The 56,288-nt window shown below is 73.4% G+C and carries 55 protein-coding genes and 1 pseudogene (2 of these 56 only partly in view); 20 read left to right on the top strand and 36 right to left on the bottom strand.

The features are described 5' to 3' along the window. Both GA0070618_RS12485 and GA0070618_RS12480 read left to right on the top strand, forming a co-directional pair. Positions 1 to 202, top strand: the final stretch of a protein-coding gene (locus tag GA0070618_RS12485; RefSeq protein WP_231931718.1) for a hypothetical protein. It extends 353 nt beyond the left edge of the window; 202 of the gene's 555 nt are visible here — the last part of the coding sequence; the start codon falls outside the window, past its left edge; the stop codon is at positions 200 to 202. A gap of 220 nt (positions 203 to 422) precedes the next feature. After that, positions 423 to 1,214, top strand: a complete 792-nt coding sequence (locus tag GA0070618_RS12480) for a hypothetical protein (protein ID WP_143740338.1) — start codon at positions 423 to 425, stop codon at positions 1,212 to 1,214. A gap of 119 nt (positions 1,215 to 1,333) precedes the next feature. Here GA0070618_RS12480 and GA0070618_RS12475 read toward each other — a convergent pair whose 3' ends face one another. From GA0070618_RS12475 to GA0070618_RS12455, 5 genes are all read right to left on the bottom strand, one after another. Next, a complete protein-coding gene (locus GA0070618_RS12475; RefSeq protein WP_088981791.1) occupies positions 1,334 to 1,657 on the bottom strand; it encodes a hypothetical protein in 324 nt (107 codons plus the stop codon). Between the two features lie 94 nt (positions 1,658 to 1,751). Further along, positions 1,752 to 3,038: an outer membrane protein assembly factor BamB family protein gene (locus GA0070618_RS12470; protein ID WP_088981790.1), complete on the bottom strand. Its 1,287-nt coding sequence runs from the start codon at positions 3,036 to 3,038 to the stop codon at positions 1,752 to 1,754. A gap of 169 nt (positions 3,039 to 3,207) precedes the next feature. Then, entirely contained in the window at positions 3,208 to 3,417 is a 210-nt protein-coding gene (locus GA0070618_RS12465; protein ID WP_088981789.1) for a DUF397 domain-containing protein, read from the bottom strand. Between the two features lie 254 nt (positions 3,418 to 3,671). Continuing rightward, positions 3,672 to 4,865 carry a fumarylacetoacetase gene (gene fahA, locus GA0070618_RS12460; RefSeq protein WP_088981788.1) on the bottom strand — a complete coding sequence of 398 codons (1,194 nt, stop codon included), beginning with the start codon at positions 4,863 to 4,865 and terminating at the stop codon, positions 3,672 to 3,674. Beyond that, entirely contained in the window at positions 4,862 to 5,830 is a 969-nt protein-coding gene (locus tag GA0070618_RS12455; RefSeq protein WP_088981787.1) for a hypothetical protein, read from the bottom strand. The genes fahA and GA0070618_RS12455 overlap by 4 nt, the downstream gene beginning before the upstream one ends. 94 nt (positions 5,831 to 5,924) lie before the next feature. On the opposite strand from GA0070618_RS12455, the gene GA0070618_RS12450 reads away from it, so the two are divergent. Continuing rightward, positions 5,925 to 7,091, top strand: a complete 1,167-nt coding sequence (locus GA0070618_RS12450) for a homogentisate 1,2-dioxygenase (protein WP_088981786.1) — start codon at positions 5,925 to 5,927, stop codon at positions 7,089 to 7,091. Positions 7,092 to 7,204: 113 nt separating this feature from the next. Here the strand turns inward: GA0070618_RS12450 and GA0070618_RS12445 are convergent, their stop codons facing one another. The 4 genes from GA0070618_RS12445 to GA0070618_RS12430 are packed head-to-tail and all read right to left on the bottom strand — an operon-like array spanning position 7,205 to position 10,015. Next, positions 7,205 to 8,218: a tetratricopeptide repeat protein gene (locus GA0070618_RS12445; RefSeq protein WP_088981785.1), complete on the bottom strand. Its 1,014-nt coding sequence runs from the start codon at positions 8,216 to 8,218 to the stop codon at positions 7,205 to 7,207. Beyond that, entirely contained in the window at positions 8,215 to 8,763 is a 549-nt protein-coding gene (ispF, locus tag GA0070618_RS12440; RefSeq protein WP_088981784.1) for a 2-C-methyl-D-erythritol 2,4-cyclodiphosphate synthase, read from the bottom strand. Before ispF ends, GA0070618_RS12445 begins: the two co-directional genes overlap by 4 nt. 16 nt (positions 8,764 to 8,779) lie before the next feature. After that, positions 8,780 to 9,475, bottom strand: coding sequence for a 2-C-methyl-D-erythritol 4-phosphate cytidylyltransferase (gene ispD / locus GA0070618_RS12435; protein ID WP_088981783.1), 696 nt, complete (start codon positions 9,473 to 9,475; stop codon positions 8,780 to 8,782). A 54-nt stretch (positions 9,476 to 9,529) separates the two neighbouring features. Continuing rightward, complete coding sequence (locus tag GA0070618_RS12430; protein WP_007073334.1) at positions 9,530 to 10,015, bottom strand: CarD family transcriptional regulator; 486 nt, start codon at positions 10,013 to 10,015, stop codon at positions 9,530 to 9,532. A gap of 354 nt (positions 10,016 to 10,369) precedes the next feature. Here GA0070618_RS12430 and GA0070618_RS12425 point away from each other — a divergent pair, with 354 nt between their 5' ends. Further along, positions 10,370 to 11,077: a hypothetical protein gene (locus GA0070618_RS12425; RefSeq protein WP_088981782.1), complete on the top strand. Its 708-nt coding sequence runs from the start codon at positions 10,370 to 10,372 to the stop codon at positions 11,075 to 11,077. Between the two features lie 9 nt (positions 11,078 to 11,086). Here GA0070618_RS12425 and GA0070618_RS12420 read toward each other — a convergent pair whose 3' ends face one another. From GA0070618_RS12420 to GA0070618_RS12410, 3 genes are all read right to left on the bottom strand, one after another. Further along, a complete protein-coding gene (locus GA0070618_RS12420; protein ID WP_088981781.1) occupies positions 11,087 to 11,749 on the bottom strand; it encodes a hypothetical protein in 663 nt (220 codons plus the stop codon). Positions 11,750 to 11,813: 64 nt separating this feature from the next. After that, positions 11,814 to 12,863 carry a type III polyketide synthase gene (locus tag GA0070618_RS12415; protein WP_088981780.1) on the bottom strand — a complete coding sequence of 350 codons (1,050 nt, stop codon included), beginning with the start codon at positions 12,861 to 12,863 and terminating at the stop codon, positions 11,814 to 11,816. Between the two features lie 109 nt (positions 12,864 to 12,972). After that, complete coding sequence (locus GA0070618_RS12410; protein WP_088981779.1) at positions 12,973 to 13,743, bottom strand: class I SAM-dependent methyltransferase; 771 nt, start codon at positions 13,741 to 13,743, stop codon at positions 12,973 to 12,975. Between GA0070618_RS12410 and GA0070618_RS12405 the strand changes: the two genes are divergently transcribed. The 4 genes from GA0070618_RS12405 (at position 13,742) to disA (ending at position 18,411) form a co-directional block, all read left to right on the top strand. Further along, positions 13,742 to 14,629 carry a UbiA family prenyltransferase gene (locus tag GA0070618_RS12405; protein WP_231931717.1) on the top strand — a complete coding sequence of 296 codons (888 nt, stop codon included), beginning with the start codon at positions 13,742 to 13,744 and terminating at the stop codon, positions 14,627 to 14,629. The genes GA0070618_RS12410 and GA0070618_RS12405 overlap by 2 nt on opposite strands. Before the next feature lie 173 nt (positions 14,630 to 14,802). Further along, the gene (locus GA0070618_RS12400; protein WP_088981777.1) at positions 14,803 to 15,561 is read left to right on the top strand and encodes a hypothetical protein; all 759 of its coding nucleotides are present in this window, start codon (positions 14,803 to 14,805) and stop codon (positions 15,559 to 15,561) included. 89 nt (positions 15,562 to 15,650) lie between these two features. Continuing rightward, positions 15,651 to 17,102, top strand: a complete 1,452-nt coding sequence (gene radA / locus GA0070618_RS12395) for a DNA repair protein RadA (RefSeq protein ID WP_088981776.1) — start codon at positions 15,651 to 15,653, stop codon at positions 17,100 to 17,102. A gap of 118 nt (positions 17,103 to 17,220) precedes the next feature. Beyond that, complete coding sequence (gene disA, locus GA0070618_RS12390; protein WP_088981775.1) at positions 17,221 to 18,411, top strand: DNA integrity scanning diadenylate cyclase DisA; 1,191 nt, start codon at positions 17,221 to 17,223, stop codon at positions 18,409 to 18,411. Between the two features lie 170 nt (positions 18,412 to 18,581). Here the strand turns inward: disA and GA0070618_RS12385 are convergent, their stop codons facing one another. From GA0070618_RS12385 to GA0070618_RS12375, 3 genes are all read right to left on the bottom strand, one after another. After that, the gene (locus tag GA0070618_RS12385; protein ID WP_088981774.1) at positions 18,582 to 19,325 is read right to left on the bottom strand and encodes a hypothetical protein; all 744 of its coding nucleotides are present in this window, start codon (positions 19,323 to 19,325) and stop codon (positions 18,582 to 18,584) included. An 89-nt stretch (positions 19,326 to 19,414) separates the two neighbouring features. Continuing rightward, positions 19,415 to 19,975, bottom strand: coding sequence for a peptide deformylase (locus tag GA0070618_RS12380; RefSeq protein ID WP_088981773.1), 561 nt, complete (start codon positions 19,973 to 19,975; stop codon positions 19,415 to 19,417). Next, the gene (locus tag GA0070618_RS12375; protein ID WP_088981772.1) at positions 19,972 to 20,484 is read right to left on the bottom strand and encodes a glycine cleavage system transcriptional repressor; all 513 of its coding nucleotides are present in this window, start codon (positions 20,482 to 20,484) and stop codon (positions 19,972 to 19,974) included. The genes GA0070618_RS12380 and GA0070618_RS12375 overlap by 4 nt, the downstream gene beginning before the upstream one ends. A 97-nt stretch (positions 20,485 to 20,581) precedes the next feature. Between GA0070618_RS12375 and GA0070618_RS12370 the strand changes: the two genes are divergently transcribed. Continuing rightward, a complete protein-coding gene (locus GA0070618_RS12370; protein WP_088981771.1) occupies positions 20,582 to 21,490 on the top strand; it encodes an HhH-GPD family protein in 909 nt (302 codons plus the stop codon). Between the two features lie 192 nt (positions 21,491 to 21,682). Here GA0070618_RS12370 and GA0070618_RS12365 read toward each other — a convergent pair whose 3' ends face one another. From GA0070618_RS12365 to lysS, 3 genes are all read right to left on the bottom strand, one after another. Beyond that, positions 21,683 to 24,220 carry an ATP-dependent Clp protease ATP-binding subunit gene (locus tag GA0070618_RS12365; protein ID WP_088981770.1) on the bottom strand — a complete coding sequence of 846 codons (2,538 nt, stop codon included), beginning with the start codon at positions 24,218 to 24,220 and terminating at the stop codon, positions 21,683 to 21,685. Positions 24,221 to 24,743: 523 nt separating this feature from the next. Then, positions 24,744 to 25,094: a histone-like nucleoid-structuring protein Lsr2 gene (locus GA0070618_RS12360; protein WP_088981769.1), complete on the bottom strand. Its 351-nt coding sequence runs from the start codon at positions 25,092 to 25,094 to the stop codon at positions 24,744 to 24,746. A gap of 103 nt (positions 25,095 to 25,197) precedes the next feature. Next, a complete protein-coding gene (lysS, locus tag GA0070618_RS12355; protein ID WP_088981768.1) occupies positions 25,198 to 26,706 on the bottom strand; it encodes a lysine--tRNA ligase in 1,509 nt (502 codons plus the stop codon). Positions 26,707 to 26,797: 91 nt separating this feature from the next. On the opposite strand from lysS, the gene GA0070618_RS12350 reads away from it, so the two are divergent. Beyond that, a complete protein-coding gene (locus GA0070618_RS12350) occupies positions 26,798 to 27,538 on the top strand; it encodes a class I SAM-dependent methyltransferase (RefSeq protein ID WP_088981767.1) in 741 nt (246 codons plus the stop codon). Between the two features lie 62 nt (positions 27,539 to 27,600). On the opposite strand, the gene GA0070618_RS12345 is transcribed toward GA0070618_RS12350, so the two are convergent. The 7 genes from GA0070618_RS12345 to GA0070618_RS12315 form a co-directional block, all read right to left on the bottom strand. Next, on the bottom strand, positions 27,601 to 28,359 hold the full coding sequence (locus tag GA0070618_RS12345) for a type III pantothenate kinase (protein ID WP_088981766.1): 759 nt from the start codon (positions 28,357 to 28,359) through the stop codon (positions 27,601 to 27,603). 9 nt (positions 28,360 to 28,368) lie between these two features. Next, positions 28,369 to 29,286 carry a carboxylating nicotinate-nucleotide diphosphorylase gene (gene nadC, locus GA0070618_RS12340; RefSeq protein ID WP_088981765.1) on the bottom strand — a complete coding sequence of 306 codons (918 nt, stop codon included), beginning with the start codon at positions 29,284 to 29,286 and terminating at the stop codon, positions 28,369 to 28,371. 130 nt (positions 29,287 to 29,416) lie between these two features. Continuing rightward, entirely contained in the window at positions 29,417 to 31,111 is a 1,695-nt protein-coding gene (locus tag GA0070618_RS12335; protein WP_088981764.1) for an L-aspartate oxidase, read from the bottom strand. Between the two features lie 101 nt (positions 31,112 to 31,212). Then, positions 31,213 to 32,106 (bottom strand): septum formation family protein, encoded by an 894-nt coding sequence (locus tag GA0070618_RS12330; RefSeq protein WP_088981763.1) that lies wholly within the window; start codon positions 32,104 to 32,106, stop codon positions 31,213 to 31,215. Between the two features lie 147 nt (positions 32,107 to 32,253). Further along, on the bottom strand, positions 32,254 to 32,679 hold the full coding sequence (gene panD / locus GA0070618_RS12325) for an aspartate 1-decarboxylase (RefSeq protein WP_088981762.1): 426 nt from the start codon (positions 32,677 to 32,679) through the stop codon (positions 32,254 to 32,256). Positions 32,680 to 32,738: 59 nt separating this feature from the next. After that, positions 32,739 to 33,581 (bottom strand): pantoate--beta-alanine ligase, encoded by an 843-nt coding sequence (gene panC / locus GA0070618_RS12320; protein WP_088981761.1) that lies wholly within the window; start codon positions 33,579 to 33,581, stop codon positions 32,739 to 32,741. Next, on the bottom strand, positions 33,578 to 34,540 hold the full coding sequence (locus GA0070618_RS12315) for a Rossmann-like and DUF2520 domain-containing protein (RefSeq protein ID WP_088981760.1): 963 nt from the start codon (positions 34,538 to 34,540) through the stop codon (positions 33,578 to 33,580). Before GA0070618_RS12315 ends, panC begins: the two co-directional genes overlap by 4 nt. 222 nt (positions 34,541 to 34,762) lie before the next feature. On the opposite strand from GA0070618_RS12315, the gene GA0070618_RS12310 reads away from it, so the two are divergent. Both GA0070618_RS12310 and GA0070618_RS12305 read left to right on the top strand, forming a co-directional pair. After that, positions 34,763 to 35,851 carry an SAM-dependent methyltransferase gene (locus GA0070618_RS12310; RefSeq protein WP_088981759.1) on the top strand — a complete coding sequence of 363 codons (1,089 nt, stop codon included), beginning with the start codon at positions 34,763 to 34,765 and terminating at the stop codon, positions 35,849 to 35,851. 25 nt (positions 35,852 to 35,876) lie between these two features. Further along, a complete protein-coding gene (locus GA0070618_RS12305; RefSeq protein WP_088981758.1) occupies positions 35,877 to 37,031 on the top strand; it encodes an NADH-quinone oxidoreductase subunit D in 1,155 nt (384 codons plus the stop codon). Positions 37,032 to 37,119: 88 nt separating this feature from the next. On the opposite strand, the gene GA0070618_RS12300 is transcribed toward GA0070618_RS12305, so the two are convergent. The 4 genes from GA0070618_RS12300 to GA0070618_RS12285 form a co-directional block, all read right to left on the bottom strand. Continuing rightward, positions 37,120 to 39,129, bottom strand: coding sequence for a hypothetical protein (locus GA0070618_RS12300; RefSeq protein WP_088981757.1), 2,010 nt, complete (start codon positions 39,127 to 39,129; stop codon positions 37,120 to 37,122). Positions 39,130 to 39,243: 114 nt separating this feature from the next. Next, positions 39,244 to 40,251, bottom strand: a complete 1,008-nt coding sequence (locus GA0070618_RS12295) for a glycine betaine ABC transporter substrate-binding protein (protein ID WP_414467579.1) — start codon at positions 40,249 to 40,251, stop codon at positions 39,244 to 39,246. A gap of 301 nt (positions 40,252 to 40,552) precedes the next feature. Next, positions 40,553 to 41,275: an ABC transporter permease gene (locus GA0070618_RS12290; protein WP_088981756.1), complete on the bottom strand. Its 723-nt coding sequence runs from the start codon at positions 41,273 to 41,275 to the stop codon at positions 40,553 to 40,555. Then, entirely contained in the window at positions 41,275 to 41,958 is a 684-nt protein-coding gene (locus GA0070618_RS12285; RefSeq protein ID WP_088981755.1) for an ABC transporter permease, read from the bottom strand. Before GA0070618_RS12285 ends, GA0070618_RS12290 begins: the two co-directional genes overlap by 1 nt. Positions 41,959 to 41,960: 2 nt before the next feature. On the opposite strand from GA0070618_RS12285, the gene GA0070618_RS12280 reads away from it, so the two are divergent. After that, positions 41,961 to 42,980, top strand: coding sequence for an ABC transporter ATP-binding protein (locus GA0070618_RS12280; RefSeq protein ID WP_088981754.1), 1,020 nt, complete (start codon positions 41,961 to 41,963; stop codon positions 42,978 to 42,980). 58 nt (positions 42,981 to 43,038) lie between these two features. Here GA0070618_RS12280 and GA0070618_RS12275 read toward each other — a convergent pair whose 3' ends face one another. From GA0070618_RS12275 to folP, 7 genes are all read right to left on the bottom strand, one after another. Further along, positions 43,039 to 43,539: a hypothetical protein gene (locus GA0070618_RS12275; RefSeq protein WP_088981753.1), complete on the bottom strand. Its 501-nt coding sequence runs from the start codon at positions 43,537 to 43,539 to the stop codon at positions 43,039 to 43,041. 70 nt (positions 43,540 to 43,609) lie between these two features. Beyond that, entirely contained in the window at positions 43,610 to 43,915 is a 306-nt protein-coding gene (locus GA0070618_RS12270) for a hypothetical protein (RefSeq protein ID WP_088981752.1), read from the bottom strand. A 46-nt stretch (positions 43,916 to 43,961) separates the two neighbouring features. Next, a complete protein-coding gene (locus GA0070618_RS12265) occupies positions 43,962 to 45,185 on the bottom strand; it encodes an ABC transporter permease (RefSeq protein WP_088981751.1) in 1,224 nt (407 codons plus the stop codon). A gap of 130 nt (positions 45,186 to 45,315) precedes the next feature. Next, on the bottom strand, positions 45,316 to 45,849 hold the full coding sequence (locus tag GA0070618_RS12260; RefSeq protein ID WP_088981750.1) for a DUF3180 domain-containing protein: 534 nt from the start codon (positions 45,847 to 45,849) through the stop codon (positions 45,316 to 45,318). A gap of 19 nt (positions 45,850 to 45,868) precedes the next feature. Then, positions 45,869 to 46,396: a 2-amino-4-hydroxy-6-hydroxymethyldihydropteridine diphosphokinase gene (gene folK, locus GA0070618_RS12255; RefSeq protein ID WP_088981749.1), complete on the bottom strand. Its 528-nt coding sequence runs from the start codon at positions 46,394 to 46,396 to the stop codon at positions 45,869 to 45,871. Beyond that, positions 46,393 to 46,758 (bottom strand): dihydroneopterin aldolase, encoded by a 366-nt coding sequence (gene folB / locus GA0070618_RS12250; protein ID WP_088981748.1) that lies wholly within the window; start codon positions 46,756 to 46,758, stop codon positions 46,393 to 46,395. The genes folK and folB overlap by 4 nt, the downstream gene beginning before the upstream one ends. Beyond that, positions 46,755 to 47,657, bottom strand: a complete 903-nt coding sequence (gene folP / locus GA0070618_RS12245; protein ID WP_088981747.1) for a dihydropteroate synthase — start codon at positions 47,655 to 47,657, stop codon at positions 46,755 to 46,757. The genes folB and folP overlap by 4 nt, the downstream gene beginning before the upstream one ends. 350 nt (positions 47,658 to 48,007) lie before the next feature. Here folP and GA0070618_RS12240 point away from each other — a divergent pair, with 350 nt between their 5' ends. The 7 genes and pseudogenes from GA0070618_RS12240 to GA0070618_RS12210 all read left to right on the top strand — a co-directional run. After that, a complete protein-coding gene (locus tag GA0070618_RS12240; protein WP_088981746.1) occupies positions 48,008 to 48,322 on the top strand; it encodes a hypothetical protein in 315 nt (104 codons plus the stop codon). Between the two features lie 13 nt (positions 48,323 to 48,335). Further along, positions 48,336 to 48,697: pseudogene (locus GA0070618_RS12235) on the top strand (hypothetical protein). 49 nt (positions 48,698 to 48,746) lie between these two features. Next, the gene (locus tag GA0070618_RS12230; protein ID WP_088981745.1) at positions 48,747 to 52,094 is read left to right on the top strand and encodes an ATP-binding protein; all 3,348 of its coding nucleotides are present in this window, start codon (positions 48,747 to 48,749) and stop codon (positions 52,092 to 52,094) included. Positions 52,095 to 52,098: 4 nt separating this feature from the next. Next, complete coding sequence (locus GA0070618_RS12225; protein WP_088985478.1) at positions 52,099 to 54,066, top strand: hypothetical protein; 1,968 nt, start codon at positions 52,099 to 52,101, stop codon at positions 54,064 to 54,066. Between the two features lie 4 nt (positions 54,067 to 54,070). Continuing rightward, positions 54,071 to 54,619: a hypothetical protein gene (locus tag GA0070618_RS12220; RefSeq protein ID WP_088981744.1), complete on the top strand. Its 549-nt coding sequence runs from the start codon at positions 54,071 to 54,073 to the stop codon at positions 54,617 to 54,619. Next, entirely contained in the window at positions 54,616 to 55,788 is a 1,173-nt protein-coding gene (locus GA0070618_RS12215) for a M23 family metallopeptidase (protein ID WP_088981743.1), read from the top strand. Before GA0070618_RS12220 ends, GA0070618_RS12215 begins: the two co-directional genes overlap by 4 nt. A 13-nt stretch (positions 55,789 to 55,801) precedes the next feature. After that, a protein-coding gene (locus GA0070618_RS12210) for a hypothetical protein (protein WP_088981742.1) crosses the window boundary here: on the top strand, positions 55,802 to 56,288 show its 5' portion. The gene runs 113 nt beyond the window's last position; only the first 487 of its 600 coding nucleotides appear in the window; its start codon is at positions 55,802 to 55,804; its stop codon lies off the right edge, out of view.

The following is a 56,288-nucleotide window of genomic DNA, read 5'->3' as shown; positions in this document are numbered from 1 at the left end:
CGGAACCGGCACGTTCACCCCCGGCCAGGCGACCGCGGGCGACGCCGAACCGCTGTCGAGCGTCACCCCGGTCGTCGCGTTCACCCACACCGGAGGCACCGGCGGCAACACCGCCACCTGGAACCCCACCCTGATCGTCAACGTGCCGCTGGACAGCGTCGCGGGGGTCTACACCGGGACGGTGACGCATTCGGTGGCGTAGCCGCCGGGGCCGGTCGGCCGCTGCGGCCACGCTGGCACTGCTCTGTCTCGCCGGCCCGGGTCTGTCGACCCGGGCCGGCGCGGCCGAGCCGGACCCGGACGAGGGCAGCATCGGCATCCGGTTGCTGGAGGCCCCCACCAATCGCCGCGACGACCCTCGGGCACGGCGCTACATTGTCGACCACCTGCCGCCGGGCGAGACGATCACACGGCAGCTCCTGGTGACCAATCGCACCGAGGAGCGGCGACGGATCGACGTCTACCCGGCTGCGGCGACCCTCGAGGAGAACAAGTTCACCTTCGGCGAGGGACGCGCCGCCAACGAACTCACCTCCTGGATCAGTCTGGACCGCACCACGGTCGAGCTGGGTCCACAGGCGGAAACCCGGGTCCGGGCGACCATCCGGGTGCCCCCCGCCGCCTCGGCCGGCGAACGGTACGGGGTGATCTGGGCGTCCACCACCTCCCTGCCCCGGCCGGGGGGCCAGGTCACCCAGACCCACCGGGTCGGTGTCCGGATGTACCTCGACATCGGCCCCGGCGGCGAGCCGCCCTCCGACTTCACCATCGGTGACCTGATCCCGGCCCGGAGCCCGCAGGGCGAACCCTCGGTCGCCATCGGGGTCACGAACACCGGCGGCCGGGCCCTCGATCTGACCGGAAAGGTGGCCCTCACCGAGGGACCCGCCGGAACCCGGGCTGGCCCCTTCGACGTGGTGCAGGGCACGACCCTGGCACCGGGGCAGTCGGGGCAGGTCACCGCCCGTTTCCCGGCGGAACTGTCGAACGGGCCGTGGACGCTCCAGGTCGACCTGGAGAGTGGCCGGGTGAAGAAGACCGCCACCGGGCGGATCGAATTTCCCGACCCCGGCGAGACCGGGAAACCGGGGACGTTCCTCTCCCAGCTGGTCACCTGGTGGAACGTGGCGATAGCGGCAGCGGGAGTGCTGGTCGTCGCCGGTCTGACGACGCTGGCCCGGCGGTACCGCCGGCGGATCCTGGTCGGACGCTGAGTCCAATCGCCAGGCGGGGGGCCGGCCGGAGGCGGCTCCCGGCGACCGACCACCGGTCAGGGCCGGACGTGGCACCGACCACTTGTCAGGCCGGACGTGGCTCACCGCGATCAACCCGGTCAGGCCGGACGTCGGCGGCGAGCCGCCCACCAACCGACCACCAGCAGGGCAAGTCCGAGCGTCACCAGAGCGACCCACCGGCTCAGGCCGAATCCGGTCACCGGCAGCGCGCCACCGGGCTGGGTGGGCGCGGGCTGGGTCGGTGCCACCGTGGGTTGGGCCGGCACCACCTCGAAGGTGACCCCGGTCCCCGCCGACGGCTCGGCCCGTACGGCCGACACGACGGACGCCCGGACTGCCGCGTCGGCCGGAGCGGGCAGCAGCAGTGCCGCCGCGACGACGAGCACACCACCCGCCGGCCAGCTGGTTCCCGCGCCGACCATTCCCGGGCCCCCTTCTCCACGCCGATGAACTAGAAAACTACCCTTTCCGGGCAGATCGCGACGCGGCTTCGGGTCCTGGCACCCCGTAGGGATGTCAGATCGCGGCAAGCACCACCGGCTCGGCCATCGCGTAGTACCGCTGGTCGTCCCCGGACGCGTCGACCGGGGTACGCAGACGCTCCAGCCCGACGTACCCGCCGGCCGCGTAGCCCAGCCCCGGCGTCCAGCCCGTCCCGTCACGACCGACCGTGAACCGGAAGCGGGACCGCTCGACGCCGTCGGCCGGGTCGAGGGTGACCAGTTCCTTCTCCCCGGTCAGCAGGTGCACGCGGCCCGGCTGCGCGGCGACCACCGTGGTTCCCGGGCCGAGGTCGACCCGACGCCACAGCTCGTCGCCGGTGAGCGCCGAGCGGGCCACCACCATCCCGTCGACCACCGAGACACCGACCTCCCCGACGAGCACCGTGCCGGCGCGGTCGAGGCCCAGGGCGGCCACGGGCGACCTGCCGTCGACCAGCCAGCCCCGGCCACCGTCCTCGCCGGCCGCGCCCCCGCCGCCCGGGTCGGCGCTCCCGGTCTCGGTGATGTGCAGACCGCCGCAGTTCGAACGGGCGGTGGTGCATCCGGTCGGGGTGACGATCACCTCCGCGCCCGCCCCCGGCGGGCTCCAGCGTTCGACCACCGCGCCGCTGGTGGCAGCGCGGAACTCGACGACCGGGCTGCCCGCGCACCGGTCCAGCGTGGCGAGGAGACCCGCGACGGTGGTCCCGACATCGGTACGGCAACCAGGGTCGACGTCGGCCCGCCAGAGCTGCCGACCGGTGGTCAGGTCGGTTCCCTGCAACTGCCGGTCGCCGACGACGACCACCACCGTCCCGCCCGGACCGGTGGCGGTGTGCAGGCCGGACGGCTGCCAGACGGTTCCCGCGCCGGTACGCCGCCCCGTGTAGCCCTCCTGCGGGGCGGGGGCGTCCGCCTGCCAGGCGACCCGGCCGGTGTCGGCGTCGAGGGCCACCAGCCGCCCGTCCGACCAACGGCTCACCACCGTCGTCCCGGCGGCCACCACCCCGTTGAGCTGGGCCGGCCACCGCCGGTACGACCAGTACGGGGTGTTCCGTTGGCGGTCGTCGACCGGCTCGTCGGCCCAGACCTGCCGGGTCGTCGCGTACACCCGCAGCCGACCGTCGACGATCAGCGGGGCGGTGGAGAAGCGCCCGACCGGACCGACCTCCGGCTCGACCGCCGACGGCCGTTCCCCACGGGCCACGGTGACGACCTCGGCCGGGGCGAGCACCCGGTACACGGTGGCGGCGGCCAGCCCGGCGACGAGCAGCGCCGCGACCGCGACGACGATCCGCCGCCGGCCCTTCGGGATCCCCATGACCCACCTCCGCCCGGCACCCTACCCAGCGAAGGAGCCCCGCACCGGCGCAGGTGGCGCCCGAGCGGCCCGACACCCCGGCATCCGACCCGATGGTCGGCGGTCGGAGGTTCACGTTCCGCCCGGCAGTGGGCGACGCCGAACCTCTCGACCGCCGGATCCACCGGGCTCAGGGCCGCAGTTCTCCCCTACGCAGCCCGGCGACGAACGCCGACCACCCCGGCGGGCTGACCGCGAGCGTGGGACCGGTCAGGTCCTTGGAGTCACGCACGCCGACCACGCCGAGGGTGGCGACCACGTTGTCCGCCACCTCCACGCAGAGCCCCTGGTCGTTGGAGCGGCTGCTCTTGCGCCAGACGGCGCCGACGAGATCGTTCATCTCGCTTACCTCCCTGTCCGGTGGGACGTCCCACGACTGCCGCCGCCCTGGCGGGCGGCGGGATCCGGGACGATCAACGGAGGAGGCGAAGACACCGGTCGGACCCCTTGTGCGACCGGGGGACGGTCGACCTGCGGCGACGGACCGGACCGGTGGACCGTCCACCGGGCCCCGCCCGGCGGTCGCTCGGCGGGATCCTGTCGACGGTCGTTCGGCCGAACCGCCGGCGGTCAGGTGGCCGGATCCGTCGGCGGTCAGGTGGCGGGGAGGATGGTGCCGGTCACCTCGCCGAGTGCGATGACGGTGCCGTCCGGGCCGGGCGCGGTGGCCGTCACGGTGACCGTGTCCCCGTCCTCCAGGAAGGTGCGGGTCCCGTCGCCGACCCGGACCGGCTCGCTGCCACCCCAGGTCAGCTCCAGGAACGAGCCGGCCTGGCCACGCTCGGGGCCGGACACGGTACCCGAGGCGTACAGGTCGCCGGTCCGCAGCGACGCGCCGTTGACGGTCAGGTGGGCGAGCTGCTGGGCCGGGGTCCAGTACATACCGGCGAAGGGTGGCTCGCTGACCCGCTCGCCGTTCCACTCCACGGTCAGCCGCAGGTCCAGTCCCCGGTGCGGGACGTCCCGCAGGTAGTCGAGCACGGTCGGGTCCTGTTCCGGGGCCGGCACGAAGGCGTCGGCGAGCGCGTCCAACGGGGTGACCCAGGCCGAGATCGAGGTGGCGAAGGACTTGCCGAGGAACGGGCCGAGGGGCTGGTACTCCCACGCCTGGATGTCCCGCGCCGACCAGTCGTTGACCAGCACCACGCCGAAGACGTGGTCGGTGAGGTCGTCGGCGGAGACCCGGTGGCCCAACGGCGAACCGACGCCCACCACGAAGCCGACCTCGGCCTCGATGTCGAGGCGCACGGAGGGGCCGAAGACCGGACCGTCGGCGGCGCGCTGCCCGCACGGGCGGACCACCGGCGTGCCGGAGACCACCACCGTGCCGGCCCGGCCGTGGTACCCGACCGGCAGGTGCTTCCAGTTCGGCAGCAGCGGCGGCTGGCCGGGGCGGAAGATCTGCCCGACGTTCGACGCGTGGTGCTCCGACGAGTAGAAGTCGACGTAGTCGGCGACCTCGAACGGCAGGGCCATCTCCACCTCGGCGAGCGGCACCAGCAGCGGCTCCACCGCCGGCCGGTGCTGCGGGTCGGTGAGCAGCTCGACCAGACGCTGCCGGACGGCCGTCCACTGCGGACGCCCGAGCGCCATGAAGTCGTTCAGCGTGGGCCGACCGAACGCCCCGGCGGCCAGCACCAGCCCGGCCTCCTCCGCGCCGGTCAGGTCGAGCACGAGATCCGCGACGCGTACGCCGATCCGGGGTTCCCGCCCGCCGTGCCGGAACACTCCGTACGGCAGGTTCGTCACGCCGTACGGCGACCCCGCGGCACCCGTCACCCAGCTCATCGAGTCCAGCCTCCGTCCACCAGCCCCAGCCGGATCAGGTCGGTCAGGGGTTCCTGCACGCTGCACGAGCCGAAGCCCACCCAGAGGGGGCGCGCCTCGTCGCGTCCGGGCTCCACCTGCTGGAGCAGCGGACGCGGATCGGTCCTGGTCAGCACCTCGGTGACCTCCTTCACCCCGGCGCCCTCGGCCGCCACGCCCACGGCGGCCAGCACGTTGACGAAGCCGTGGTGGGTGAACCCGGTCTCCGGGTCGAGGTGGCGGGTCGCGTGGTGCAGCCCGGCCGTGAGCTTGAAGGGCAGCTTCCGGTCGCGACAGGCGCAGACCACCGTGGCCAGTTCGCCGGGAGTGGGGAAGAGTTCGGCGGCCAGTCCGCCGGTGCGGAACTTGGCCGCGATCCGGAGGCCGGCGGACCGCTGCTCGGCGAGTTGGTCGAGGGCGTTCATCAGGCCCCAGGCCAGCGGGATCTCGGCGTACACGTCGAGGTCGGGGTGGCCGGCGGCGAGGGCGGCCAGTTCGGCGAGTCCGGGCAGCGGGTCCTCGCCGCGTCGGGCGACCGCCGCCTCCACCTGACGTACGCGCAGCCGGGGGTCGGCCGCCGCGCAGGCCGTCCCGAGTCGGTCGAGCGGGACGTCCCCGATCACACCGACGTCGAGCCGCCCGGTGGTCGCCCGCCGGGAGCCGTTCCCGTCGACGCCCGCCGACCGGGACTCGTTCCCGTCGACGCCCGCCGACCGGGACTCGTGGTCGCCTCCGCCGGTGTCCGTCTGCTCCGACGCGTCGAGGAGCCGGGCCAGGTCGGGCAGGGCCGAGGCCGGCGCGAGCAGCGGGCCGACCAGGTCGGCGTACCAGGAGGCGCGGTGCCGGCGGTGGGCGGCGAGGGCGTCGGGCAGGGACGCGCTGCCGGGCGGGAAGACCGCAGCGTCGTCGACGAGTCCGGCGAGGAACCGGGGCACCTGCGTTGACACGAGACAAGAATCTACGGGACGCTACGAGTAGCGGACAACAGCGTCCGACTATCGGACACACTCGGCCGGTGCCTGGGACTGATCAGGAGGCGAGATGCCGTACTACCGCAGCGTCGGAGAGGTGCCGCGCAAGCGCCACACCCAGTTCCGCCAGCCCGACGGCAGCCTGTACGCCGAGGAACTGATGGGTCAGGAAGGCTTCTCCTCCGACTCGTCCCTGCTCTACCACCGGTACGCCCCTACCGCGATCGTCGCCGCCGAGGAGTTCACCCCACCGGCGGTGACCCGGGTGCCGAACCTGCCGCTGAAGCCCCGCCACCTGCGCACCCACAAGCTCGACGGCGGCCCCGCCGACCCGGTGCTGGGCCGGCGGTACCTGCTCGCCAACGACGACGTACGGATCGCGTACGTGCTCGCCGACCGGCCGTCGCCGCTGTTCCGGGACGCCACCGGCGACCACTGCCTCTACGTCGAGTCCGGCTCGCTCCAGGTGGAGTCGACGTTCGGCGTGCTCGACGCGGTCGCCGGCGACTACGTCGTCATCCCCACCTCGACGATCCACCGCCTGGTGCCCACCGGCGACGAGCCGGCCCGACTGCTGGCGATCGAGGCGGCCGGGCACGTCGGCCCGCCCAAGCGCTACCTCTCGGTCCGGGGGCAGTTCCTGGAGCACTCCCCGTACTGCGAACGCGACGTCCGGGGGCCGGACGCGCCGCTGCTGGTCGACGGCGAGGAGGTGGAGGTCCTGGTCCGGCACCGGCGCGGCTGGACGCGGTACGTCTACGCCCACCACCCGTTCGACGTGGTCGGCTGGGACGGGCACCTCTACCCCTGGGCGTTCTCCATCCACGACTTCGAGCCGATCACCGGTCGGATCCACCAGCCCCCGCCGGTGCACCAGACCTTCCAGGGGCCGAACTTCGTGATCTGCTCGTTCGTGCCGCGCAAGGTCGACTACCACCCGGACGCGATCCCGGTGCCGTACAACCACCACAACGTCGACTCCGACGAGATGCTCTTCTACACCGGCGGCAACTATGAGGCCCGGCGCGGCTCCGGCATCGAGCAGGGGTCGATCTCGCTGCACCCGTCCGGCTTCACGCACGGTCCCCAGCCGGGCGCGGCGGAACGCTCGATCGGCGCCGACTACTTCGACGAACTCGCCGTCATGGTCGACACCTTCCGCCCGCTGGACCTCTGCGACGCGGCGGCCGAGTGCGAGGACCCGGGCTACGCCTGGACCTGGGCCCGCCGTCCCTGACCCGGCACCGCCGCTCCGGCACCGCCCCTCGTCGCTCCGGCTGAGGTGGTAGCAGGGGACCCCTGCACGTCAAAAAGCGGTAACAGGGGTCCCCTGCTACCACCCGGGCGGGCTCAGCGCACCGGGCGGGAGAACACGGCGAGTTCGGCGACCGCCGTCGCCGCGATCGCCAGCACCAACGGCCAGGGGGTGCCGACCAGGGCGTAGAGCAGGATCAGGGCGGGCGCGGCGGCCACCGCGTACACGGCCAGGGCCAGCGTCCGGTCGGTGCGCAGCAGGCCGGGAAGGATCGCGCTGGTCAGGTTGGGCACCTTCGCGGCGTACCGCCACACCACCAGCGCCCCGCCGAGCGCGGCGACCGCCGCGAAGCCCCGGGACAGCCCGCCGCTCCCGGCGGCCAGGCAGGCCACCAGGACGGTGGCCACCAGGGACCAGCCGGCGCCGTAGAGCACCAGCCGGCGTAACCCGTCGGAGATGGTCCGCCCCGAGTCGACCCGGCCGGGGCTGATCGACGCAGCGGCGGCCAGGTGCTCCAGCGCTTCGGCGTAGCGCCGCTGCTCCAGCCGGATGACGCCGATGTCGTGCTGCGCCTCGCCCAGTTCCGGGTCGAGGCGCAACGCCTCGGAGTACGCCCGCTCGGCCAGGTCGAACAGTTCCAGCCGGGCGGCGACCAGGCCGAGCACCAGGTGCGCCTGCGGCTCCTCGGGGGCCAGTTCCACCCCGCGCCACGCCGCGTTGAGCGCCGGCTGTCCGTTGCGCGCGCCGGCCAGGATCGCCGCCGCGCTGCGCTGGGCGTACGCGTCGTCCGGCCCGAGCGCCAGGATCTCGTCAGCGGTACGGGCGGCCTCGGCGTACCGCTCCAGGTCGGACAGGGCCAGTCCCCGCGCGACCAGGGGTTCGACCACGCCGGGCGCGGCTGCCGCGGCCGACTCGGCGGCGGTGAGCGACTCGGCGGCGCGGCCGGCCGCCAGGTGCACCCGGGCCAGCATGGTCAACGCCGGGGCGTGGGTCGGGTCCCGGGCGAGCAGGTGGGCGAGTTCGCCGGCCGCCTCGTCGTAGCGGCCCAACTCGGCGAGGAGTTGGGCGCGTTGGAGGTAACTCTCCGCGGACTCGGTCTCCTCGGTCATGCCGGGTCGTCCTCGCCGCCGTGCTCGTGTGCGGCGCCGGAGGCGTTCGCCTGACCGGCCGGGGCGGGCGGGTCCAGCGGGTACACCAGGGCCACCGCGACGCCGGCCAGCCCCTCTCCCCGGCCGGTGAAGCCGAGTCCGTCGGTGGTCGCGGCGGCCAGCGACACTGGTGCGCCGACCGCCTCGGTGAGCACCCGCTGCGCCTCGTCCCGGCGGGGGCCGATCTTCGGACGGTTGCCGACCACCTGCACCGAGACGTTGCCGATCTCGAAGCCGGCAGCGCGCACCCGGCGGGCGCTCTCGGTGAGCAGGGCGATACCGGAGGCTCCCGCCCACTCCGGTTCGGCGACGCCGTAGTTGGCGCCCAGGTCGCCGAGGCCGGCGGCGGAGAGGAGCGCGTTGCAGGCCGCGTGGGCGACCACGTCGGCGTCGGAGTGGCCGGCCAGCCCGACCTCGCCGGGCCAGTGCAGCCCGGCCAGCCAGCAGGGGCGACCGGGCGCGAAGGCGTGGATGTCGGTGCCGACGGCCACCCGGGGAACGATCATGGAGCCAGGGTACGCGTCAGACGCGTACGGTCAGCAGGTGCTCGGCCAGCGCCAGGTCGAACGGCCGGGTGATCTTCATGGCGTACTCGGAACCGGGCACGCAAACCACCGGGACGCCCTGCTTCTCGACCAGTCCAGCGTCGTCGGTCAGCGGGTCGACGGCGGCGGCGTGCGCGGCGGCCAGCACCGCCCGGCGGAAGCCCTGTGGCGTCTGCACGGCCCGCAGGACGGACCGGTCGACCGTGCCCCGCACCACCTCGTCGGCGGAGACCTCCTTGACGGTGTCCACCACCGGCAGGACGGGGATGACCGCGTCGTGCCCGGAGCGGACCGCCGCGGCGACCGACTCGACGAGTTCGGCGGGGACGAGAGCACGGGCCGCGTCGTGCACGAGGACGATCCCGGGACCGGCCGGCACAGCGGCCAGCGCGGCGGCGACCGAGTCCTGCCGCTGCGCCCCGCCGGGAACGACGGTGACCGGGGCGACCGGGGCGAGCAGGTCCCGGACGGCGGGGACGTCGGCGACCGGCGCGGCGACCACGATCGTGTGCACCGACGGCGCGGCGGCGATCCGGCGTACCGCGTGCACGAGCAGAGGTTCACCGGCCAGCGGCCGGAGCGCCTTGGGAGCGCCGGGGCCGAGCCGGATCCCGGCACCGGCCGCAGGCACGAGGACCGCGACGTCACCGCACGGATTGAGCTGCGCGGTCACGTCGCGGTCCTCGTTTTTCTTTGCTACGGGGTGGGTACGACGATGCTGTGGGAACTAGGCCTCGGTCAGAACCTTGTCGAGCAGCGTCTCCGCCTCGTCCTTGGTGCTCTTCTCGGCCAGCGCGACCTCGCCGACGAGAATGTCCCGGGCCTTGGCCAGCATCCGCTTCTCGCCAGCGGAGAGGCCCCGCTCGCGCTCCCGCCGCCACAGGTCGCGGACGACCTCGGCCACCTTCAGCGGGTTACCGGAGGCCAGCTTCTCCAGATTCGCCTTGTAACGCCGCGACCAGTTGGTCGGCTCCTCGGTGTGCGGAGCGCGGAGGACGTCGAAGACCTTGCCCAGGCCCTCTTCGCCGACCACCTCGCGCACGCCCACGATCTCGGCGTTCTCAGCGGGCACCCGGACCGTGAGGTCACCCTGCGCAACCCTCAGGACGAGGTACTGCTTAGGCTCACCCTTGATGACCCGAGTCTCGATTGCCTCGATGAGTGCGGCCCCGTGGTGGGGGTAAACAACGGTCTCGCCGACACTGAAAACCATAGGTTCGAAACCCCTTTCGCTGTGTCTAGGGTAACACGCTCAGGCACCGATGTCTCACCGCAGTCCTGACCGTAAGCGCAGCTCAGGGGCCATGTGAGAGGCATTTCTTCGGCTTGACATGCAGTCAAACCAATGATTTGAACACGCTCCGTAACAGTCGGAACACGTCCCGGTGCGGGTGTCCAGGCCATCCGCCACGGGGTTGTCCCGCAAGGCGCGGGGTCCAGGGGATGCACTCGTTCAATGGTACCGGCCGGTACAAGGACGCGCCCGGGTGTAGCGCCGGGCAGCCCGGTTGGAGGACATTGGAGGCACCCCTCCTTCCCCACCACCACCATGGCTCCCGGAGGTCTCATGGGCATGCCCGAACCCAACGGCCACTGGTCCACCGACGGCCTGCCCGACCTGCCGCCCGAATGGGGACGGGTGGTCGTTCCGGACGACGCCTCCGCGCTGGCCCAGGAGGCCGCCCAGATCCGTCGTGAGCTACGCGAGGCCCGCCGGGACACGCGACGGCGCTCGCTCCGGGCCACCCTGACCCTGCCGGTGCTGATCCTGGTCGTGGCGGTGCTCGCCACCCTGGCCGGGCTGGTCACGGTCACCTGGTCCCGGGCCGAGCCCTCCACGGCCCGGTCCGCCCCGGCCCCGGCGCGGGACCCGCTGCCCGACCCGGTCGGCCGTCCGCTGCCGGCCCTGGACCTGGTCGACGGCGCCCAGGCTCCGGTGCCGCTGCGCAGCCTCCTACCGGCGGTGATCCTGCTGGTCGACGCCTGCCCGTGCCCAGAACGGGTGGCCGAGGCGGCCGCTGCCGCCCCGCCAGGGGTACGGGTGGTCACCGTGGTCGGCGGACGCACCGTGCCCACCGTCGGGGCGGGCCCCACGACCGGCGTCCGGCGTCTCGCCGACCCGGCCGACGGGCTGCGCGCCCTGACGCACGCCGACCCGGTCCCCGGCGCGGTCGACGTGATCCTGGTGGACCGCGCCGGCACCGTCGTCCGGGTCGTCCCGGCGGTCGACTCGGTCGAGGACTACCGGGCGGACCTGACCCGACTGGCCGGCTGAGCCGCGGGGTCAGTCCAGGGCGACCAGCATGGCGGTGAGCTCCACCGCGCCGACCTGCGGATGCGCGATCCGGACGGAGAGCGTGCCACCGGCCGCGACGACGCCCATCGAGTACAGCGACCCGTCGCACCCGGCGGACCGCTGGCCGTCCCAGCGTCGGCCGATGCCCATCCGCACCTGGAGGTCGCCGGCATCGCCCCCGTCACAGATCACCAGCAGCTGGTACCGGACCCCCGGCTCGGTGGCGGACTGCCGGCGCACCTCGCGGACGTTGTCGGTCAGCAGCCGGTGTTCCCGCCACACCACCGTGCCGAGCCGGGACGAGCTGTCCTCGGAGTCGCCGGGTCGGAAGCCGACAACCCGTCCCGAGGAGGGGTCGATCGTCACCCGGCTCCCCGACGGGTAACGCTCCGGCAGGTAGAGGACCGCACCGGTCGCGGGGTCGACCACCGCCCGGGCGCCCTCGCCGGTCCGGGGTGGCTCGGCGCGGACCGAAGCGGCACCGGAGGCGGCGCCGGCACGCAGCACGAGGTCGGCCCGGGGCGCCATCGCGGCACCCGGCGTGGCCCCGGGGTCGGCGGAGGTCCACCAGCCCGCGCTGGCGAGCATCGCGACCACGGTCAGCCCGGCCAGCCACCCGGTCCGGGACCGGCCTTCGGCGTGGGAGTCCATCAATCGAGCCTAACCGTCGGCGGGACCGCGCACCCCGTCCGGCGGGTCCAGAACGGTCGATGTTTCAGTCCTGGCGTTCGAGCAGGGCGGCGTAGAGGGTCAGGCCGGGGCCGAAGGCGAGCATGACGACCCGCTGCGGCGGCACGGGCTGCCGGAGCAGCCGGTCGAGAATCAGCAGCACCGTCGGCGAGGAGCAGTTGCCGTGCCCGGCCAGGGTCTCCCGGGAGGCGGCCAGGGCCCGCTCCGGCAGCGCCAGTTCCCGCTCCACCACGTCGAGGATGCGTGGCCCGCCGGGGTGCACCGCCCAACCGTCCACCCCGGACCGGTCGGCGCCGTGCCGGGCGATCAGGCCGTCGGCCAGGCCCCGGACGTGCTTCGAGAGCACCTGCGGGACCTTCGGGGAGAGTCCCATCCGGAAGCCGGTGTCGGTGACCTCCCAGGTCATGTGGTCGGCGGTGGAGGTGTCGGTCAGGGCGGTCACCTCACGCAGCGCGTACCCCCGGCCGTCGGGCACGAGCACGGCGGCGACCGCGGCGTCCGAGAAGAGCGCGTGGGAGACGATCTGCTGGGTGTCCACCCGGGCCGCGACGGGCTGGATGTGCAGGCTGGTCAGCTCGGCGCAGAGCAGCAGCGCCGGCCGGCCCCGGGCGGCGACGAAGTCACCCGCCGCGCCGAGGCCGGGAAGCGCCGCGTAGCAGCCCATGTGCCCGACGAACATGCGTTGGGTGTCCGGCGCCATCCCCAGGTCGCGGGCGAGCATGATGTCCAGCCCCGGGGTGGCGTACCCGGTGCAGGAACAGACCACGAAGAGCCCGACGTCACCGGCGGCGAGCCCGGCTGCGGCGAGCGCCCGGCCGGCCGCCTCCCGACCGAGCGGCAGCGCCTCGACCTGGTAGCGGCGCATCCGTCGCTCCGTCGGCCACTCCGAGACGTCCTCCAGCAACGGGCTGACCGCCGCCTGCCGACGACTCACCCCCGAGTTGGCGAAGATCCGCCGGGCCAACGCCCGGGTGGCACCGGAGTAGTGACCGGCGAAGAAGCCCGTCCACAGTTCGTCCTGATCGGCCGACGACGGCTGCGCCGTACCGAGACCCGCGATCACCGGGACGGCCATGTCCCCACCTCTCGTCGCCCACCACCTGTTGAGGACCAACGAGGAACCGGGTCGTCCGGTCCGTCCCCGCCGGTCCCCGGCGTCCCCTTCTACCCCCGCCCGGCGTCGGCTACCCCCGCCGGACGCCCCTGCCCTGGTAGAGCACGGCGGTGGAGCGGGTGGGCACCATCCGGGGCCGCCGGCCCACCCGGGACGTGATCGGGGCCAGCGCCGGCACGGACCGCCGGAGCAGCCAGGCCGCCACCCCGGCGACCTGCGGACGGATGCCGCGTACCCGCAGCGCCACGTCGTGCCGCGCGCACTCGCGCACCAGTTCGCGGTCGTCGACGAAGAGGCGGGGGTCGTGGATGCCGCGCGGCACCGCCGGGAGTCGCTCACCGATCCGGACCGCGACCAGGCGACTCAGGACGGTGGCGTTGAGCGTGTCCAGCACGAGCAGCCCGCCGGGACGCAGCAGGCGGCACGCCTCGGCCACCGCCCGCCGCCATTCGGGCACGTGCTCCAGCACCTCACCGGCGGCCACCACGTCCGCGCAGCCGTCCGCCAACGGGACCGCCGTGACGTCGGCGTTGACCGCCGTGACGCCGTGCGTGGCGGCCTGTTCCAGGGCGGAACGGGTCAGGTCCACCCCCACGTGCCGGTAGCCCTTGCCGGCCAGGTGCGGCGCGAGCAGTCCGGCCCCGCAGCCCAGGTCGACCAGGAGCGCGCCGGGCCGACGGGCGGGCGGCACCAGCGCGGCACGGGCCTCGGCGAGCCAGTGCAGCATCGCGAACGCCCCGTCCGGCCGCCACCACTCGCCGGCCAGGTCGTCGTACTGCCGAGGGTCGTTCGGCGGCAGCACGGGCGGACGGTGGGACGGCGGCGCCAGACGGTCTCGCATGGAACGAGCGTGGCACGACCGGCCGGTAACGGCCAGACTTCCCTTTATGTGGCGAACGGTGTTAGGGCTGGTCAGAGCGTGTCATCCGGAACCGGCCGCCGCAGTGACCGTGGTGGCCGGCCTGCTCGCCTGGGGTGTCGGGCACACCGGCGCCGGCATCGCCTCGGTGGTGGCCACCGTGTTCGCCAGCCAACTCGCGGTCGGCTGGTCCAACGACCGGCTCGACGCCGACCGGGACGAGCTGGTCGGCCGGGCCGACAAGCCCGTGGTCGCCGGCACGGTCAGCCGCCGGACGCTGGGCACGGGCGCGGTGCTGGCCGCGCTGGCGGCCCCACTGGTGGCGCTGACCACCAACCCGGTGGCGGCGCTGTGCGCGACGGTCGGTCTGGTCTCCGCCCTGCTCTACAACTGGCCGTTGAAGTCCACCCCGGTCTCGGTGGTGCCGTACGCGGTCTCCTTCGGATCGTTGCCGGCGTTCGTGGTGCTGGCCCTGCCGGGCGCGCCGGCCCCGCCGGTCTGGCAGGTGGCGGCCGGGGCACTGCTCGGCGCGGGCGCGCACTTCGCCAACGTCCTGCCCGACCTGGCCGACGACGCCCGCACCGGGGTGCACGGACTGCCGCACCGGCTCGGCGCCACCGGAAGCGGGATGGCCGCCGCCGGGTTTCTGCTCGTCGCCACCGTCGCCCTGGCGCTGGGGCCGGCCGGGCCGCCGTCCTGGGCGGGCCTGTCGGCGGTCGCCGCCGCCGCCGTGGTCCCGCCGCTGAGCTGGTACGGCGGTCGCCGCGCGGTGCGCGCCGGAGCCCGGCCGGTCGGCGCGTTCCGGGGCGTGATCCTGGTCGCCCTGATCGACGTGGCGCTGCTGGTGGCGAGCGGCCGCGTGCTCTGAACGTGACCCGCCGGCCGGCGGACCGGGTGCTCCGGAGGTGCCCGCCGGCCCGCATTGCCGGGTCGCCGTGCACGGCTCGATCAGGTCCAACTACGCTGGAGCGCGGTCTGCGCGGGTATGGCCAGCGCACCGGGCGTACGTCCCGGTGGGGATCGCAACGAGGAGGACGCGACGTGACGCGCTCGATCAGGGGCTCCCGACGGGCGGCCGTGCTGCTGGCCGGTGCGGCGGCGGCGACGGGCCTGCTGGTGTCCGGCTGTGGTACCGGACAGATCGCGGAGACCGCGGTCAAGGCGCCGTCGGTCCAGGGCGTCAACACCGGCACCCCGGACGGCACCTACCTCGTCCGCGGCCTGGTGGTCGACTTCCCCGGCGGCGAGGGTTACCCGGCCGGTGGCGACGCGCCGCTGAGCGTGGTGCTCTACAACGACACGCCGGATCCGGTCACGGTCACGGTCAGCACCGACAGCGCGCGGGAGGTCGTGCTGGCCGGAGCCGGCGCGTCCCCGTCCGCGAGCCCGAGCGAGCCGACCCCGGCCAGCCCGTCCGCCCCGGCCAGCCCCTCGGTCCCGGCCAGCCCGTCGGCGTCCGGCTCGGCGAGCCCGTCGGCACCCGGTTTGACGAGCCCGTCGCCGACCGACCAGGTCAGCCCGTCGCCGACCGAGACGACCCCGGCCGGCGCGGCGCCCACCGTCGAGATCCCGCCGTTCGGCTACGCCCAGCTCAACCAGCAGGGTGGCCGGTACCTCCAGCTCGTCGGCCTGAACGAGGCGCTGCGCGCCGGTCAGCAGGTCAACCTGGTCTTCGACTTCGGCAACGGCAAGCGGGTCAGCACCCCGGCCCCGGTCGGCGTGCCGCTGTCGCCGCAGGCTCCGCCGTCGCCGATCATCGAGCGGCACGGCGGCGGGGGCGAGGAAGAGGGCGGCCACTGAGCCCCGCACCCGAACACCGACGACACCGTCGGCGTGGCGCAGGCCACGCCGGCGGTGTTCTCGTCGTACGGGTTGGTTAACGTCCTGGTGTGACGACCTCCCGAGCGACCCCGCGCGGCGCGAGCGGTTCCGCCCGCACCCGGGCGGCCCGTGAGCCCCGCCCGGCGTACGAGTGCGACGCCTGCGGCCACCAACCGCCGAAATGGGTCGGGCGCTGCCCGGAGTGCGGCGAGTGGGGCTCGGTGGTCGAGTGCACGCTCACCGGGCCGACGGTCTCCGGCCGGGTGGTCAGCTCCCGGATGCCGGCCGAGCCCGCCCGACCGATCGCCACCATCAGCGCCGCCCCCGCCAAGGCCCGCCCGACCGGGGTGGCCGAGCTGGACCGGGTCCTCGGCGGCGGCCTGGTGCCCGGTGCGGTGGTGCTGCTCGCCGGCGAGCCCGGGGTCGGCAAGTCCACCCTGCTGCTCGACGTGGCCCAGCAGTGGGCCGCCGGGGCGGGCAGCCCGTCGCTCGTCGTCAGCGGCGAGGAGTCGGTCAGCCAGGTCCGGCTGCGGGCCGAGCGGATGGACGCCCTGCACGACCAGCTCTACCTCGCCGCCGAGAGCGACCTCGGCGCGGTGCTGGGGCACCTCGACGCGGTCAAGCCCGGCCTGCTGGTGCTCGACTCGGTGCAGACCATCTCCACCCCCGGCACCGACGGCGTGCCCGGCGGCGTGACCCAGGTGCGGGCGGTCACCGCCGCGCTGGTCTCGGTGGCCAAGGAGCGGGGCATCGCGACCGTCCTGGTCGGTCACGTCACCAAGGACGGCCAGGTCGCCGGCCCCCGGGTGCTGGAGCACCTCGTCGACGTGGTGCTCCACTTCGAGGGCGACAAGCACTCCTCGCTGCGGCTGGTCCGGGGCGTGAAGAACCGGTTCGGCGCGGCCGACGAGGTCGGCTGCTTCGAGATGCACGAGCGGGGCATCAGCAGCCTCGCCGACCCGTCCGGGCTCTTCCTGACCCGCTACGCCGAACCCGTGCCCGGCACCTGCGTGACGGTGGCGATGGAGGGGCGGCGGGCACTGGTCACCGAGGTCCAGGCACTGATCGGGGCCACGGTGGCCGGCTCGCCGAGGCGTACGGTCTCCGGGTTGGACGGTGCCCGGCTGGCGATGGTGCTCGCCGTGCTCCAGCGCCGCACCGAACGGCTGACCCTGCACGACCGGGAGGTCTTCGCGGCGACCGTCGGCGGCATCCGGGTGGTCGAGCCCGCCGCCGACCTGGCGGTGGCGCTCGCGGTCGCCTCCGGCGGGCTCAACCTGGCCATCGCCCCGCACCTGGTGGCGATCGGCGAGGTCGGGCTGACCGGTGAGGTACGCCGGGTCGGCGCGGTCCCGCGCCGGCTGGCCGAGGCGGCCCGGCTCGGGTTCCGGCTGGCCCTGGTGCCCACCGGCTGCGGACCGGGGGCCTCAGGGGTCGGCGCACCGGAGAACATGCAGGTGATCGAGGTCGCCGACGTCCGGGCGGCGTTGCAGTGCGCGGCCCGGGCCTCGGCCGAGTGACCACCGCCCCGACCGGTGGTCCGACCGTCTTCCGCAGGTGGGGAGGGGAAACGGACACTGTGACACATCACAGTAACCACGGCAGCACCCAACGCATGCCAGTCCGTAGACTGTCCGCGTGCCGATCGACCGCGATGCCAGCAAGCCAGCCGGCGCGACGCCCCACGCCCGTAGCAGCCCCCTGGGCTCGCCGGCACGACCGATCAGCGTCAGCGTGACCGGCGTCGCGAGCACCATCGGCGCCGGGGGTGACCCGCTCCGGGCGAACCTCGCCCTCATGGCGCCCGGCACCGCGCTCCGCGACGGCCTGGAGCGCATCCTGCGGGGCCGGACGGGCGCGTTGATCGTCCTGGGGTACGACAAGACCGTCGAGACGCTCTGCACCGGCGGTTTCCCGCTGGACGTGGAGTTCTCCGCCACCCGCATCCGGGAACTCTGCAAGATGGACGGCGCGGTGGTGCTCTCCAGCGACGGCACCCGCATCGTCCGGGCCGCCGTGCACCTGATGCCCGACCCGTCCATCCCGACCGAGGAGTCGGGCACCCGGCACCGCACCGCCGAGCGGGTGGCCCGACAGACCGGCTACCCGGTCATCTCGGTCAGCCAGTCGATGCGGATCATCAGCCTCTACGTCAACGGCCAGCGGCACGTGCTGGACGACTCGGCGGCCATCCTCTCCCGGGCCAACCAGGCGCTGGCCACCCTGGAGCGCTACAAGCTGCGGCTGGACGAGGTCTCCGGCACGCTCTCCGCGCTGGAGATCGAGGACCTGGTCACCGTCCGGGACGCGGTGGCCGTGGTGCAGCGCCTGGAGATGGTCCGCCGGATCGCCGACGAGATCGCCGGCTACGTGGTCGAGCTGGGCACCGACGGCCGGCTGCTCGCCCTGCAACTCGACGAGCTGATGGCCGGGGTGGACGCCGACCGCACCCTGGTCATCCGGGACTACCTCCCCAGCGGACGCAAGTCCCGCACGCTGGACGAGGCCCTGGTCGAGCTGGACCTGCTCGGGGCGACCGAGCTGATCGACCTGGTCGCGGTGGCCAAGGCCATCGGCTACCCGGGCGCGTCCGACGCGCTGGAGGCGGCGGTCAGCCCACGCGGCTTCCGACTGCTGGCCAAGGTGCCCCGCCTGCCGGTGGCCATCGTCGACCGGCTGGTGCTGCACTTCGGCAGCCTCCAGCGCCTGCTCGGGGCGACTGTGGAGGACCTCCAGGCGGTCGAGGGGGTCGGTGACGCCCGAGCCCGCGGCGTCCGGGAGGGCCTGTCCCGGCTGGCCGAGGCGTCGATCCTGGAACGCTACGTCTGAGTTCTCGCTCCACCCCGTCAGGTGGTAGCAGGGGACCCCTGTTACTCGTTTCTGGCGTGCAGGGGTCCCCTGCTACCACCTCAGGGGCATGTTCCTCCGCCCCGGCGCCCGGCTGCGGACCTTCGCCGGCCCTGCCGTCCTGCTCGCGCAACAGCAGGGCTGCCCCGGGGTCAGTTGGTGATGGTGAGCTTCACCGGGGCGCTGAGCTTGGTGTCGAGCCGACCGAAGACCTGGTACGTCCCGGCGGGCGCCGGGTTCCCGTCAGCCAGGCCGTTCGCGCACCGCGTGGTGTCCTGCCCGTTCCAGGTGACCTGGTACGACCGCTCGAAGCCGGGGGTGAAGGACTGCACGTCCGAGCCCTTGGCGGTGCCGCAGGTGTCCGAGGACCACACCTTCTCCGCGCCGGACTTGACGAAGAGCTCCTGGAGGTCGGCCCCGACGTCCCGGGTGCACGTCCGGTCCGACGTGTTCCTGATCTTGAGTTGCAGGTCGACCGGCCGGCCGGAACGGACCGAAGTGGGCGCTGCCACCGGGGTCACCGAGATCTCGGCGTCGGTGCACGCGCCGGCACCACCGGCCGGCACGACCGGCCCCCCGGGCTCCGGCGGCGCGCCGCTGGTCGTCGCCGGACCGCCGCCGCCCGGACCGCCACCGGCCGGGCCACCACCGTCCGGCGCGTCGGGTCCGGCGGACGCCGGCGGCTCGCCTGACTGAGGCGTCAGCACCGAACCGCTCGGAGCCGGGTCACCCGCCGACGGTGTCGGGGTGGGCGACCGCTCCGGGCCCGCGGTGTTGTCACTCGACCCGCTGCACGAGTAGAGCACGACGATGAGGAAGAGGATCCCAGCTCCGAGTACGACGGCACGACGCCGCCAGTACACGGCGGGCGACAGGGGGCCAACCGTCAGACGCATGATGCCCCCACGGTAACGGCGCGACGGTCACCGACCGGGCACGACGCGCCGGGGCGAGAACGGCTCACCGTACCAACTCCCTCAAATGGTCAGAGATAGACCTTGCGTTGGTAGATCGCGTGCGCGCCGGCCACCCGGTCGAGGAAGAGCAGACCGGCACAGTGGTCGATCTCGTGTTGCAGGGCGCGGGCCTCGAAGCCGTCGGTGGCGATCCGCACCGGACGGCCGGTGCCGGGCAGTACGCCCTCCACCACCAGTCGGCTGGCCCGCTTGACGTCACCGGTGAGGTCGGGCACCGACATGCACCCCTCCCGCCCGGCCTTCCACCGGCTCGCCTCCACCACCCGGGCGTTGCAGAGCACGAACGTGCCGTGCACGGTCACCGACTTCGGGTGGCCGGTCACGTCGACCGCGAAGACCTGGGCACCGACCCCGACCTGCGGGGCGGCCAGCCCGACGCAGCCCGGGGAGACCCGCATCGTCGCGACCAGGTCGGCGGCGAGGCGTACCACCTCGTCGGAGGTGGCGTCGACCTCACCACCCGTCCGGCTGAGCACCGCGTGCGGCGCGGACACCACCGGCCGCACCTCGCCCGGCACACCGAGCGCCTCCGGTGTCCAGCCGTCCAGGCCGGTGATCTGCGCGGTCACAGCAGGTCCGAATCGGCCGGCCGGAGTGTCACCTCGACACCCAGGTCGGCAGCCGTACGAGAAAGCGTCTCCCGCAGCCGGTCGGCCGCCCCGACCGGCAGGTCGACCTCGGCGACCACCACGTAGAGCGCCCCGGTCAACCGGGTGGTCAGGTCCGTGACGTTGCCGCCGACGTCGGCCACCGCGCGTGTCGTCGCCGCGACGATGCCGAGCCGGTCCGCGCCGTGCACCGCCATCACGTACGGCTCCCCGGGGGGCGCCGTGGCACCGTCCGGGGTGACCGTCCGTACGCTCGCCAGCAGTTGGCCGTCGGCGGCGAGCGGGGCGAGCGCGGCCTCGACCTCGGCGGCGGCCGGGCCGACGCAGACCAGGGTCATCGCGAAGTGACCGCGTAGCCGGGTCATCGTCGAGTCGGTGAGGTTCGCGCCGAGCCCGGAGAGCACCTCCGCGACGTCGGCCACGATGCCCGGCCGGTCCCGACCGATGACGGTGATCGCGAGCTCGTTCATGCCGGCATTCTCCCGGACCAGCGGAAACCGCCGGACGGCAACCGCCCCGACCGCCCACGCTGCGGGACATGCCGGACATGGCATCATCGGCGGCGCGATGACAGAACAGAGTTTCGCCGACCGGGTCAGCCGGTGGTACGAGCAGAACGCCCGCGACCTGCCGTGGCGTGACCCCGACGTGAGCCCCTGGGCGATCCTGGTCAGCGAGGTCATGTTGCAGCAGACCCCGGTGGTACGGGTGCTGCCGGCCTGGGAGGCGTGGCTGGCCCGGTGGCCGGTGCCGGCCGCCCTGGCCGCCGAGAGTCCCGCGGACGCCATCCGGATGTGGGGACGCCTCGGCTACCCCCGCCGGGCGGTACGCCTGCACGAGTGCGCGGTGGCCCTGGTCGAACGGCACGGCGGCCAGGTGCCGGACCGGCTCGACCAGTTGCTCGCCCTGCCCGGCGTCGGGACGTACACCGCGCGGGCGGTGGCGGCCTTCGCGTTCGGGCAGCGGCACCCGGTGGTGGACACCAACGTCCGCCGGGTGGTGGCGCGCGCGGTGGCCGGGGAGCCGGACGCCGGCCCGACCACCCGTCCGTCCGACCTGGTGGCGACGGAGGAACTGCTGCCGGTGGAGCCGGCCGCCGCCGCGTTGGCGAGCGCGGCCTTCATGGAACTGGGGGCGGTGGTCTGCACCGCCCGGTCGCCGCGCTGCGCCATCTGCCCGGTGGAGTCGGTCTGCGCCTGGCGGGCCTCCGGGCAGGAGGCGCCGACCGGGCCGACCCGCCGGCCGCAGCGGTACGCCGGCACCGACCGGCAGGTACGCGGGCTGCTGCTCGCGGTGTTGCGGGAGGCGACCGGCCCGGTGCCCCGGCCCCGGCTGGACCAGGTCTGGGCCGACGACGTGCAGCGGTCCCGGGCGCTGGCCGGACTGGTCACCGACGGGCTGGTGGAGCCGGCCGGCGAGGCCACCTACCGACTCGTCGGCGACGCCCCCGCGCCGGCCGGCCAGAACCTCACCTGAGCCCGTTGCCGGGGGCGTAACCGTTACCCAGCGCGGTTGCTGCCGGCCAGGTGGTTGCAGGGGACCCCTGCAACCACCTGGCGCGGCCTTCGGCAGATGCGAAAGGGCGAGGGCCCGACGGCTTTCGCCGCCGGGCCCTCGCTCCGGTTGTTCGCCGGTTCCGCAGGTGGTGAGACCTGTCGGGTCCGACCGTTACGCCGCCTCGTCCGCGCCCGTGGCGGCAGTGCCGCCGAGGTCCGCCGGGACGGCGTCCGGCACGTCGACCGGCCGGTCCGCGCCCCGGAAGACGAGCTTGGACTTGTCGATGTTCTCCGGGTCGCCCTCGCAGTCCACCACCACGATCTGACCGGGGGTCAGCTCGTTGAACAGGATCCGCTCGGAGAGGTTGTCCTCGATGTCGCGCTGGATCGTGCGACGCAGCGGACGGGCACCCAGCACCGGGTCGAAGCCCTTGACGGCCAGGTACTTCTTGGCGCTGTCGGTCAGCTCCAGGCCCATGTCCTTGTTGCGCAGCTGGGTCTCGATCCGGGCGATCATGATGTCCACGATCGAGAGGATCTCCTGCTGGCGCAGCTGGTGGAAGACGATGGTGTCGTCGATCCGGTTGAGGAACTCGGGCCGGAAGTGCTGCTTCAGCTCGTCGTTGACCTTCTGCTTCATCCGGTCGTAGTTGGACTCGGAGTCCTCCGACGCCTGGAAGCCCAGCGACACCGCCTTGGCCACGTCCCGGGTACCGAGGTTGGTGGTCAGGATGATGACCGTGTTCTTGAAGTCCACGATCCGGCCCTGACCGTCGGTGAGCCGACCGTCCTCCAGGATCTGGAGCAGCGTGTTGAACACGTCCGGGTGGGCCTTCTCGATCTCGTCGAAGAGGACCACCGAGAACGGCCGACGCCGCACCTTCTCGGTCAGCTGCCCGCCCTCGTCGTAGCCGACGTAGCCGGGAGGCGCACCGACCAGCCGGGAGACGGTGTACCGGTCGTGGAACTCGGACATGTCGAGCTGGATCAGCGCGTCCTCGCTGCCGAAGAGGAACTCGGCGAGCGCCTTGGAGAGCTCGGTCTTACCCACACCGGACGGGCCGGCGAAGATGAACGAGCCGGACGGGCGCTTCGGGTCCTTCAGGCCAGCCCGGGTACGCCGGATCGCCTTCGAGACCGCCTTGACCGCGTCCTCCTGGCCGATGACGCGCTTGTGCAGCTCGTCCTCCATGCGCAGCAGGCGGGAGGTCTCCTCCTCGGTCAGCTTGTAGACCGGGATGCCGGTCCAGTTGCCGAGGACCTCGGCGATCTGCTCGTCGTCGACCTCGCTGACGACGTCCAGGTCGCCCGCCTTCCACTCCTTCTCCCGCTGGGCCTTCTGGCCGAGGAGCTGCTTCTCCTTGTCGCGGAGCTGGGCGGCGCGCTCGAAGTCCTGCGCGTCGATCGCGGACTCCTTGTCCCGGCGGACCTGGGCGATCCGCTCGTCGAAGTCGCGCAGGTCCGGCGGCGCGGTCATCCGGCGGATCCGCATCCGGGCGCCGGCCTCGTCGATCAGGTCGATCGCCTTGTCCGGCAGGAAGCGGTCGGAGATGTAGCGGTCGGCCAGGGTCGCGGCGGCCACCAGGGCGGCGTCGGTGATGCTCACCCGGTGGTGCGCCTCGTACCGGTCGCGCAGGCCCTTGAGGATCTCGATGGTGTGGGCCAGCGAGGGCTCACCCACCTGGATCGGCTGGAACCGCCGCTCCAGGGCGGCGTCCTTCTCCAGGTGCTTGCGGTACTCGTCGAGGGTGGTGGCACCGATGGTCTGGAGCTCACCCCGGGCCAGCATCGGCTTGAGGATGCTGGCGGCGTCGATCGCCCCCTCGGCGGCACCCGCACCCACCAGGGTGTGGATCTCGTCGATGAAGAGGATGATGTCGCCGCGCGTGCGGATCTCCTTGAGCACCTTCTTGAGGCGCTCCTCGAAGTCACCGCGGTAGCGGGAACCGGCGACCAGGGCACCGAGGTCGAGGGTGTAGAGCTGCTTGTCCTTCAGCGTCTCGGGCACCTCGCCCTTGATGATCTTCTGGGACAGCCCCTCCACCACGGCGGTCTTGCCGACGCCGGGCTCACCGATCAGGACCGGGTTGTTCTTGGTGCGGCGGGACAGCACCTGCATGACCCGCTCGATCTCCTTCTCGCGCCCGATCACCGGGTCGAGCTTGCCCTCGCGGGCGGCCTGGGTCAGGTTGCGGCCGAACTGGTCCAGCACGAGGCTGGTCGACGGCGCGGCCTCGCCGGTGGCGGTGCCTGCGGCGGCGGGCTCCTTGCCCTGGTAACCGGAGAGGAGCTGGATCACCTGCTGGCGGACCCGGTTGAGGTCGGCGCCGAGCTTGACCAGCACCTGGGCGGCGACGCCCTCGCCCTCACGGATCAGGCCGAGCAGGATGTGCTCGGTGCCGATGTAGTTGTGGCCGAGCTGGAGCGCTTCGCGCAGCGACAGCTCCAGCACCTTCTTGGCCCGGGGCGTGAACGGGATGTGCCCGCTCGGCGCCTGCTGGCCCTGGCCGATGATCTCCTCGACCTGCTGGCGGACGCCCTCCAGGGAGATGCCGAGGCTCTCCAGGGCCTTGGCCGCGACGCCCTCACCCTCGTGGATCAGGCCCAGCAGGATGTGCTCCGTACCGATGTAGTTGTGGTTGAGCATCCGGGCCTCTTCTTGGGCCAGGACGACAACCCGTCGCGCTCGGTCGGTGAACCGCTCGAACATGCCCTCGTGCTCCTCACGTGCCGTGCGCACTCGATCTTGGTGGTCAAGATTCTTGGCGGGGCCGGTGCGCGGACGACCGGGGTGGGCGTCCGTGCCTCATTACTCTATCGCCGCGAGCCGACTCCGCTGAGGTCGTGTGTCCCCGCTGGGTGCCGGGTTCGCGTCGTTTTACCCAACCGTCCGCGCTCAGGAGGTGTTCCGGGCACCTGTCCTGTACGCGCAGAGCGAAATTCGATGGGTCGGTGGACGGGGCTGGACGGGCCTCCGGGGCTCCGGACGGCTCTCCACAGGCTGTGGACAACTCTTCCACCGGTTGTGGACAACGTCCGTTCCGCCGGATTCCTTCCCGCCGGCGCGAGCCGCCGCCCGGTGGCCTGACGAGCCACCGTCCCGGGGCACGGCCGTGCTCCGGCGGGCCCGCGAGCCGCCACCCGCCCGCCCCCTGGACCCGGTGGGGAAACCGACGCCGGCCCGGAGCGGATGCTCCGGGCCGGCGTCGGTTTTACTCGGTCGAGGGTCGGCGTCAGTGGCCGGCCTTCGCGTGGAACTCGTCGACGATCTCCTGGGGGATGCGGCCCCGGTCGGAGATCTCCCGTCCTTCCCGCTTCGCCCAGTCCCGGATCGCCTTGTTCTGCGCCCGGTCCGCGGTGGCGCCACCCCGGCCGCGTGCGGCCCGACCACCGACCACCACGCCCCCTCGACCGACCTTCGAGCCGGCCGCGACGTAGGGGGCGAATAGCTCCCGCAATTTGTCGGCGTTCTTGTTGGAGAGGTCGATCTCGTACTGAACGCCGTCGAGCGCGAACTTGACGGTCTCGTCGGCGTCTCCGCCGTCCAGGTCATCGACCAGCTTGTGAATGATCTGCTTGGCCACGTGCCATTCCTTTCGAGCAGGTTCTCCTGCTAACAAGAGCACAATAGCGGGCACGATGCTGACCCCGTCAATAGGACGGCCGATTCACCCACGGGTAGCCTCGCTACTCTGGGCGCACCAAGGGGAAGAGGATGGTTTCCCGAATTCCCAGGCCGGTCAGGGCCATCAAGAGCCGGTCGATTCCCATTCCCATACCCCCGGCGGGCGGCATTCCGTACTCCATCGCCCGCAGGAAGTCCTCGTCGAGCCGCATGGCCTCGTCGTCGCCACGGGCCGCCAGCGCCGCCTGGGCGACCAGCCGCTCGCGCTGGACCACCGGGTCGACCAGCTCGGAGTACGCGGTGGCCAGCTCGAAGCCGAGCACGTAGAGGTCCCACTTCTCGGCCAGGCCGGGCTCGTGCCGGTGCCCCCGGGTCAGCGGGCTGGTCTCCTCCGGGTAGTCCCGCACGAAGGTGGGTTCCTGGAGGCCCGGCACCACCAGTTCCTCGAAGAGTTCCTCGGCGAGCTTGCCCGGCCCCCACTTCGGGTCGACGGAAAGACCGACCTTCTCCGCGTACTGCACCAGGCGGGCGTGCTCAGTGCGGACGGTGACCTCCTCACCGAGCGCTTCGGAAAGAACACCGAAGAGCGTCACCGAGCGCCACTCGCCGCCGAGGTCGAACTCCCGGCCGTCGGCGTGGGTCACCGTGGTCGACCCGGACACCGCGATCGCGGCCTGCTGCACCAGATTCCGGGTGAGCGCGGCCATCGTGTCGTAGTCGCCGTACGCCTCGTACGTCTCGAGCATCGCGAACTCGGGCGAGTGCGAGGAGTCGATGCCCTCATTACGGAAGTTACGGTTGATCTCGAAGACCCGGTCGACGCCGCCGACCACCGCCCGCTTGAGAAACAGTTCCGGGGCGATTCGCAGATAGAGATCCGTACCCAACGCATTGCTGTGCGTCACGAATGGGCGTGCGGCGGCCCCACCGTGCAGGAGCTGGAGCATCGGGGTCTCGACCTCGATGAATCCCTTGCCGTGCAACGAGTCGCGCAGGCTGCGCACCGTCGCCGCCCGCGTCCGCACCATCTGGCGGGCCTGCGGACGGACGATCAGGTCGACGTAACGCTGCCGGACGCGGGCCTCCTCGCTGAGCGGCTTGTGCGCCACCGGCAGCGGGCGCAGCGCCTTGGCGGTCACCGCCCACTGCTCGACCAGAACGGACAGCTCACCCCGCCGGCTGGTGATCACCTCGCCGGTGACCCCGACGAGGTCACCCAGGTCGACCTGGCGCTTCCAGTCCTCCAGCCGCTCGGGGCCGACCCGGTCCAGGGAGAACATCGCCTGCAACTCGGTGCCGTCGCCGTCCCGCAGGGTGGCGAAGCAGAGCTTGCCGGTGTTCCGTACGAAGATCACCCGGCCGGTGACCGCGACCCGGTCGCCGGTGGCGGTGTCGGTCGGCAGGTCGGCGTACTTCTCGCGGACCACGGCCAGCGTGCTGGTCCGGGGGTAGCCGATCGGGTAGGGCTCGACGCCGTCGGCGAGCATCCGGTCACGCTTCTCCCGGCGGACCTTCATCTGCTCGGGAAGGTCGTCGGCGGGATCGATCGGCACGGGGTTCTGCTCGGTCACGGCATGCGTCCTCAGCGGGAGAAATCGGGTGGGTCCAAGGGACGAGCCTACTCAAGCCCCTCCGGGGGCCGGCACTCGATAACCTGCCGGCATGGTCGATCCCACCCACGCCCTGTCGTTCGGTACGGCCGCCGCCGAGTACGACCGGTTTCGACCCGGCTATCCGGAGGCGGCCCTGCGCTGGGCACTCGACGGGCTCGTCCCGTCCGCCCGGATCGTCGACCTGGGCGCGGGCACCGGCATCCTGACCCGGGGCCTGCTCGCGCTCGGGCACCCGGTGACCGCCGTCGAACCCGACCCCGGGATGCGGACCCGGTTCGCGGACGCCACGGCCGGCGTCACCGCGCTGGCCGGCACCGCCGAATCGGTGCCACTGCCCGACGGGTACGCCGACGCGGTGCTGGCCGGCCAGGCGTACCACTGGTTCGACCGCGAGCGCGCGCACCCGGAGATCGCCCGGGTGCTGCGGCCCGGCGGCGTCCTCGCCCCGGTCTGGAACCTGCGTGACGACCGGACGCCCTGGGTGACCGAGCTGAACCGGATCGCCGAGATCGGCGACACCGTCGACCACCTGCTCGCGAGCGTCACCGACTTCGGCCCCGAGTTCACCGCCCCGGAGTGGGCCGAGTTCCCGCACACCACCGTGCTCACCCCGGACGAGTTGCTCGGCATGGTCCGCACCCGCTCGCACTACCTGACCGCCGCGCCGGAGCACCGGCGACGGGTCGACCGGGAACTGCGCGAACTGCTCCGCTCACATCCCGACCTGTCCGGTCGGGAGACCCTCGCCCTGCCGTACCGGACGCTGGCGCTCCGCGTCCACCGGCACTGACCCGACCGGCGGCCACCCGTCGGGCGACCTCTCCACCCCCGCCGGGCGGCCGTCCGACGGTCTCAGACGTTGCGTTCGTAGACCATGCGGAGCCCGATGAGGGTGATCATCGGTTCGTGGTGGGTGATGGTCCGGCACTCGTTGATCACCAGCGAGGCCAGGCCACCGGTGGCGATCACCGCCTTGACCTCGCCCAGCTCCTCGGTCATCCGCTCGACGATCCGGTCCACCTGGCCGGCGAAGCCGAAGTAGAGGCCGGACTGGAGGCACTCCACGGTGTTCTTGCCGATCACCGACCGGGGCTTCGTCGCCTCGACCTTGCGCAGCTGGGCCGCCCGGGCGGCGAGCGCGTCGAAGGAGATCTCGATGCCCGGCGCGAACGCGCCACCCAGGAACTCGCCCCGACCGCTGATCACGTCGAAGTTGGTGGTGGTGCCGAAGTCCACCACGATCGACGGCCCGCCGTAGAGGGTGTACGCGGCGAGCGTGTTCACCACCCGGTCCGACCCGACCTCCTTCGGGTTGTCGATGGCGAGCTGCACCCCGGTGCGTACCCCCGGTTCGACGACGACACTGGGCAGGTTGTCGTAGTAGCGCGCCAGCATGGTCCGGAGCGAGCGGAGCGCGGCCGGCACGGTGGAGCAGGCGGCGATACCGGTGATCTCCACCGCGTCCCCGGCGAGCAGGCCACGGAACATCAGACCCAGCTCGTCCGCGGTCGAACGGGCGTCGGTCTTGATCCGCCAGGAGTGCACCAGCCGGTCGCCGTCGAAGGTCGCCAGCACGGTGTTGGTGTTTCCGATGTCGATGCAGAGCAGCACGCACGCAGCCTAGACAACGTCGCCGGCGGTCACCGGGGCGCGCAGGTCCAACGCGATGTCCAGGATCGGCGAGGAGTGGGTCAACGCGCCCACCGAGAGATAGTCGACGCCGGTGGCGGCGTACTCGGCGGCGACGTCCAGCGTCAGCCTGCCGGTCGCCTCCAGCTCGGCCCGGTCCCCCACTGCGGCCACCACCTCGGTGAGCGTCGCCGGGGACATGTTGTCCAGCAGCAGGAAGTCCGCGCCCGCCTCGACCGCCTCCACCGCCTCGGCCAGCGTGTCCACCTCCACCTGCACCGCCACCCCGGGGAACGCCTCCCGCACCCGCCGGTAGGCGGCGGCGATCCCGCCGGCCGCGAACTTGTGGTTGTCCTTGATCATGGCGACGTCGTGCAGGCCCATCCGCTTGTTGGTGCCGCCGCCGGCCCGCACCGCGTACTTCTCCAGGGACCGCAGCCCCGGGGTGGTCTTCCGGGTGTCCAGCACCATCGCCTTCGTGCCGGCCAGCACGTCCGCCCAGGCCCGGGTGTGGGTGGCCACCCCGGACATCCGGCAGAGCAGGTTGAGCGCGGTCCGCTCGGCGGTGAGCAGCGACCGGGTCGGACCGGTGACCGTGGCCAGCACGTCACCGCGCGCCACCCGCGCGCCGTCGGCGGCCACCAGGGACACCTCGACCGTACGAGGGTCGCCGGTCACCGGGCCGACCAGCTCGAACACGGCCGCCGCTACGGCCAGCCCGGCGACCACCCCATCCGCGCGCGCCACCAGGTCGGCCGTGTCGGTCTGCCCGGCCGGGATGGTGGCGAGACTGGTGACGTCCCGGAACTCCGGACCGAGGTCCTCACGCAGGGCGGTCTCGACGATCCGCCGTACCTCCGCCGGGTCCAGCCCGGCCTCCCGCAGCGCCTGCTCCGTCCACTCCCTCACCGGGCCTCCTCGATTCGCGACTGCCGGGCTCGCCGGACCGGCGCACTCCGCCCGCGGACACCTCCGTACTCGCCCGCGGGCCACATGCTCACGCGGACGCCTCCGCTCACGACCGCAGCCCACCCGGCGCTCACGCAGACGCCTCCCACCGGTGGGTCAGGCGGCCGTCCGTCCCGATCGCCCCGACCAGGTGGCCGCGCCACGTCTCGTCGGCCGTCGGGAAGTCCTCCCGCCAGTGGCAACCCCGGGTCTCCCGACGGGCGTACGCGGCGGCGACCAGCGTCGACGCCACCGTGATCAGGTTCGTCGCCTCCCAGCTCGCCGTACGGGGTGCGCCCCGACCCGCGCCCAGCTCGGTCAGCGTTCCCGCCGTCGCGGCCAGGGTCTCCGCCGAGCGGAGCACGCCGGCCCCCCGGGTCATCGCCCGTTGCAGCACCGGAGTCACCTCCGCCGGCACCACCCAACCGCCCCCGCCCCGCCACGCGCCGGTCGGCGCGGGCTGCGCCTGCTCGGGCAGCCCCCGGGCGATGTCCTCGGCGATCCGCCGGGAGAAGACCAGCCCCTCCAGCAGCGAGTTGCTGGCCAACCGGTTCGCCCCGTGCACACCGGTGCAGGCCACCTCGCCGCAGGCGTACAGGCCGGGAATGGAGGTCTGGCCGCGCAGGTCCGTGCGGACGCCGCCGGACGCGTAGTGGGCGGCCGGAGCGACCGGGATCAGGTCGGTCGCCGGGTCCACCCCGATGGCCAGGCAGGACGCCACGATGGTCGGGAAGCGGCGGGCCAGGTGCGCGCCGCCCAGGTGCCGGGCGTCGAGGTAGACGTGGTCCGCGCCGGTGGCCAGCAGCACCCGGTGGATGCCCTTGGCGACCACGTCGCGGGGAGCCAGCTCGGCCAGCTCGTGCTGCCCCACCATGAACCGCTTGCCGTCCGCGTCGACCAGGTGCGCGCCCTCGCCGCGCAGCGCCTCGGAGACCAGCGGCTGCTGGGCGTGCCCGGCCCCGGACACCCGGGCCTGCTCGGGGACGATCAGCGCGGTCGGGTGGAACTGCACGAACTCCACGTCGGTGACGGCCGCCCCGGCCCGCAGGGCCAGCGCGACACCGTCCCCGGTCGACACGGCCGGGTTGGTGGTCGCCGCGAAGATCTGGCCCATCCCACCGGTGGCCAGGACGACCGCGCGGGCCAGGATGGCGCCGACGCCGTCCTCGCTCCCCTCGCCGAGCACGTGCAGGGTGATCCCGCAGGCCCGGCCGAGCCCGCCGGGGCCGTCCCCGGGGGCCCGGAGCAGATCCAGCACCAGCGCGTGCTCGACCAGGCGGATCCACGGGTCGCGGCGGACCGCCGCGTGCAGCGCCCGCTGCACCTCCGCGCCGGTGGCGTCCCCTCCGGCGTGCACGATCCGGTCCGCCCGGTGCCCACCCTCCCGGGTCAGCATCAGCGACCCGTCCGGGTGCCGGTCGAACTCGGCCCCGATCCGCATCAGCTCCCGCAGTCGGGTCGGCCCCTCCTCCACCAGCACCCGCACCGCCGCCGGGTCGCAGAGCCCCACCCCGGCGACCTCGGTGTCGTACGCGTGCGCGTCCGGCGTGTCCGCCGGGTCGAGCACCGCGGCGATTCCTCCCTGCGCCCAGCGGGTCGAGCCCTCGTCGATGTTCACCTTGGTGACCACGGTGACGTGCAGCCCCGCCTCCCGCAGGTGCAGCGCGGCGGTCAGGCCGGCGACCCCGGACCCGACCACGATCACGTCGGTGGTCTCCACCCAGCCGGGCGCGGGCGCGGCCAGCAGGTCGGGAACGCCGGGCAGCGCGACGGTCGACAGCTCCATGAGCACAGTCAACCGCGTCGGCGGCGGCGGTGCACTGGCGGGGCCGCACCGAGTGGCGCGGCCGACGCCGCAGCCACCCCGACTGCCCGGCGAGGGGGCGATCAGCGGATGGGCAGGACGGTCGGGCCGGCTCCCTTGAGCGAGCGGGTCACCGTACGGTCGCTGAGCCACAGGTAGCAGCGGACGCCCCGGTCGCCGGCCTTCCAGCGGGCCGCGCCGGGTGGGCGCACCACCAGGTCGGTGCGGAACTTCAGGTAGTCGTCGACCGGCAGGCCGGCGTAGCGGGCCAGGACCGACCGGCAGCCGGCGTAGAGCGGGGCCCAGTCGCCGGGCTTCACCGGGTACGGGGTATCCGGTGCCTTCCACACCCCGACGAACTCCGCGTTGTGCGCCTTGGCACAGTCGGCCGGGGTGACCGCCTGCACGCCCAGTTCCGGGCCGGTACGCGCGTTCTGGCAGCCCAGCCGGAGCGGGGCGGTGGCAGCCTTCAGGGCGTCGCGCAGGCTGCCGGTGCGCAGGACCGTCCGGGCGGCCCGTTCGACGGTGTCGACCTCGGTCAGGTCGCACCGGTACCAGCGGGCACCGGCCGCCCAGCCGACCTTCGACGGCAGGGCCACGCCGAGCCGCAGCCGACCGGCCCGCCACTCGTCACCCACGTACGCGGAGGTGCGGGTGTCACAGTCGGCGAAGGCGGCCCGCATCGACGGCGAGTCGACGGCCGGCGGGGCGGTGACCGCAGCGGGGAAGGTGCCCACGTGCGTGGTCTCGACCCGGTGCGGGACGCCGCAGTCCACCGGCTCGAAGGTGGCGAGCGGGACCACGTCGGCGAAGTCGGCCACCTGGCAGACCCCGGCCGGCGGCACGAACGGCCCGGGGGCGGCCAGGGCGGCCCAGTCGTCGACCAGGTCGCCGTCGAGCCCACCGGCGTCGGCGCAGCCGGCCAGCAGGGCGGCCGTCAGCAACGCGGCGGCCAGGCTCCTCCTCGCACGGCGCATCGCGGCCTCCCCCAGCCAGCGGCCGTCGCCCGACGGCGCGCGGTAAGGGTAACCAGAAATGACCCTCCGGTAACAGACCGGATTGGTGGGCCGGAACCGGACACCCCGACCCGGTGCCGCCCCGGCCGACCGGTGACGGCCGGGTGGTCAGCGGGCGGCCAGCAGGTCACCGCGGACCGGGTCGCCGACCATGCCGGGGGCCACCCCGGCCGGGTCGGCACCCAGCTCGATGACGCGGTTGTCGGCGTCGACGTGCACCACCCGGGGCTGGTACGTCCGCGCCTCGGCGTCGTCCATCTGCCCGTACGAGATGAGGATGACCAGGTCACCGGGGTGCACCAGGTGCGCTGCGGCCCCGTTGATGCCGATCACGCCGCTGCCCCGCGCACCGGGGATGACGTAGGTCTCCAGTCGCGCGCCGTTGGTGATGTCCACGATCGCCACCTGCTCGCCGGGGAGCAGGTCGGCGGCGTCGAGGAGATCCTGGTCCACCGTCACCGAGCCGACGTAGTGCAGGTCGGCCTGGGTCACCGTGGCCCGGTGGATCTTCGACTTCAGCATCGTGCGGTACATCGGGGTCGCCTTTCGCGCATCGGGTGCCGGGCCGGGCCGGTCAGGCCCGGTCGGGAGGGTCATCGGGGGTCGAGCCGGATCGCCATGTTGTCGATGAGCCGCGTCGTGCCGACCCGGGCCGCGACCAGCAGCCGGGCCGGGCCGGTGACCGGGCCGGGTTCGAGGTCCGGGTCGGTGAGGACCAGGTAGTCCAGTTCCACGTCCGACCGGTCGCCGAAGACGGCGTTGGCGGCGACCAGCACGTCGGCGGCGGACGCGCCGTCGGAGGCGGCGAGCGAGCCCGCGTGCAGCGCCGCCGACAGGCTCCGCGCGGTGACCCGCTCGGCCGGGGACAGGTAGCGGTTGCGACTGGACAGGGCCAGCCCGTCCGGCTCGCGGACCGTCGGCACGCCGACCACCCGGACCGGCACGTCGAGGTCGCGGACCATCCGCCGGACCAGGGTGAGCTGCTGGTAGTCCTTCTCGCCGAAGAACGCGAGGTCGGCCCGAGTGAGCTGGAGCAGCTTCAGGACCACGGTGAGCACCCCGTGGAAGAAACCGGGACGGCTCTCCCCCTCCAGCTCGCCGCCGAGCCGGCCCGGGTCGAGACGCACCCCCGGTGCGCCGTCCGGGTACATGTCCGCCACCGAGGGAGCGAAGACGAGGTCCGCGCCGGCCCGCCGGCACACCTCCAGATCCTCGTCGAGGGTGCGTGGGTACCGGTCGAAGTCCTCGTTCGGGCCGAACTGCAACGGGTTGACGAAGACCGTCACCAGCACGTGGTCGGCCTGTTCCCGGGCCGCCCGCAGCAGCGACTCGTGCCCGCTGTGCAGGGCACCCATGGTCATCACCACGCCGACCGTGCCGGTCAGGGCGGCCCGCGCCGTCGCCAGTTCCGCGCGGGTGTGCACCACCGCGGTCACGCCACCGCCTCCCTACGTGCGCCAGCCAGCACTCCGAGCAGCGGCTCCGCGTCGACCGGACGGAGCCGTCCGGCGGCGATCGCCCGGTCGGCGGTACGCCGGGCCAGGGCCAGGTACGCCCCGACCGAGTCCGGCGCCGTCGCCACCAACCGGTCGAGATGCCGCGCGACGGTGCCCGCGTCGCCACGCGACACCGGGCCGGTCAACGCGTCGTCCCCGAGTCGCAGGGCGTTCTCCAGGGCTGCCCGCAGCAGCGGGGCCAGCACCCGTGCGGGCTCGTCCACCCCGGCGTCGCGCAACCGGTCGGCCGCCTCGTTGACCAGGGTGACCAGATGGTTCGCGCCGTGCGCCAGGGCCGCGTGGTAGAGCGGCCGGTCGGGCTCGGCGATCCACTCGGGCACGCCGCCGAGGTCGGCCACCAGCCGGGCGGCCAGCGCCCGCAGCTCCGGCGGGGCGGTCACGCCGTACGAGACACCGGGCAGGCGGTCGAGGTCGTCGGGCGTACCGGTGAAGGTCATCGCGGGGTGCAGCGCCAGCGGCCGGGCTCCCACCTCGGCCGCCGCGGCGAGCACGCCCAGCCCGTGCGCGCCGGAGGTGTGCGCGACCACCTGACCGGGGCGGAGGACGCCGCTCTCGGCGAGCCCGGTCACCACGGCGGCGAGCGCGTCGTCCGGGACCGCGACCAGCAGCAGGTCGGTGGCGGCCCGGGCGACCGCCAGCACCGGGCGGCGCGGGACGTCGGGCAGCAGCCGGGCGATCCGGGCGGTGGACGCGCTGGAGACACCGGCGGCGGCGACCACCCGGTGGCCGGCGGCGGTGAGCGCCGCGCCCAGCACGGCACCGACCCGACCGGCGCCGATCACGCCGACGGTGAGATGACGGGGGAAAGAGACGGTGCCCGGCGGTACGGCGGCGGCGCCGGTGGGCGCGCCGGGGCGCGGGCGCAGGGATGCGCTCATGGCGGTGATCCAGTCCTCGAAGGTGGGGTACCGGTCAGCGCAAGTATGCGCCGTGGTGATCGGACCGCACAGACAGGTGTGAAAACGTTCACCGGTGTGGGTCGGGCGGAATGTTCACCGACGCGGGTCGGGCGGAACGGACGGCCCGCGGACCGTAGGGTCGGCACGGTGACCCCACCTGAACCCGGCACGGAACCGACGGGCACCGGTTGGCGGACGGCGATGACCACGGCGCTCTACGGTCCCGGCGGTTTCTTCGTGGCCGGCACCGGCCCGGCGGCACACTTCCGGACCAGCGTGCACGCGTCCCCGGTGTTCGGCGCGGCGCTGCTGCGGCTGGTCGAGGGAGTCGACGCGGCGCTCGGCCGTCCCGACCGGCTGGACGTGGTCGACGTCGGCGCGGGCCGGGGTGAGCTGCTCACCACCCTCGCCCGGCTCGCCGCCGCCCGACCGGCGGACGGAACCGACGCCCACCCGTACGCGATCGACCGCCACCCGGACCAGGCCGGTGGGGCACGACCGGCGGACGCCGCCGGGCCGCCGCCGCTGGTCGACCGGCTCCGGCTCACCGCGGTCGAGGTGGCCCCCCGGCCCGCCGGGCTGTCGCCCGCCGTCCACTGGCGGGACCGGCTGCCGGAGGGGATCACCGGGCTGCTGCTGGCCACCGAATGGCTGGACAACGTGCCGCTGGACGTCGCGGTGGCCACCGACGACGGCTGGCGCACCGTGCTGGTCGACCCGACAGGCGGCGAGTCGGTCGGCGGGCCGGTCGACGCCGTCGACGCCGAGTGGCTGGCGACCTGGTGGCCGGCGGTGGTCCCCGGTGGGCGGGCCGAGATCGGGCGGCCCCGCGACGCGGCCTGGGCGGCGGCCGTACGCGCCGTCGACCGGGGACTCGCCCTGGCCGTCGACTACGGTCACCTGCGCTCCGGTCGTCCGCTCGACGGGACGCTCACCGGGTACCGGGCCGGGCGGCAGGTGCCACCGGTGCCGGACGGTTCCTGCGACCTCACCGCGCACGTCGCCGTGGACGCGGTCGGCGTCGCCGGCTCGGCGGTGGCCGGTACGCCGTACACGCTGCGGGGGCAGCGGGAGGCGCTGCGGGCGCTCGGGGCCGACGGCGGGCGACCGCCCCTGGCCCTGGCCGCCTCCGACCCGGCCGGATACGTGCGCGCGCTGGCCACGGCGTCGGCGGTCGCCGAACTGACCGACCCGGCCGGCCTCGGCGGGCACTGGTGGCTGCTGCAACCGGTGGGCATCCCCGCGCCGCCGCTGCCGGCGTCCGGGGCCGCCCCGCCGGCGGCCCGCTGACCGGCGTCCGTGGCACGATGTCGGCATGACCACCGACGCCGGGAGCCTGCGTGAATTGACCGTCGGCACCGGGACCGGTCTGGACACCGCCGACATGGTGCTCAACATCGGCCCGCAGCACCCTTCCACCCACGGGGTGCTCCGGCTCAAGCTGGTGCTCGACGGCGAGCGGGTCGTCGCCTGCGAGCCGGTCGTCGGGTACATGCACCGGGGGGCCGAGAAGCTCTTCGAGGTCCGCGACTACCGACAGATCATCGTGCTGGCCAACCGGCACGACTGGCTGTCGGCCTTCGCCAACGAGCTGGGCGTGGTGCTGGCCGTCGAACGGCTGATGGGGCTGGAGGTCCCGGAGCGGGCGGTCTGGCTGCGCACCGCGCTCGCCGAGCTGAACCGAGTGCTCAACCACCTGATGTTCCTCGGGTCGTACCCGCTGGAGATCGGCGCGATCACCCCGATGTTCTACGCCTTCCGGGAACGGGAGACCCTCCAGACGGTGCTGGAGGAGGTCTCCGGCGGCCGGATCCACTACATGTTCAACCGGGTCGGCGGGCTCAAGGAGGAGGTGCCGGCCGGCTGGACCGGCCGCGCCCGGGCCGCCATCGACGAGGTGCGCCGCCGGCTGCCGGACCTGGACCACCTGATCCGGCGCAACGAGATCTTCCTGGCCCGGACGGTCGGGGTCGGGGTGCTCTCCGCCGCCGACGCCGCCGCGTTCGGCGCGTCCGGCCCGGTCGCCCGCGCCTCCGGGCTCGACCTCGACCTGCGCCGGGACGAGCCGTACCTCGCCTACGGCGAGCTGGACGTGCCGGTGGTCACCCGCACCGCCGGGGACTGCCACGCCCGCTTCGAGGTGCTGCTCGACCAGGTGTACGTCTCACTCGACCTCGCCGAGCAGTGCCTGGACCGGGTGGACCGGCTCACCGGGCCGATCAACACCCGGCTGCCAAAGGTGGTCAAGGCCCCCGAGGGGCACACCTACGCCTGGACCGAGAACCCGCTCGGGATCAACGGCTACTACCTGGTCTCCCGGGGCGAGAAGACGCCGTGGCGGCTGAAGCTGCGCACCGCGTCGTACGCCAACGTCCAGGCGCTGGCCACCCTGATCCCCGGCTGCCTGGTGCCCGACCTCGTGGCGATCCTCGGCTCGATGTTCTTCGTCGTCGGCGACATCGACAAGTAGCGGTCGGGGCGGCGGTTACGGCGGGGCGCCAGGCCAGCGCCAGCGTCCCGGGCGTCTGGTCAGCGCCAGCGTCCCGAGAAAAGCCCGGTCAGCGCCAGCGTTCCGGGGAGTCGTCGGCGCGCCCACCGCGCTCCCGGGAGGAGCGGCCGTACCGGTCCGGGTCGGGCTCCGACCGGCGGCCCCGGGACGACGGCTCCGGCCAGTCGCCGGCCTGCCGCCGGTCACGCGGCGGCGACCACTCCGGCTCGGCGGGCGGCGTCGACCAGCCGGGTGCCGGCTCGGAGCCGCGCGGCGTCGACCGTCCCTCCGCTCCACGGCCGCCCGGGGCGGGTCGCCACTGCTCCGGCACCGGCACCCCGCCCGGCGGCAGGGCCCGGTCCGGCTCGGGCCGGTGGCGGTCCCGCCGGGGGTACTCCGGGCCGGCTCCACGGCCCTCGTCCCGGTCGTACCCGTCGTCGGGATGCCCGCGCCGGGGTCGCCGGACGGCGGCCCAGTGGTCCTCCACCCGCATCTCGGTGCCGTCGCCGTCGGCGTGCACCGCCGCCCGCCGTTCGCCCATCCGCAGTTCCCGGCCGTGCTCGTCGTCGCGGACGGTCGCCCACCGGCCGCCGGCGGAGACCTCGGACCAGTCGTCGGCACCGGCGTCCGCCGGCGGATACGCCCGCCCGGAGACCCGCTCCGCCGCGCCCCGGCGGGACCGGCTGTCGCCACCGGTCGGCCCGGTCCGCTCACCGCCCGGCGCGTACCGCTCGTCGGTACCGGGGGCGTACCGGCCACCGGCCGGGGTTCGCCAGTCCGGGTCCGGGCCACCGCCGTGACCGGGCCAGTCGCGGGTGCCGTCCGGCCCCGGCCGGTCGTCCGGACCGGACCAGGACCGCGCGCCACCGGGACCCGGCCCGGTTGGCGGGGTGTCCCAGGAGCGGTCGTGGTGTCCGGGCCGCGCCGACCCGCGCGGACGGCCCGGCCGGGCGTGGTCCTCCCGTGGCGGGTAGCCGTCCCACCGGTCCCGCTCCGGGCCGCCGTGTCCCGTCCAGGGCTGCTCCTCCGGTGGCGTCCACCGGCCGTAGCCGTCGCCCGGCCCCGGGTCCGGGGCGGTGCCGTCGACGATGGTGTGCCGGGTGGTCACGTGGACGGTCTCGGTGTGCCGCACCACGCCGACCGGGCGGGGCGGCACCTCCGGACCGGGCGCGGCCCCGGGGCGGACGTCGTGTCCGTCGGAACGTGGCGGACCTCCGTACACTCCGCCGGCCGCGCGCTCGGCGGCGTACCCGGGAGTGGTGTGGGGCCGGGTGGTCGACTCCCGGTCCGCGTACCAGTCCTCGGCCGTCCGGTGGTCGCGGTACGGCTCCCCGTCCGGCTCGGGGGCCCGTCGGCGCCCGGTGGCGGGCTCCGCCGACCGGCGTCGCCCGTCCTCCGGGTCGTCCGCGCGACGGCGGCCGCCCGGCGGCTCGCCGACCCGGCGGCGGTCGTCCTCCGTCGGCTCCGCCGACCGGCGGTCCTCCTCCGGGTCCCCGGCCCGACGGCGGTCGTCCTCCGACTTCCCAGCCCAGCGGCGGTCGTCCTCCGGATCCCCGGCCCGACGCCGGCCCGGCGCGGCCCCGGCCGACCGGTGGTCGGTCGCGGCGGCCCGCCGGGGGTCGTGGTCCCGCCCCGCGTCCTCCGGTTCCGGCTCGTCGGCCGGTCGGATCGGGTCCGCCCCGGCCACCGTCACCCGCGCGCGCCCGGCCCGGGGTTCGACGACCGGCACGGGTGGCGCCGCGTCGATCCGGCCCCGGGGCGCCGCCGGTTCGGCGGGCCACCGGGCCGGGTCGGCGTTCGGCGGGGCGGAGTGGGCGACGGCGGCGAGTTCGGCCCGCAACTCGTCGATCTCGTCGGCGAGCTGCCGCACCTCGGCGGTGGCATCCGGGCGGAGGCTGATCGACAGGCCGATCATGGCCACCGCCGCGATCGCCAGCACGGCGGCGACGCGCAGCAGGCCGTTGCCGTTGGCGACCAGCAGCAGCAACGCCGCGAGCGCGGCGACCGCCAGACCGGCCCGGAACAGGAGGGTCAGCCGCGACGGGCCGCGTTTGTCGTCCATGGAGACCGGAACGGGCATGGGTGTGCAGCCTACCGAGCGTTCCTGGGACGAAAAAGCCGACGGCGCCCGAAACCGGGCACCGTCGGCACAACGGTACGGGCCCGTGCGCCCAGGACGGGCGCGCAGGCGGACTCAGCTCGCCGCGAGCGCCCCGTCCGAGGAGAGGACCAGGCCGACACTGGCGGCCCCGGTCTTCAGGGCGTTCTTGGTCTGCGGGCCGGCGGCGTCCAGGGAGCTGAACGAGCCGGCCTTGAAGTTGTAGACCTCGACCAGGCCGGCCTGGCACTTCGGCCGCTGCGGGCACTCCGGCGGGCCGGCGAGGACGGTGTCCGCACCCGAGCACTTCTCGGCGAGCTGGGTGAGGGTGGTCACACCGTACTTGTCGGCGAAGGCCTTGGTGACCGCGAAGGCGTTCTGGTCCTGGGCGGCCGAGGGCGTGCCGAAGGTCAGGCCGGCCTTCTCCCCGGCGGCCTTGAGCGCGGCCACGGTCTTCTCCAGATCGGGCGAGGAGACCGGCTGGGCGTCCTTGCCGTTGGCCTTGGTGTTGAGGAACTCGGCCAGGGTCGCCGCGTACTCCGGGACCACCTGGATCTCGCCCTTCTCCAGGGCCGGCTCGTACAGCTCCCGGCTGCCGATCTGCTGCACGTTCACCTGGTATCCGGCGGCGGTGAGCACGATCCGGTACAGCTCGCCGAGGGTCTGGCTCTCGCTGAAGTTGGCCGCGCCGACCACGATCGAGCCACCGGGCCCCTTGGCGATGCCGTCGGTCAGGTTGTTCGCCGTGGCGAACTCCTCGGCGGCTGCCTTGGGGGTCTTGCGGTCCACGTCGACGGCCTTGTTCAGCGCGATCAGCTTCGGGGTGTCCAGCGCCGCCGAGACCTTGTCGAGTGCCGCGACGAGCTGCGGGTTCGCCACCTTGGCGTTGATCGCCGGGATGACGTTGTCGGTGTTCTGGAGCTTCTTGTCGTCGTCGAGGACGACCAGCTGGTCGCCGGCGACCGGGGCGCAGCCCGCGCCGGAGGCCCCGGCCTGCGGAGCCTCGGTGCCGGAGGAGCCAGCGTCACCGCATCCGGTGAGGATTCCGGCCGCGGCGAGCGCGCCCACCGCGCCGATCGCCAGTCGAGTACGTGCGCGCAGCATCAGCCCGCCTCCTGTGTCCCGGCGCGACCCGTCCGGGCCGGCCGCGTGTCCGACGGGCGATCGTCGTGCCGCCCGTGTGTCCGTTCCCCGAGTCGGTCTCTCACGGGAACCCACGAGACATCCTCGCCGATTCACGCGAGGCCCACTCGCAGAAGTTCCACGAAACACTTTCGGCGGCGGAGGAACAACCCGGGTGACGGGTTTTGTCGCCGGATCGTCACCGGTCGGTCGGGCCCACGTCGTTCAGGGGCGGCCGGGACCGGGCGGGGAGCGGCCGGGACGGGTCAGCCCCCGGGACGGGTCAGCCGCCGGCCACGGCGCTCGCCGCGCGGCGGCCGGCCCCGCGCCGGGCGCGGCGCAACGGACGGGGGGTGACCAGCCGTTCGACCAGGGCCAGCAGCAGCTCGACCAGGATCGCCAGCCCGGCCACCAGCATCCCGCCGGCGAGGATCTGCCCGCCCCCGGCCGCGATGTCCAGGCCGAACCCGGCCCGGATGATCTGGCCCAGCCCGCCGCCGTTGACGAAGGAGGCCAACGCGGCGGTGGCGACCACCTGGACGGCGGCGGTCCGGAACCCGGCCGCGAGGTACGGCACCGCCAGCGGCAGCTCCACCCGGCGCAGCACCTGCCACCCGGAGAAGCCCATGCCCCGGGCCGCGTCCCGGGCCTCCGGATCCGCCTGCCGGATCCCGGTGTACGCGTTCGCCAGCAGCGGCGGCACGGCGAAGACGGCCAACGCGACCACCACGGCCGGCTGGCCGAAGCCGAGGAAGGTCAACGGCAGGATGGTCAGCAGGGCGAGCGTCGGCACGGCGAGCGTCAGGTTGGAGACGAGCACCACCAGGCCGCCGCCCCGTCCGGTGTGCCCGAGCCAGAAACCGACCGGCCAGGCCACCAGGCAGCCGAGGACGACGGCCGCCGCCGACATGGTCAGGTGCTCACCGAGCCGGTCCAGCACACCCCCGGGGTTGGTCCAGTTCAGCGGGTCGTTCAGCCAGAGCACCGCCTGCTCGATCGCGCTCATCAGGTGGTCCTCCGCAGCCAGGGGGTGAGCAGCCGGCCGATCCCGGCCAGCACCAGGTCGAGCACGAGCGCCAGCAGCACACAGAGCAGGGTGCCGGTCATGATCTGCGCCTTGTAGAAGTTGTTCTGGAAACCGGCGAAGATCAGCTGGCCCAGCCCACCGCGACCGACCACCACGCCCACCGTGACCAGCGCGACCGTGGAGACGGTGGCGAGTCGCAGTCCGGTGAGGATGCCGGGCAGCGCGAGCGGCAGTTCCACCCGGAACAGTCGTCCCCAGCGGCCGTACCCCATGCCCTGGGCGGCCTCCCGGACCTCCGGCGGCACCTGGTTGAGGCCGGCCACCGCGTTGCGCACGATGACCAGCAGCGCGTACAACACCACCACGCTGAGTACGGTGACCGCCCCGATGCCCAGGTACGGCGCGAGGAAGGCGAACAGCGCCAGGGACGGGATCGTGTAGAGCACACCGGTGAGTGCGAGAATCGGGCCGGTGAGCGGCCGGAACCAGTACGCCGCCACCGCCAGTGGCAGGGCCACCAGCGCGGCGATCACCACCGCGCGGGCGGTCAGCGAGGCGTGCTCCCCCAGCGCGGCGGCAATGGTGTCGGAGTTGTCCCGCACGTACTGCCAGGAGAACCACGGGTTACCCGGATCGGCCCGGTAGCTCAGGCGGAAGGACATGCGTGGACGTTACCCCGGACCCCGAGCCCGTCGCCGACCGCGCGACCGACCCGGACGGCGGTGCCGCGTCGATCACCCTGGACGGGATCGGCAAGCGCTACCCGGACGGCACCGAGGCGGTACGTGACCTGAGCCTGGAGGTGAAGGCCGGCGAACTCGTCGTGCTGATCGGCCCCTCCGGCTGCGGAAAGTCGACCGTGCTCCGGATGATCAACCGCCTGGTCGAGCCGACCTCCGGCCGGGTCCTCCTCGGCGGCGACGACGTCACCCGGGTCGACCCGGTGACGCTGCGCCGCCGGATCGGCTACGTCATCCAGAACGTCGGCCTCTTCCCGCACCAGACCGTACGCGCCAACGTCGGCACCGTGCCCCGGCTGCTCGGCTGGTCGAAGGAGCGCAGCCGCCGCCGGGTCGACGAGCTGCTGGACCTGGTCGGGCTCGACCCGGCACAGTTCGGCCGCCGCTACCCGCACGAGCTCTCCGGTGGGCAGCGGCAGCGGGTCGGGGTGGCCCGGGCCCTCGCCGCCGACCCGGTGGTGCTGCTGATGGACGAACCGTTCTCCGCCGTGGACCCGATCGTGCGGACCCGGTTGCAGGAGGAGTTCCTCCGGTTGCAGGCCGAGGTGCGCAAGACCATCGTGCTGGTCACCCACGACCTGGACGAGGCGGTCCGGCTCGGCGACCGGATCGCGGTGCTCTCCGAGGGCGGCCGGCTGGAGCAGTACGACACCCCGGCCGCGGTGCTGGGCGCGCCCGCGTCGGACTTCGTCCGTGACTTCGTCGGCGCCGACCGGGGCATCCGCCGGCTGGCGGTCACCCCGGTCACCCGGGACACGCTGCGCCCACTGGCCGACGCGGAGGCAGCCGACCTGCCCCGGATCCGGTTGGGTGGCTCGGCGTACGACGCGCTGGCCGTCCTGCTGATCTCGCACGCGGACCGGGCGGTCGTGGTCGACGACGACGGGCCGGTCGGCGTGCTGAGCCGGCAGCACCTGCTGGACCTGGGCCGGCCGGAGCGCTGACCGGCCACCCGTCGGGCGGGCCTCGTCGGTTCCGGGGCGCTGCCGCGCGTCGTCCCGGTCAGGCCCGTCCGCCGAGGCTGGCAACGCCGACGATCCAGCCGGCGAAGAAACCGTACGCGGCCCCGGTGCCGGCGGCCTGCACCGCCACAAACAGCGACGAGTCCGCCCCGAACAGCGAACTGAGCAGTGCGGCGAAACCGGCCGCGAAGACGTAAGCGCCCCAGCCGGAGAAAAGTTGACTGAACAGTCCCGCCGCCGGGGCGGTCTGGGGTCCGGGCAGGAGGTAGAGCAGGGTCGCGGCCAGTACGACCACCAGCAGGGCCCGCAGCCCGTCGGTGAAGAGCGTCTCGACCGGACGGTCCGAGTCGAACCGCCAGCTCGGCCAGGCGAGCAGGCGCAGGAACCAGCCGGCGGCCGAGTTCGGGTCCGTGCTGTCCCCGGCCCACCGGACGTAGCTGGGACTCCCGCAGACAGCGACGAGGACGAGCGCGGCGAGGGTGCCGGTGCCCGTCGCGGTGCTCCGGCGACGGTCGACCCCGGCCCGGCTGGTCAACGGCATGCCACGATCAGTTCCCGGCCAGCCGGGACGGGCAAACCTGAAGGCCGGTCGTTTCACCGTGCGGATCGGTTCAGTGCTTCATCAGGTAGTCGATGAAGGCGGCCCGCAGCAGCGGCGCGGACTCCTCGTAACCGTGGCCGGTCAGCTCCCGCCACAGCGCCGCCGCCTCGTCGATCGTCGGCCCGACCGAGTTGGGCGCGCCGTCGAGCACCGCCGCCTCGTCGGCGTTGGGCAGGTGCCGCAGGACGGACCAGAAGAAGGCGACGTCCCGGCGCTCCCGGGCCAGGGCGAACGCCTGCTCGCGAAGCTCCTCCGTGGAGAGCGCGTCCAGCTCGGCGAAGGAACGGCCCGGAGCCGGCGACGATGATTCGGTCATGCGGCGAGCCTAACCGGCGAGATCAGCATCAGCGCGTCGAGTCGGGTCACCCACGGTCACCGTGCCACCGGTCCCGCTCGCCGTCCCAACGCGCCCAGGGGTCGGCCGGGTCCTCGGTGGAGCGGTCCGGCAGTGCCGGGGGCCAGGGGCCGACGTACGTCCCCGTGCCCGCGCCCGTGCCCGGGAGGGCCCAGCCCGAACTGGTTGAGGGGTCCCCGCCCGGCCCGGGATCGGGCGGCTCCCCGGACGCCGGCCGTGGTCGGCCGTACGTCTCGACCATCCGGGTGACGACCAGGCCGACGGCGAGCGCCGCCCCGGCCACCGCCCAGCGGCTGATCTCGTGGCCGGCCGCGTCGACGTACGCGAAGAAGAGACCGGCCAGGACCACCACCAGCATCGTTCCGCTCACCCCGCCGCGCCGGCCGAAGGCACTCGTCCCGCCGAGCAGGGCCATGCCGACGCCGAGCGCCGTCCAGTCCAGACCGGGGTCGGGTACGACCCGGTCCGCGCCGTTCGCGACGAGCAGCACACCGGCCAGCATCGCCAGCACCGTGGAGCCGACCACGGCACCGCCGGTGACCAGCGCGGCCACCGCCCCCCGCCGGCGGGCCGGATCCTCGACCGACCGGAACCGGCCCACCAGTCCACGCACCGGTCGGATCGCGCCGAACAGGCCACCGAGGACGGCGACCGCCAGGAGACCGGCGAAGAGCTGGTAGGCGTTGTGGCGGGGGTCGTAGTGGGCCTGGACCAGCACCGGCACCGACCGGCGCTCGATGTACGTCACCACCCCGGCCGCGGCGGCCAGGCTGGCCGCCCAGGCGGGCACGTGCAGCAGCACCACGAACATCGCCATGACCAGCCCGCCGAGGACGGCCACCACCAGGGCCGGCACCATCGCCTCGGTCGTCCCCCGGTCGCCCTGCTCGGCGAAGTGCAGGGCGGCGGCCACCGCGACCGGACCGATCGCCAGGTTCGGGGCGGCGGTCCGCAGGCTCAGCCCGGCCGCGAGCGCGAGCAGGCCGAGCCCGACCACGCCGACGAGGAGCTCCCGCAGTCCGTCACCGCGCAGGACCCGCGGCTCCTGGAGCCAGAGCAGCAGGCCGAGAACGCCCACCGTGCCGGCGAGGACAGCCTCCCAGGCCACGTGCACGGCGACCCGGTCGGGACCGGGTTCGGCCACAGGCGGTGGTTCGGGGACGACGGCTGTGGCCGGTCCGGACTGGTGCCGATCGACGGACTCACCCCGGCCCGGCTCGTCGTACCCCATGGACGCACGCCTCCCACGCCTCGCCGACCGGCCCGGCGCAGGGCGGACCGGAACGCGTGGACCGGGGTCGGCCTTGACTACCCGGTCGCAGGCACCGTACCCGCGCCCGGACGAAGACGTAACCCCGTGATCAATGGATGCGCCGGTTCTCCCGGTCGTCGGGCTCGCGTTCGTCGTCCGGCCGTTCCGGCACCCGGCAGGAGCGTTCCAGCCAGAGAGCGGCCGCGACCAGCGCCAACGAGGCGACCAACCCGCCCAGCGCCGCCGGACGGTCCTCGGTCGCCGCCCGGGTGCTCTCCACGAAGAGCCAACCGGCGAGTCCGGCGTAGAAACCGGCGAAGATCGCACCGGCCAACGCGGACGCCTTCGCCAGCACCACGAACCGGGCCACCAGGAGCGGGTTGACCGGGTCCCGGCCGGGCCGGCGCTCGATCCGCCCCCTGGTGTTGACCGCCGCGTACGCCTCCAGCACGGCGAGTCCGGCCAGGGTCACCACCGGCAACCAGGGGAGATCCGGCAGGGAGCCGTAGAGGAAGCTGATCAGCAGCCAGGCCAGCGCCGCGGCGGCGAGCCCGGCCACCAGGAGGGTGGCGGGTCGGGTCGGGCCCATCCGGTCGCGGTCGGGTGCCGGCCCGCGCGGGGGTGGGGACTGAGGCACGGTCATGCCGCCCGGCTCCGCTGGGTCATGCCGTCGACTCTAACGTCAGATCCGGTCGGGCACGCAGTTCCAGGGCGTCCCCGGCGACCGGCTCGGCGGTGAGCAGGTCGGTGAGCCAGCCGTGTCCCGGCAGCCGTCCGTACGGCTGGATGTCGATCCACGGGCGCAGCACGAACGCGCGCAGGTGGGCGCGGGGGTGGGGCAGGGTCAGCTCGGGGTCGTCGCTGAGCACCGGCTCGCCCGCCTCGTCCCAGACGGCCACCACGTCGACGTCCAACGTGCGCGGACCGAACCGGCGCTGCGGGTCACGGAGACGCCCGGCCGAGAGTTCGGCGGCCCGGGCCCGGTCCAGCCAGTCCCGGGCGGTGGCGCTCGGGTCCTCCGCCAGCAGCACCGCGTTCAGGTACGTCGGCTGGTCGGTGTCCCCCCAGGGCGGGGTCTCGTACACGCCGGAGACCACCCGGACCGCCGCGCCGAGATGTGTCACGGCGGTCCGCAGGTTGGCCAGCCGGTCGTCGAGGTTGCTGCCCAGGGAGAGCACGGCCCGGGTCACCGGGAACGCGCCCGGGTCATGGTCACCGCCACGTCGGTGAAGGCGTGCGGCACCGGCGCCTCGGGCTTGTGCACGGTCACCGTGGCGGCGGCGACGCGGGGGTCGGCCAGGCAGACGTCGAGCAGCCGGTCGGCGAGCGTCTCGATCAGGTTGACCGGCTCGCCGGTGACCACGGCGACCAGCCGGCCGGCCAGTTCGCCGTAGTGGACGGTGTCGGCCACCGCGTCGGAGCGGGCCGCCGGGCCGAGGTCGAGTTCGAGGACGGCGTCGACCACGAACTCCTGTCCCTGTTCCCGTTCGAAGTCGTAGACGCCGTGCCGACCCCGGGCCCGCAGCCCGGTCAGCGTGATCCGGTCGCTCATGCCGTTCCCTCTCCCCCGCGATCCGTGGCGGCTGCGCCGGCCGACCCGGCGCCCGCCGGTGGGGCCAGCCGGGGCCGGCCGCTGGCCCGCCAGACGGCGAGCGCGTCGACCGTGCCCCGTACGTCGTGCACCCGCACTCCCCAGGCGCCGGCGGCCACCGCGAGCACGCTGGTGGCGATGGTCGCCGCCTCCCGGCCGTCGGTCGGCCGGGGTTCGCCGTCCGGTCCGGCGAGCAGCCGACCGAGGTACGACTTCCGGCTCGCGCCGAAGAGCAGCGGAAAGCCGAGGTCCAGCAGCTCGGACAGGCGGGCGGTGAGTTCCCAGTTGTGGGCGGCCGTCTTGGCGAAGCCGAGGCCGGGATCGACGACGATCCGGTCCGCCGCCACCCCGGCCCGGAGCGCGTCCTCGACGCGGGCGCCCAGTTCGGCGCGGACGTCGGCCACCACGTCCGTGTAGGTGGCCAGGGCACCCATGCCCCGGGAGTGGCCGCGCCAGTGCATCAGCACCCAGGGGCAGCCGGCGTCGCGGACCACACGTGCCATGTCCGGGTCGGCCAGGCCGCCGGAGACGTCGTTGACCACGGCCGCGCCGGCGGCCAGCACGGCCTCGGCGACCCGGGCCCGGGTGGTGTCGATGCTGACCGGCACCCCGGCGGCGGCGAGTTCCCGGACGACCGGCAGCACCCGGGCCGTCTCGCTCGCCGCGTCGACCCGGTCCGCGCCGGGACGGGTCGACTCGCCGCCCACGTCGACCAGGTGCGCGCCGGTGGCGTGCAGCCGTACCCCGTGCCGGACGGCGGCGTCGACGTCGGCGTACCGGCCGCCGTCGGAGAAGGAGTCGGGCGTGACGTTGAGGACGCCCATCACGACCGGGCCGTCCGCCCCTACCAGATCGGTCACCGCTGCACCGTACCCGCCACGCCGACGGCCGGGGCCGGGCCGGGGTCGATTCCACACGCCCCTGACGAGGCGATTCGAACAGGTGTACGATCGGTCGCCGAGGGCGAAGCGGGCATACTCTTCACCGCTTGTTCCAAAGAGGGGCGGCCCGTACGCTTTGGAATTGCTTCGGCACTCAGGCGACCGAAGCCCGGAGGGAGGGGCAAAGCGGGGAAATCCGCCCAAAGTCTGCCACCTAACGTGGCGTGGTGCGGACGCAGCGTCAGCCACGACGCCCGGAACGCACAGTCCCATCAGGTTCACCCGAGTACCGCAGCGGCTCCGCCGGCCGCGCCATGGGGAGGTTTCCAGTGATCGCCACAGAGCTCGTGGACACGGTGTCGACAGCTGTCGCCCCGATGCTCCACGCCCTGGCGTCGACCCCGCTCGCCGAGCCGGCCCCCAAGGGGATCAACACCGACGGTGTCGTCTCCTTCTTCGCCAGCAAGATCGCGCCCATTCTCCTCGCCGTCCTGGGCGTGATCTTCATCGGCCGGGCCAGCCGGGGCGAGATCTCGAAGGTGCTGACCAGCTCGGCCATCGCCATCGTCGGGCTCGCCTTCATCGCCGGCGCCGCCACGCTCTTCTTCGTCGGTGACTACCTGATCGAACTGATCTTCGAATAGGCGCGGGCACGAGATGCGGCTGCGCACCGACGACGACATCTACCGGGCCCGCCTGGTCTACCTCGGCCCGCCCGGGTACACCCTCCCCGTCCACCTGCCGTACGCGCAGTACGGCCTGTTCATGCTGCTCGTCCCCTCTACATGTTCATCCACTGGTTGTTCACGCTGAAGGTCGAACTCTTCCCGGCCTGGGAGATCGCGCTCGCCATCGTGACGACCTCGTTCATCTTCCGGTACGTCGATCCGGACCGGCCGGCGCGCATGGTGATCCGCACCGCGCTGACCGACTGGCGGCGCACGCGGGAGCCGGCGGCCGAACTACGCGACCCGCGCCTGGTCGGCAGCCGGATCAGGATCCGGGAGGAGCTGGCATGACCGGGCGTACGCCGACCAGACGGTCAAGTGATCCAGGTGGAGCGATCGAATGAACCGCTCGTCGACGCCGGGACAGTCGTACCCGGCCGGACACCAGGGCGTCCCGCACGGTCACCGTGCGCGCTCACTCGACTACCCGCCAGAGGAGGCCTCCGGCGAGGTCAGCCTCGACCCGGCGCTGGCCACCAGCGCCGGGCACGGCGGGGTCGGGGTCTTCCAGGCCCCCCGACCGGTCCGGGGCCGCCCGACGCCGCCCGCCGGGGAGAGCGCCCCACCGCGTCCCGCCCCGGAGAGCCCGGACATCGACTCCCCCTTCCTGGACCTCTTCGGCGGCACCCGGCCAGGTGGCCGCCAGCCCCTGACGCCGCTGCGGCGTCCCGGGCGCGATCCGCTGCCCATCCCGCACCAGCCCGCCGCCCCGCCGGTGGAACCGGCGGCGTCCCGGGCGACCCCACCGACCGTGGAGCCCCCCCGGGCCGTTCCGGCACCGCCCCGCACCCGGACCGTTCCGGCCGACGAGACGCCCGTGTCGACTCCACCGGCCGTGCCGGTACCGCCATCCGAGCCCGGGCCGCCCGCGCCGGTGACGGCGCTGGCCGAACCCGAGCCGCCCGCAGTGCTGCCGCGCGTACCCGAACAGCCGGCCGAGCGCCTGCCCGTCGCCCGGCCACCGGCGGAGCCCACCCCGGTCACCGCACCGGCGGACGACACCGACGGCGAGGCAGCGTCGGGCCACCGTCGGATTCCGCCCCGGCAGCGATCCGCCGAGGGCCGACGGGAGAAGCGCGAGAAGTCGCCCAAGCCGGTCAAGCCGACCCGGATCCGGCCTCCGAAAATCAAGTTCGGGGACCGGGACCCTTCCGTCGAGCTGGCCATCACCGAAATCGCGGGGCACCTCACCTTCACCCCGAACACGGTCACCGCGTGGTACTGGCTCCCCGAGGTGCGTTGGGCGTTCCGCCCCGATGCCGAACGGGAGGCCCTGCTCTCGGCGATCTCCGAGCAGTACGCCGGCCTCGCCGGGTTCCGACTCCACCTGCGCCGCACCACCCGGCCGTTCCCGGCCGACGAGTGGGCCCGCACCATCGACTCGTACACGCCGACCCCGCTGCCGGACGTACCCGGCACCCCGGGCTGGGGCGACCACCTGGTCGCCGCGCAACGGCACCTGCTCTCGGTCAACCACGCGGAGGGGCAGACGTACCTCGGGGTGACCTTCGCCCGCCGATCGCTGGGCGACTCGTTGACCGAACGCCTGCTGCGCACCTTCGGTCGCGGCACCGCCGACGGTGAGCGACGCAAGCTGGGCCGGACGGTGGAGCAGTTCGACGAGGTGCTCGCCGCGTTCGGCATGCGCGGCCGGCGGGTCACCGCCCAGGAACTGGAGTGGCTGCTCTACCGCTCGGTGGCGCTCTGCATGGCGCCGCCCGGAGCGCTCTCCCCGGTGACCAACGGACACTGGGAACGCGGTGACCTGCTCGCCCTGACCGAGCAGGTGGAGCGGTACCGCACCCCGTACGGGTCCACGGTCAAGCTCGTCAACCGGATGACCGGCGAGGAACGACACGTCGCCGTGCTCGCCGTCGGCCGCATGGAACCGCTGGAGATCCCCGAGAAGCACGAGCCGTGGCTGCACTTCCACGAGCGGCTGCCCTGGCCGATGGAGATCTCCACCCGGGTCGACATCCTCGGCTCCGGCGACTCCTTCCGCAACCTCGAACACCGACTGCGGATGATCCGTTCGCAGCAGCTCGACTACGCCGAGCACGGCATCGACGCCCCACCCGAGTTGGAACGCCTCGCCAAGCGGGCCCTGGTCATCGGCGACGAGATGACCACCGGCCTGCCGGTGGACTCGGCCCGGGCGCACGGCTGGCACCGGATCGCCGTCGGTGGCCGGACCCGGGAGGAGTGCCTCGAACGGGCCCGCCGGCTGATCCAGCTCTACTCACGCGAACTGCGCATCTCGCTCCAGCACCCGAAGAACCAGGACTGGCTGGCCCGGGAGTTCATTCCCGGCGAGCCGATCGCCAACACCGGATACGTCCGCCGGATGCCGGTCAACCTGCTCGCCGCCGCCCTGCCGCAGGCCGCCTCCACGGTCGGCGACCGGCGCGGCGACCTGATCGGGCGGACCGCCGGCACCTGCCGCCGACCGGTCTTCCTCGACATGCACTTCCCCATGGAGGTGCGGGAACGCTCCGGTCTGGCCGTCTTCGTCGCAGAGCCGGGCGGTGGCAAGTCGACCCTGCTGGGCGCGCTCGGCTACCTCGCCGCCCGGCGGGGCGTCCAGGTCACGCTGCTCGACCCGTCCGGCCCGCTGGCCCGGCTCTGCAGCATGCCCGAGCTACGGCCGTACTCCCGGGTGCTCAACCTGACCGGATCGGAGCACGGCACGCTGGCGCCGTACTCGCTCATCCCGACCCCGCTACGGACGGAGTTCGCCAGCGGCCCGGCCGGGGACCGGGAGTTCGAGATCGCGGTCTCCAACGCCCGTGCCGAACGGCGCATGCTGGTGCAGGACATCTGCATGATGCTGGTGCCACCGCAGGTCGCCCGGGAGGCGTCCACCGCCACCCTGTTCCGGCACGCGGTCCGGCAGGTGCCGGCCGAGGAGACGTCCACCCTGGACGACGTGGTCGCCTGTCTCGGCCAACTCGACGACGACGCCGGCAAGGAACTGGCGAACCTCCTCCTGGACACCGCCGAGATGCCGCTGGCGCTGCTCTTCTTCGGTCGGCCCCCGGAGGGACTACTCGGCGCCGACGCCGCGCTCACCGTGATCACCATGGCCGGGCTGCGCCTCCCCGACCTCAAGATCGAGCGCGAGTACTGGTCGGCCGAGGAGTCACTGGCCCTGCCGATGCTGCACACCGCCCACCGGCTCGCCGTACGACGCTGCTACGGCGGCTCGATGTCCTCCCGCAAGCTGGTCGGCCTGGACGAGGCCCACTTCATGGAGGGTTGGCGCTCCGGCCGCTCGTTCCTGGTCCGGCTCGCCCGCGACTCCCGCAAGTGGAACCTCGCCGCGCTGGTCGCCTCGCAGAACCCGCGCGACATCCTCGGGCTGGACGTGCAGAACCTCGTCTCCACGGTCTTCGTGGGCCGGATCGCCGAGGACGCCGAGATCGCCTCCGAGGCACTCCGGCTCCTCCGGGTGCCGGTCAACGACGGCTACGAGGCGACCCTGGCCTCCCTGTCGGCCGCCGACGCGTCGTCGGCCACCCGGCTCGGTTTCCGTGAGTTCGTCATGCGGGACGTCGACGGCCGGGTGCAGAAGGTCCGGGTGGACGTCTCGTACGTCGACGGACTGCTGGAGCACCTCGACACCACCCCCGCGGCGGTCGCCACGAACGCCGCGAACCTACCGAGCATCCTGTCGGACCTGGAGGCGTGACATGGTGGCGAGGGCCCCGGCACGGATCGCGGCACTCCTCCTCGCCGTCGGCGTACTCGCGGTAGCCACGATCGTCTGGCCCGCGGTCGGAGCGACGGCGGCACCACCCCCGGCGACCCAGGCCCGCGCCGACCTCTGCACCACGCAGGAGTGGCAGGCCGACTTCCGCGCTTGCGTGGCGAAACTCCAGGATGTGACCGAGGCACGAGCGGAGTGCCTTTCGCCACCGACACCCGGTACGCCTGACGCTGGCCTGGCCGGCTGGTTCGCCAGTGCCCCCAGTGCGGATACCGCCGATGGCATCGTCGGCCGCTACAGCCTGTACGGCTACGCAGGTTACGGCTATACCACATACGACGTGGACGGCGGATGCGCGTCCAGCATCCTCCATCCCGACTACAAGTTCACCACGACTGTCGCCAACGGCGAATTCATGATCGCGACGGCGATCATTGGAGCATCCAACGCCCTTCGGGAACGTGCCTGGGGACCGCAGGCTATGTGGGGCTGGGCCGACCCGCTGGTGGAACAAGCCACCAAGGCCGTCTATCAGAAGGTCTTCAGCGTCTTCGGCATCGTCACCCTGTGTGTGGTCGGTCTCTACCTGCTCTGGCGGTCCCGGCAGTCGGATATGAGCAACGCGATGACCACGGCCGGTTGGGCACTACTGGTAATGGTGGCGGTGACCGCACTGGCCGCCTGGCCCGTGAAGTCGGCCAACATCGCCGACGGCACCCTGGTCACAACCCTGGGCGTCGTGCACGACGCGGTAGGGCCACAGGCGAAGGAACCCGCTCCGGGCCGCTGCATCGACCCCGATCCCAACAGATGCAAGGACCTCCGTTCGCCAGCGGCGCGAGCCAGCGACACCGCGACCGAGACGATGCTCTATCGCAACTGGCTGCGCGGCCTGCTCGGTTCGGCCGACAGCGAAACCGCCAAGAAGTACGGACCGGCTCTTTACGACGCCCGTTCTCTGACGTGGGGGGAAGCCCAGTCCATGCGGGCGAACCCCTCCACCCGCATCACGACCATCGAAGCCAAACAGCAGCAATGGATGAAGGTCGCCGAGCAGATCAAGAAGGAGGACCCGGAGGCGTACGAGTACCTCCAGGGGGTCCGCGACATGGACCGCGTGGGTGCGGGCTTCATCGCGGTCCTCGCCGCCGTCCTCTTCGCCATGTTCGACCTGGTCGCCTCGTTGCTTGTCCTTCTCGGCTTCCTGCTTTTCCGGTGGGCGGTGATCGCAGCGCCGATCCTCGGCACCATCGGCCTGATGCGTCCGGCGAGCGCGGGCCTGCGGCGGCTCGGCAACGCCGTCGTCGCCGCAGTGTTCAACATCGCCATCTTCGGCACCGGCGCGGCCATCTACCTCTTCGCGGTTGACCTGATCATGAACACGCCCACGCTTCCGGGCTGGCTCCAGGTGGTGCTGGTCTGGCTCTGCGGTGTGGTCGGCTGGTTGCTACTGCGGCCGTACCGGCGGATCACCCAACTCGGCGGGAAGGAAAACAGCGAGGCGTCCGGATCCGGTGGTTCCTGGCACCGCCGGTTCTTCCGCGACATGCGGACGGCCGCCCGGTTGGAGGAGGCCGAAGCCGGCCAGCGGGCGGAGTCGGCGACGGGCCGGACCCGGGGAGCAGTGGCCGAGCAGACCAGGCTCCGGCCGGAGTCACGTCGGGAGGATCCCGCCCACACCCCGGCCCGCCCCGAGACCCTGACGGTTCCCGGAACGGAGCCTCGACAACGCCCGGACGGCCGGGAACGCGCGGACGAGACGGTGGTGCGGGAGGACTCACATCGTGCCGCACGATCGGCCTCGTCGCCGCGTCCGCGTCGGCAGCCGACGACCTGGACGGAGCCGGACGTACCGGAGGAGAGCCCGTCCTTCGTGATCTACCGGCCCGGCTCCACCGAGCGCACCACCGCTCCCACCCCGCAGGCTCCCCGGGTACGTACCGAGGCGAGGTGAGGACGTGCGACGGGCGATCGAGTTCCTTCTGACCCGGGTCCTCCGGTCCCGGCTCGGCGTGGCGCTGGGCATCGGCGTTCTGGTCCTCGGGGTCATCGGAGCGGCGCGGCTGGTCTCCGGCCCGGTGGACCCGTCCGCCGGGCTCAGCAACCGTCCGGACCGGCCGATCACGACGGTGGATCCGGAGGCGGGGGACGACGGTGTGATCGGCACGGGCGCACCGCCCTCCCCGGTCACCCGTCCCGGCGCTCCGAAGCCGGAGCAGGTCGCGGACCGTTTCGTCGGAGCCTGGCTCGGCGGACGCGGCATGACCAGTGACGAGTGGTTGGCGACCATCCGGCCCCTCGCCACACCCATCCTGGTCGAGAAAATGACCGGGGCGAACCCGGCCGGAGTACCGGCGCAACGGACCACGGGTCCGACCACCCTCCGGCCACGGACCGAGTCGTTGGTCGAGGCACTGGTCCCTCTGGACACCGGGCAGCTGCGGCTCGAACTCGTGGCACCGGAGGGACGCTGGCTGGTTGACGTGGTGGACTGGGAGCGGGCATGAGCGACACGACCCGGAAGGCCCTACCCGGACGGCAGGTGCGTGTCGGGGCACTGGCAGCGGCGCTGACCGCGGCGATGGCCCTGCTCTGCTGCACCGGTGGAGCCGGTGCGTTTCTCCTCACCGAACTCGGTGGCGAAACCGATCAGATGATCAATATGGCGGCGAACTGCGGCACGGAGAACACCGTCGACGTGACCGGCGACATGCCCCGGTTCAGCGAGTACGGCGAGCGCCAACTCCGGAACGCGGCCGTCATCATCAAGGTCGGGCAGGACATGGAGCTGCCTCCACGGGCCTGGGTCATCGCCGTCGCCACCGCAATGCAGGAGTCCGGCCTACGCAACCTGGCCAACAGCACGGTGGCGGCCTCCAAGGACATTCCCCACGAAGGCATCGGCTGGGACCACGACTCGGTGGGCCTTTTCCAGCAACGCCCCGGGTGGGGCACCGTCCGGCAGCGGATGGATCCCGCCTACGCGGCCCAGAAGTTCTACGAGAAGCTGGTCAAGGTCGACAACTGGGAGCAACTCCCGTTGACCGTGGCGGCCCAGAAAGTGCAGATCAGCGCCTTCCCGGACGCGTACGCCAAGCACGAGGAACTCGCCAGCAGGATCGTAGACGCGTTGGCCGGCGGAGCTGCCCGGACGGTCCAGATCTCCGGCCGGAAGGTCTGTGACGCGGCGGCCGGCGGCGAGATCGCCGCGTCGGGTTGGACAGCGCCCATCCCGGGCGGGGTCGGGTCGGGATTCCGCACGGCGGAACGCCCCAAGCACAACGGCGTGGACATCGCCGCCCCCAAGGAGACCAAGATCCGCGCCGCCGCCAGCGGCCGGGTGCTGATCGCCAAGTGCGACCCCGACAACCGGGAACGGCTCAGCTGCGACGAGGACGGCTGGCCGAACAAGGGCGGCTGCGGCTGGTTCGTCGACATGCTGCACGCCGGCGGTTACATCACCCGCTACTGCCACATGCTCTACAAGCCCCTCGTCGTTCCGGGTCAGATGGTCGAGGCGGGCGAGGTCATCGGAGTGGTGGGCAGCAGCGGCAACTCCTCCGGCCCGCACCTGCACTACGAGGTGCACGTCAACGAGGATCGGAGCAGCAACGGGGCCATCAACCCGGTGCCTTTCATGAGAGAACGGGGTGCCCCGCTGAAGGGCGCGGCGTGAGGCCTTCCCACCGATGACCGATCCGCTTCCGGACCCGTTCACCGGTCAGCCCGACTGGGCCCCGCTTCCGCCTCGGCCGATCCGGTTGGTGCCCGCGACCGGCCTCGTCGACCTGCGCGGACGGCGGGTCGTGGTCGGGCTACCCGGCACGGGCTGGCGCGGAGACCTGCGGGCCGACCAGCGTGTGGTGCAGAACAGCCGGACGTACGTTCCGGTCATCCCCGAGAACGAGTGGTACCGGGCCGAGTCCGAGCAGGTGGAGGTGTTCGCGCCGCTGGTCCCGGTGGAACGGGTCTGGGTGGAGACCCTGGGGACCCGTCCGGTCGCCGGCATCCCGCACGCCCCGGCACCACGACTGGTCTCCCTGGACGCGCCGTCGCACCGGCCACCGACTCCGGTCTTCGAGGCCGGCTCGGCGACCGGCCGACGGGTTGTCCACGTAGCTGGTCCGACCGAACGCCGTGACCTGCGCGCCGTCACCGAGCCCTACTCCGGGCCCG

This window comes from Micromonospora echinospora, from assembly GCF_900091495.1.
In the GTDB taxonomy this organism is placed as follows: Bacteria; Actinomycetota; Actinomycetes; order Mycobacteriales; family Micromonosporaceae; genus Micromonospora; species Micromonospora echinospora.
This window is presented reverse-complemented; position numbering and strand designations above follow the sequence as displayed.

Coding starts and splice junctions, on each gene's coding strand:
- GA0070618_RS12475 (WP_088981791.1), bottom strand. CDS start 1,657: ATGGTCGGCGCGGGAACCAGCTGGCCGGCGGGTGGTGTGCTCGTCGTC.
- GA0070618_RS12470 (WP_088981790.1), bottom strand. CDS start 3,038: ATGGGGATCCCGAAGGGCCGGCGGCGGATCGTCGTCGCGGTCGCGGCG.
- GA0070618_RS12465 (WP_088981789.1), bottom strand. CDS start 3,417: ATGAACGATCTCGTCGGCGCCGTCTGGCGCAAGAGCAGCCGCTCCAAC.
- fahA (WP_088981788.1), bottom strand. CDS start 4,865: ATGAGCTGGGTGACGGGTGCCGCGGGGTCGCCGTACGGCGTGACGAAC.
- GA0070618_RS12450 (WP_088981786.1), top strand. CDS start 5,925: ATGCCGTACTACCGCAGCGTCGGAGAGGTGCCGCGCAAGCGCCACACC.
- GA0070618_RS12445 (WP_088981785.1), bottom strand. CDS start 8,218: ATGACCGAGGAGACCGAGTCCGCGGAGAGTTACCTCCAACGCGCCCAA.
- ispF (WP_088981784.1), bottom strand. CDS start 8,763: ATGATCGTTCCCCGGGTGGCCGTCGGCACCGACATCCACGCCTTCGCG.
- GA0070618_RS12430 (WP_007073334.1), bottom strand. CDS start 10,015: ATGGTTTTCAGTGTCGGCGAGACCGTTGTTTACCCCCACCACGGGGCC.
- GA0070618_RS12425 (WP_088981782.1), top strand. CDS start 10,370: ATGGGCATGCCCGAACCCAACGGCCACTGGTCCACCGACGGCCTGCCC.
- GA0070618_RS12420 (WP_088981781.1), bottom strand. CDS start 11,749: ATGGACTCCCACGCCGAAGGCCGGTCCCGGACCGGGTGGCTGGCCGGG.
- GA0070618_RS12415 (WP_088981780.1), bottom strand. CDS start 12,863: ATGGCCGTCCCGGTGATCGCGGGTCTCGGTACGGCGCAGCCGTCGTCG.
- GA0070618_RS12405 (WP_231931717.1), top strand. CDS start 13,742: ATGGAACGAGCGTGGCACGACCGGCCGGTAACGGCCAGACTTCCCTTT.
- GA0070618_RS12410 (WP_088981779.1), bottom strand. CDS start 13,743: ATGCGAGACCGTCTGGCGCCGCCGTCCCACCGTCCGCCCGTGCTGCCG.
- GA0070618_RS12385 (WP_088981774.1), bottom strand. CDS start 19,325: ATGCGTCTGACGGTTGGCCCCCTGTCGCCCGCCGTGTACTGGCGGCGT.
- GA0070618_RS12375 (WP_088981772.1), bottom strand. CDS start 20,484: ATGAACGAGCTCGCGATCACCGTCATCGGTCGGGACCGGCCGGGCATC.
- GA0070618_RS12370 (WP_088981771.1), top strand. CDS start 20,582: ATGACAGAACAGAGTTTCGCCGACCGGGTCAGCCGGTGGTACGAGCAG.
- GA0070618_RS12365 (WP_088981770.1), bottom strand. CDS start 24,220: ATGTTCGAGCGGTTCACCGACCGAGCGCGACGGGTTGTCGTCCTGGCC.
- GA0070618_RS12350 (WP_088981767.1), top strand. CDS start 26,798: ATGGTCGATCCCACCCACGCCCTGTCGTTCGGTACGGCCGCCGCCGAG.
- GA0070618_RS12335 (WP_088981764.1), bottom strand. CDS start 31,111: ATGGAGCTGTCGACCGTCGCGCTGCCCGGCGTTCCCGACCTGCTGGCC.
- GA0070618_RS12330 (WP_088981763.1), bottom strand. CDS start 32,106: ATGCGCCGTGCGAGGAGGAGCCTGGCCGCCGCGTTGCTGACGGCCGCC.
- panD (WP_088981762.1), bottom strand. CDS start 32,679: ATGTACCGCACGATGCTGAAGTCGAAGATCCACCGGGCCACGGTGACC.
- GA0070618_RS12315 (WP_088981760.1), bottom strand. CDS start 34,540: ATGAGCGCATCCCTGCGCCCGCGCCCCGGCGCGCCCACCGGCGCCGCC.
- GA0070618_RS12310 (WP_088981759.1), top strand. CDS start 34,763: ATGACCACGGCGCTCTACGGTCCCGGCGGTTTCTTCGTGGCCGGCACC.
- GA0070618_RS12305 (WP_088981758.1), top strand. CDS start 35,877: ATGACCACCGACGCCGGGAGCCTGCGTGAATTGACCGTCGGCACCGGG.
- GA0070618_RS12300 (WP_088981757.1), bottom strand. CDS start 39,129: ATGCCCGTTCCGGTCTCCATGGACGACAAACGCGGCCCGTCGCGGCTG.
- GA0070618_RS12295 (WP_414467579.1), bottom strand. CDS start 40,251: ATGCTGCGCGCACGTACTCGACTGGCGATCGGCGCGGTGGGCGCGCTC.
- GA0070618_RS12290 (WP_088981756.1), bottom strand. CDS start 41,275: ATGAGCGCGATCGAGCAGGCGGTGCTCTGGCTGAACGACCCGCTGAAC.
- GA0070618_RS12285 (WP_088981755.1), bottom strand. CDS start 41,958: ATGTCCTTCCGCCTGAGCTACCGGGCCGATCCGGGTAACCCGTGGTTC.
- GA0070618_RS12275 (WP_088981753.1), bottom strand. CDS start 43,539: ATGCCGTTGACCAGCCGGGCCGGGGTCGACCGTCGCCGGAGCACCGCG.
- GA0070618_RS12270 (WP_088981752.1), bottom strand. CDS start 43,915: ATGACCGAATCATCGTCGCCGGCTCCGGGCCGTTCCTTCGCCGAGCTG.
- GA0070618_RS12265 (WP_088981751.1), bottom strand. CDS start 45,185: ATGGGGTACGACGAGCCGGGCCGGGGTGAGTCCGTCGATCGGCACCAG.
- GA0070618_RS12260 (WP_088981750.1), bottom strand. CDS start 45,849: ATGACCGTGCCTCAGTCCCCACCCCCGCGCGGGCCGGCACCCGACCGC.
- folB (WP_088981748.1), bottom strand. CDS start 46,758: ATGAGCGACCGGATCACGCTGACCGGGCTGCGGGCCCGGGGTCGGCAC.
- GA0070618_RS12230 (WP_088981745.1), top strand. CDS start 48,747: ATGAACCGCTCGTCGACGCCGGGACAGTCGTACCCGGCCGGACACCAG.
- GA0070618_RS12215 (WP_088981743.1), top strand. CDS start 54,616: ATGAGCGACACGACCCGGAAGGCCCTACCCGGACGGCAGGTGCGTGTC.